Consider the following 55,440-nt stretch of genomic DNA (forward strand, 5'->3'; position numbering starts at 1 on the left):
CGGAATTGGTAGACGCACTAGGTTCAGGTCCTAGCGGTGGCAACACTGTGGAAGTTCGAGTCTTCTCCTGGGCACCAAAGTTTTTGAAGGTCGTTTGATCAAGAACGGCTGGAAGTACCGACAATTTAAGCTTTAGCCCAGGTGGCGGAATTGGTAGACGCACTAGGTTCAGGTCCTAGCGGTGGCAACACTGTGGAAGTTCGAGTCTTCTCCTGGGCACCATACTGAAAAGCGCAGCATTTTATGCTGCGCTTTTTCTTTTGTCGCGCGACCCGCGCACCCTCTCCCCAATAAAAAAAGGACGGCCTAAGCCGTCCTGACCCCTTTCGGCCAACCCTGGGTTGGCCGAACGTCCATTACTTCTTCCGAGAAAAATCCAGTGCGCCGCTCAGGTCGCCCATCGGCTTCAAGCCGTTGGCCACCAGCGCTGCATCGCGCGAGACCAGCCCCGGCAGCACCGGCAACGAATAGCGGCGGGTGATAAAGCGCAGGATCGACGCGGTATCGTACTGAGTCTTGTCGACGAAGCCCTTCTTCGCGTACGGCGAAATGATGATCGCCGGGATGCGGGTACCCGGGCCCCATTGGTCGCCCTTCGGCACCGTCGCATGATCCCAGAAGCCGCCGTTCTCATCGTAGGTCACCACGATCAGCATGTTCTTCCACTGCGGACTGGCCTGCAGTTTGGCGATCACATCGGCGATGTGCGCGTCACCGTCGAACACGTTGGCGTAACCCGGATGCTGGTTGAGGTTGCCCTGCGGCTTGTAGAAGGCGACCGCGGGCAGTTTGCCGGCCGCGGCATCCTGCAGGAACTGACTGTCGAAATCCTTCAGATGTGCCGCGCGATCGGCAGCATGGCTGACCGGGTCGAAACCGGCGTAGTAGTTGAACGGCTGGTGGTGGGCCTGGAAGTTCGGCTGGGTGAAGTTGTAGATATTGCTGCGGCTGGTCAGCGAGGCGCTCCAGGCGCCCGCGTACCAGGCCCAGCTGACGCCCTTGGCCGACAGCAGATCGCCGATGGTGGTCTGGGTCTGCGGCGGCAGCGTGGTCGCCTTGCTCGGGTCGGCGTACTGACCGCTGGTATCACTACTGGCCGGGGTGTTGCCGCTCGGCTGGTAGGGCGGCTGCATGGTGTTGACCGCGTAGGACATCCCCGACACGTCTTTCGGCGTCAACGCGCCGTCCTGCAGATAGGCAGCCTTGCCGTTCAGTACCGACGTCGGCGAGGTGGTCGCCGGGGTCAGCCGCACGAAGTTGCCATTGGCGTCGGTGTCAATCGCCGAGATCAGGCCCTTGGCCGGCGAAGTGCTGGCGTCGGCGTTCGGGTAGGTCGGCGCACAGGCGCAGATCAGGTACTGGTGGTTCAGGAACGAGCCGCCGAACGCGCCCATGAAGAAGTTGTCGGCCAGCGTGTATTGCTGGGCGATCTTCCACATCGCCATCTTGCTGCCATCGTAATAGCCCATCGCCAGGCCGCCGGCGTCGGAGTAGGCGGCGAACTTGTCGTTCTTGCCGCCGTTGATCTGCATCTGGTTGTTATAGAAGCGGTGCACCAGGTCGCGGGTGGTGACGCCCTGCCCCACCACCACGCCGGTGCCGTTCAGGCCATTCGGGTCGTCGATCTGGAACGGCTTGTTGGCAAAGCCGGTGGTCTGCGCCTGGGTCAACGTGACGCTCTGACCGGCCGCGGTCAGCCCGCCCCAGGTCGGCGGCAGCGCCGGCAACGTCGAGTCGTCGAAGTCCTTCTGCGCCACATAGCCGCCGGTCGACGTCGGGTTCACTCCCGGGATGCCGTTGGCACCGGGGAACAAGCCGAACAGGTTGTCGAAGCCGCGGTTTTCGGCGTAGATCACCACCACGTTCTGGATCTGGTCGAGCGCCAGCCGGCTGCCCAGCGCCTTGCCGATGTCGCCGTCCTTGCCGGCCTCGGCGACCGCATCGGCGATGCGGCTGATCGCCTGGTCGATCTCGGCCTGCAACGCCGCCTTGGCCTTCGGATCGGTTTCCTTATTGTGGTCGCCGAGCAGCTTGTCGGCACTCACGCCTAGGCGTTGCGCCAGGGTGTTCTTGGCGGCGGCAAGGTCGCCCCCGTTGGCGTCCATCAGCGCAACCAGTTCAGTCGACAGCGCGCTGATGACCTGACCGGCGCCGGCCGGGGCACGGAACACCAGCGGTGCTGTGATCGCAGTTTCGGTTTTCTTGTCCGGATCGTAGCGGGTCGCGTCGGTGCCGACCTCCACCACAACCGCGCCCTGGCCGGTCAGGGTGTAGGCTCCGTTGCTGTCGGTGTAGGTGCTCGGCTCGTTGGCATCGCAACGACCGTTGTTGTTCTGGTCGAGGCAGACCTTGGCGTGGCGGAAGTAACTGCCGGTCACCACCCCGCTGGTGCTTGGACCCGTGGCGGAGTTGGCGGAATCACTGCTGGAACAGCCGCCCAGTGCCGCCGCCATGGCGGCGGCGAGAGGCAAGAGACAGAAAGCGCGTTTCATCGGAAAAGCCCGGTGGTTGGGAAATGCGCGCATTATGTTGATGGGATGTTACGCGGCGATGAGGCTTATATGACATGCGGCCAGCTAAACGGGAACTGGCAATGCTTTTGTAATTCGCCAGTCATCCGGTCCGGCTAGACTGCCCGCCTTCTCATTGCGCGCAGGGCTGACCATGCTGTCGAAACCCCTACTTCCGGCTGACTCGCTCCGGCCACTTCACGCCATGCTGGCGCTGAGTCTGCTGCTGGCTACGGCCTGCAGCGACAAGGCCGTCAGCCAGCAGGCCGCCGCCCCGGTCAAGGCTCCCGCTTACCAGAACGCCGCCTACGCACCGGACGACAAACGCCCTCCGGTCGCCGAGCTGGCCGCGCTGGGGCGCCAGCTGTTCTTCGACCGCTCCTTGTCCGCTTCGGGGCAGCTGGCCTGCGCCAGCTGCCACAGCCCGGAACATGCCTACGGACCGCCGAACAAGTTGGACGTCCAGTTGGGCGGCCCGAACGGCCTGGCTCAAGGTGGCCGCGCGGTTCCGTCGCTGCGCTACCAGCAGAATGTTCCGCCCTTTTCCGAGCACTTCTTCGACAACGACGGCGACGACAGCGTCGACGCCGGCCCAACCGGCGGGCGCACCTGGGACGGCCGCGCCAGCTCGGCGCACGATCAGGCGCGCATCCCGCTGCTGGCGCCGAACGAGATGGCCAACCACTCGCCGGCCGAGGTGGTCGCCAAGCTGAAACAGGCGCCGTACGCGGCCGAATTCCGCAGGGCGTTCGGCGACACGGTGTTCGCCAATACCGAGCGCGCCTTCGCCAAGGCGCTGATGGCGCTCGAGGTGTTCCAGGAGACCCCGGCCGAGTTCTACCCCTACAACAGCAAATACGACGCCTATCTACGCGGCCAGGTGAAGCTGAGCCGCCAGGAAAGGCGCGGCCTGGCGGTGTTCAACGACCCGAAGAAGGGCAACTGCGCCTCCTGCCACCTGAGCGAGATCACCCCGGAAGGTGCGTTCCCGGCGTTCAGCGACTTCGGCCATATCGCGCTCGGCGTGCCGCGCAACGGCAAGCTGGCCGTCAACGCCGACCCGACCTACCACGACCTGGGGCTGTGCGGCCCGCTACGCACCGACCTGAAGGACAAGCCCGAGTACTGCGGGCTGTTCCGCACCCCGTCGCTGCGCAACGTCGCGACCCGGCAGAGCTTCTTCCACAACGGGGCCTTCCACAGCCTGCGCCAGGTGCTCGAGTTCTACGCCGAGCGCGACAGCCGACCGGAGCGCTGGTATCCGCGCGGTGCCGACGGCAAGGCCGACCAGTTCGACGACCTGCCGGCGCGCTACCGGAAGAACATCAATAGGGAGGCGCCGTTCGGCCAACATCCGGGTGACAAGCCGGCGTTCAGCGCCCACGACATCGACGATATGCTCGCCTTCCTGAAGACGCTGAATGACGGTTACCCGCAACCCGGCAAGGCCGGCGCCAAGGTTGGCCGAAGCGCGGCTGCAGCGACGCACCCGCCAGCTAAACCCAGCTAAACCTCAAAACAAAACGGGCGCCCAGAGGGGCGCCCGCTTTAACATCGATACGCGTGGAATCAGCCGCCGAACGGATGGCGCAGCACGATGGTCTCTTCGCGGTCCGGACCGGTCGAGATCATGTCGACCGGCGCCTCGCAGATTTCCTCGATGCGCTTCAGGTACGCCTTGGCGGCGGCCGGCAGTTCTTCGTAGCGCTTCACGCCGAAGGTGCTGTCGGTCCAGCCCGGCATGGTTTCGTACACCGGTTCGCAGCCGGCGACGGCTTCGGAACCGAACGGCAGGATGTCGACGGACTTGCCGTCGAGCTTGTAGCCCACGCACAGCTTGATCTCGTCCATGCCGTCCATCACGTCGAGCTTGGTGACGCACATGCCGGACACGCCGTTGATCTGGATCGAGCGCTTCAGCGCGGCGGCGTCGAACCAGCCACAGCGACGGGCACGGCCGGTGGTCGCGCCGAATTCGCTACCGCGCTCACCGAGGCCGGCGCCGACGTCGTCGAACAGCTCGGTCGGGAACGGGCCCGAGCCGACGCGGGTGGTGTACGCCTTCACGATGCCGAGCACGTAGTTGAGCATCTGCGGCGCCACACCGGCGCCCGGAGCGGCCGCGCCGGCCACGCAGTTGGACGAGGTCACGTACGGGTAGGTGCCGTGGTCGATGTCGAGCAGCGTGCCCTGCGCGCCTTCGAACAGCAGCTTTTCGCTGCGCTTGTTCATCTCGTACAGGGTGCGCGACACGTCGCCGACCATCGGCTTGATCCGTTCGGCCATCTGCATCGCCGCCTCGAACACCTCGTCGAACGACACCGGCGCGACCTTGAAGAACTCGGTCAGCTGGAAGTTGTACAGCGCGAGGTTTTCCTGCAGCTTGGTGGCGAAGCGTTCGCGGTCGAACAGGTCGATCACGCGCAGTGCACGGCGGGCGATCTTGTCTTCGTAGGCCGGGCCGATGCCGCGACCGGTGGTGCCGATCTTGCCGGCGCCCTTGGCCGCTTCGCGGGCCTGATCCAGTGCCACGTGGTACGGCAGGATCAGCGGGCAGGTCTCGGCGATCAGCAAGCGGCTGGCGACGTCAATGCCGGCGGCTTCCAGTTCGTCGATTTCCTTCAGCAGCGCTTCCGGCGACAACACCACGCCGCTACCGATGAAGCAGTCCACGCCTTCACGCAGGATGCCCGACGGGATCAGGTGCAGCACGGTCTTCTTGCCGCCGACCACCAGGGTGTGGCCCGCGTTGTGGCCACCCTGGAAGCGCACCACGCCCTTGGCGTGATCGGTCAGCCAGTCAACGATCTTGCCTTTGCCTTCATCACCCCACTGGGTACCGATCACGACAACGTTCTTGGACATTTTGGTAAAACCTCTTGCGTCAGAATTCAAATCAGTTGAACGAAACCACCTGCCAGCCCTCGGCGGTCCGCACCAGTTCGCGGTCGCAATTGAGGGCTTGGGCGGACTCGCCCAGGTAGTCGATGATGACCACATCGCCACGGCGACGCAGCGCGTCGATCTCGGCACGGGCATCCGGCAACAGCCGGGCGGCGACGCGAATCGCCAGTTCGTGGTGGCGCTGCGGCAGGATGCGGATCAGGTCGCGCAAGTCCAGGCTGAAACCGGTGGCCGGACGGGCGCGGCCGAAACTTCGGCCGACGTTGTCGTAGCGGCCGCCGCGAGCGATCGCCTCGGACCAGCCCGGCGCGTACGCGGCGAACATCAGGCCGGTGTGGTAGCTGTCGCCACGCAGTTCGGCCAGGTCGTAGCTGACATCGAGCGAGCCCTCCAGCGCGCGGCCGACCGCCGCGAGCTGCATCAGGCCCAGCTCGATCTCCGGCAGCGACGGCAGCTTGGTGCGCGCCTTGTCGAGCACCTCGCCGCGGCCGTACAGCTCCGGCAGCACCAGGAAGGCGCTCTTGAACGGCTCGGCCACGTCGGCCACCAGCTCGCGGATGGTCGCGATGTCCTTGGTCTGCAGCACGTCGAGCAGCTCGCGCGCCGCCGGTGCCGGCAGGCCGGCGGCGGCGGCCAGGCCGCGGAAGATCGCGATGTGACCGAGGTCGAGGCGCACGCCGTCGACCTTGACCAGGCGCAGCGCCGCCAGCATCAGTTCGACGATTTCCAGGTCGGCTTCGGTGCCGGCGTAGCCGTACAGCTCGGCGCCGATCTGCAACGGCTCGCGCGAGCTCATCAGGCCGCTGGGGCGGGCGTGCAGCACGCTGCCGGCGTAGCACAACCGGGTCACCCCGGTGCGCTCGGCGAGCAGATGCGCATCGATGCGCGCCACCTGCGGCGTGATGTCGGCGCGTACGCCGAGCTGGCGACCAGACAGTTGGTCGACCACGCGGAAGGTCTTCAGCGCCAGACCGGGATCGCTCTCGGCCATCAGCGAGTCGATGTACTCCAGCAGCGGCGGAGACACCAGTTCGTAGCCGCTGGTGCGGAACTGCTCCAGCATCGCGGCCTTGGCCGTTTCTACCTGGCGCGCGGTGGCGGGCAGAATGTCAGCGATATGTTCGGGTAACAGCCAATTACGCATTGTCGATAGCCACACAAGCTAAAGGCGGGAGAGGCTCCCGCCTTGTCATCAGCAAACTGGCCGGAGACCCGGCCAGCGCATTCATGTCGGATTGTTACTTGCCCTTGCTCGCTCCGAGCTGCGGGTTCTTGAAGTATTTGAAGAACTCCGAGGTCGGTTCAAGCACGAGCACGTCGCTCTTGTTCTTGAAGGACTGCTTGTACGCGTCCATGCTGCGCCAGAAGGCGTAGAACTCCGGGTTCTTGCCGTAGGCATCGGAGTAGATCCCCGCCGCCTTACCATCGCCCTCGCCCTTCAGCTGCTGCGCCTCTTTGTACGCCTCGGCGAGGATCACCTCGCGCTGGCGGTCGGCGTCGGCGCGGATCCGCTCGGCATCGGCCGAACCTTCACTGCGCAGCTGACTGGCGACGGTGCGCCGCTCGGACTGCATGCGGTCGTACACCGAAGAGCTAATTTTATCCGGAAAATCGACGCGCTTTAAGCGGACATCGAGAATTTCCACGCCGATCTTGCGCGCATCGGCGTCGGCACGCTTGCGCACCACGTCCATCACCTGGTCGCGCTGGCCGGAAATCACGTCGGCGACGGTCTTCTTGCCGAACTCGGCACGCAGGCCGTCGTTGATGGTCTGGCGCAGCCGCGACACGGCCGCCTGCTCGTTGCCGCCGACGCTCTTGTAGAACTGCTCGACGTTGACCACGCGCCATTTCACGTAGCTGTCGACCAGCACGTTCTTCTTCTCGCGGGTATTGAACAGCTCCGGCGCTTCGGCATCGATCGTCTGGATACGACGGTCAAAATAGCGCACGTTCTGCAGCAGCGGCACCTTGAAATGGATACCTGGCTCCTTGATCACGCTGACGACTTCACCGAACTGAAACAGTAGCGCGAACTGGCGCTGGTCGACGGTGAACAACGACAGGCTGGCGACCAAGGCGGCGCCGATGATCGCGACGAGTGTTGGGATCAGTTTATCCATGCTCACTGCCCCCCGAAGTCGCGGCCGCGGGTGACCTCACGGCCCCCTCCACGGGACGAGTTGGCCGAAGCGGCAGGCGCGCTCGGTGTTGGCTGTTGCGCAGCGGCGTCCGGCTGGGTCGCCGGCGCCGCCGGCAGCGTTGCGCCCGGATTGGTCGCCTGGATCAGCTTGTCGAGCGGCAGGTAGAGCAGGTTATTGCCACCTTTCTGGTCGACGACGACCTTGGTGGTGCTGTTCATGATCTGTTGCATCATGTCGAAGTAGAGCCGGTCACGGGTGACCTTCGGTGCTTTGTTGTATTCGGGCAACACTTGTTTGAAGCGCGACGCATCACCCTCGGCGTTGGCCACCACCTTCTGCCGGTAGCCCTGCGCCTCTTCCAGCAGGCGTGCCGCCAGGCCCTTGGCCTTCGGAATCACCTCGTTAGCGTAGGCCAGGCCCTCGTTGCGTAGCTTGTCCTTGTCCTGGCCGGCCTTGATCGCATCGTCGAATGCGGCAATCACCTGCTCCGGCGGTTGCACGTCGTTGATGTTGACCTTGGCGATGCGCACTCCCATGCCGTAACGATCGAGAATGCCCTGCATCAGCTTCTGGGTGTTGGCGGCAAGCTGGGCACGGCCTTCGTTCAGCACGAAGTCGACCTTGCTGCGGCCCACCTCCTCGCGGATCGCGGTTTCGGCCACCTGCTTGACGATATCCTTGGCGTCGCGGTCGTTGGCCGCGTTGTTGAACAAGAATGCCTTCGGGTCGGTGACGTCGTACTGCACCGACAGCTGCACGTCGATGATGTTCTGATCCTGGGTCAGCATCAACGACTCTTCCGGCACCCGGTTCTTGGCACTGCTGCGATAGCCGATCTCGATGCTGCGCACTTCGGTCTGGTTGACAATCTCGACCTTCTCGAACGGGTACGGAATATGCCACTGCAGACCGGACTCGGTGGTGCGGTTGTAGCTGCCCAGCCGCAGCACCACCCCCTCCTCGCGCGCGTCGACCACATAGAGGCCGCTGGCCAGCCAAATCGCGGCCAGCACGCCGACAACGGTCAGGGCACCGCCCTTGAGGGCCAGCTTGCTATCGGGTTCGGGAACGCCACCACCCGCCGGCTTGGCGCCCAGAAGGCGGGCCAGTTTCTGGTTCAGGCGGCGAAACAGCTCATCGAGGTCCGGCGGTCCGTCATTATTCCGGCGTCCCCTATTCGGATCATACTGCGACATTGTTGTTGTGTTCTTCTTTCAGATATTCGGTTTGAAGGGCTTGCACACGTTCGGCCAACGCTTCCCGCAAGAGTTCCAAGCCTTCGCCGGTCAGAGCAGAAACCCGCACGCCGATCGCCACGCCATTGGCGTCGCGCTCGATCGCCGGCGGCAGGCCTTTCAGGTCGGTTTTGTTCCAGACCAGCAGCTGCGGAATGCCTTCCGCACCGATCTCGCCGAGTACCAGATTGACCTCCTCGACCTGCCGGTCGCGGGCCTGGTTGGCCGAATCGACCACGTGCAGCAGGAAGTCGGCCTGTACGGTCTCCTCGAGCGTGGCACGGAACGCCGCCACCAAGGTATGAGGCAGATCACGAATGAAGCCGACCGTGTCCGACAGCACCACCGACGCCGATTCGTTCAGGTACAGCTTGCGGCTGGTGGTATCGAGCGTGGCGAACAGCTGGTCGGCCGTGTAGGCGCGCGCCTTGGTCAGGCTGTTAAACAGCGTCGACTTGCCGGCGTTGGTGTAGCCGACGATCGACGCCGACACTACCCCGGCCCGGCTGCGCCCCTTGCGCTGCGTGGTGCGCTGCTTCTGCACCGTCGCCAGACGGTCCTTGAGCATCTTGACGCGCTTACCGAGCAAACGACGGTCGGTCTCCAACTGGGTTTCACCCGGGCCGCGCAGACCGATACCACCCTTCTGCCGCTCCAAGTGGGTCCAGCCGCGCACCAGCCGGGTAGCGAGGTGCGACAACTGAGCCAGCTCCACCTGCAGCTTGCCCTCGTGACTGCGCGCGCGCTGCGCGAAGATATCGAGGATCAGGCTGCGACGGTCGATCACCCGGCACTGCAACTGGCGTTCGAGGTTGCGCTCCTGCGCCGGCGACAGCGCATGGTTGAACACCACCACGTTGGCCGAGGTGGCGCTAACGACGGCGGCAATCTCCTCGACCTTGCCCTTGCCGGCAAACAGCGCGGGGTCGGGACGGCTGCGTTTGCCTTCGACGATGTCGGCCACGTCGACGCCGGCACTGCGTACCAGGTCGGCGCACTCGTCGACGCCGTCGCGGAAGTCCGGCTCACCGAAGTCGAGGCAGACCAGGATGGCCTTGTCACCTATGTCAGGACGATCAAACACCTGAAATTACCGGGCGGAGAAAAAAGGAAGGCTGATGCCCGCGAAACAACCGTTTCGCGGGCATCAGCCGGTTAGACGCAGTATCAGGCGTCTTGCTGTTCCGGCTTTTGCACGACATGGTCATGCGGGATGCTGACCGGGCGAGCAGGCACAACGGTGGAGATCGCGTGTTTGTAAACCATCTGGGTGACGGTGTTTTTCAGCAGAACCACGTATTGGTCGAACGACTCGATCTGCCCCTGCAGCTTGATACCGTTCACCAGATAGATCGACACCGGCACATGTTCTTTGCGCAGCGTGTTCAGAAACGGGTCTTGTAACATTTGCCCTTTGGAACTCATTCGTTAATCTCCGAATAGGTGATTTTAAATAAAAATTGTTATCGACCGGCCTGCTCGCTTAGTTGTAGCAGAAAAAAAGTTGCCGGACTATTTTTTGCCGCGCCGCGCTCCCGGGCGGTCGCCCGGGCGCGGATTCCGCTCCTGGTGGAACGGGTTTTCGCTGGTCTTGTACTGCACCCGTAATGGCGTGCCTTGCAGGTTGAACGCTTTCCGGAACGTATGTTCCAGATAGCGGGTATAACTTTCCGGAATCGCGTTAAGCGAATTGCCGTGAATCACGATGATCGGCGGGTTCATGCCGCCCTGGTGCGCATAGCGCAGCTTCGGCCGCATCATCCCGTTACGCGGTGGCGCCTGGCGCTCGACCGCGGTCTCCAGCACCCGGGTCAGCCTCGGCGTGGCCAGCTTCGCCATCGCCGCCTGGTACGCCTCGTCGATCGACTTGAACAGGTCGGTCACGCCGCGCCCCTGCAGCGCCGAGATTTGATGGAACTTGGCAAATTCCAGGAATCCCAGCTTGCGGGCGATGTCGTGTTTGACCTTGTCCTTCTGCGCCTGATCGAGATTGTCCCACTTGTTGACCGCCACGACCAGCGCGCGTCCCGCTTCCAGCGCGAAACCGGCGATGGTCGCGTCCTGGTCGGCGACGTCCTGCTGCGCGTCGAGCACCAGCACGACGACGTTGGCGTCCTCGATCGCCTGCATGGTTTTCACCACCGAGAACTTTTCGATCGCCTCGTCGACCTTGGCGCGGCGACGCACGCCGGCGGTATCGATGATGGTGTACGGATGGCCTTCGCGTTCGAAGTCGATATAGATGCTGTCGCGGGTGGTGCCCGGATGGTCGAAGGCGATCACCCGCTCTTCGCCGAGGATGGCGTTGACCAGCGTCGACTTGCCGACGTTCGGCCGGCCGATCACCGCGAACTTCGGGTGCTTGACCTTCTCCTCGTTGTCCTCTTCCGGGAACGGCTCGAGCGCCAACTCCACCAGGTCGCGGACGCCGTCGCCGTGTGCGGCGGAGATCGCCAGCGGATCGCCGAGACCCAGTTCGTAGAACTCGGCCGCGGCGATCGCCCGGTTCATCCCCTCGGCCTTGTTGACCGCCAGGAACACCGGCCGGCCGCTCTGGCGCAGCCGGTTGGCGATGATCTTGTCCTGCGGGGTGACGCCGTTGCGGCCGTCGACCAGGAAGATGATCGCGTCCGCCTCGTCGACCGCCTGCAGGGTCTGCTTGGCCATCTCGAACAGGATGCCCTCGTCGACCACCGGCTCGAAGCCACCGGTGTCGACCACCAGGTACGGCTTGCTGCCGACCCGGCCGTGACCGTAGTGACGGTCGCGGGTCAGGCCGGGCTGATCCGCCACCAGCGCATCGCGGCTGCGGGTCAGGCGGTTGAAGAGGGTCGACTTACCGACGTTCGGTCGTCCGACCAAGGCAATAGTGGGTTTCATTACTTACAGCTTATCCCAAAGAAACGAGTGCCAGGCGACCGCTGCTGCCTTGCAGCAGCACGGTGTCGCCGAGCGAAACAGGTTGTGCGGTCAGCGCATCGGTGCCGACCTTCTGGCGACCGATCAGGCGACCGTCATCGCCGTTGATCAGGTGAGCGTAGCCCTCACCGTCGACCACCAGCACGGTGTTGCCGAGCACCGCCGGGCCGGACACGGTGCGGAATTTCAGGTCGTCGAGCTTCCACAGATTGCGGCCGGTGCCGCGGTCGAACGCCCAGACCGTACCGTCGTCGGCGGTGACGTAGAGCCGGTTGGCATCGACCGCCAGACCCTGGCTCGACGACAGCTCGCGCGCCCACATCATGTTGCCGCTGCGCGCGTCGAAGCAGGCGACCCGGCCCTGGTAGGCGGCGGCGCAGATCTGGCCGTGGTCGAACACCGGACGGCTGACCACGTCGGTGACGCGTTCCAGCTCGGAGGCGCCGCGCGGGTTGGCCACCGCCACGTCCCACAGCACGTCGCCGGTCGCCGGGCGCAGTGCCTGCAGGCGACCGCCGGCCTGGCCGGACAGCAGCGCCTCGTTGCCGACCGCGGTCAGCGAGGCGGTGTTGCGCACGATCAGCTGCGGCAGCGACTTCGCCACCGACCACAGCTGCTTGCCGTCCTGCACGTCAAAGCCGGTCAGGCGACCGTCGTTGGTGCGCACCACCAGCACCTGGCCGACCAGCTGCGGCGCTTCCAGCGCGATGCTGGTCAGCGTCTGGCGCCAGCGCACCTTGCCGTTGCTGCGATCGATCGCCAGCAGCGAGCCGTCGCCGGTGCCGACGTAGACCGAGCCATCGTCGGCGGCGATGCCGCTGGTCAGCGCAGTCTTTTTCAGGTCCCAGCGCGAGCTGGTACGACCGCTCAGCGCGTCGAGCACGCGGATCGTGCCGTCAGCGTTGGCGACGATCACATTGCCGTTGCGGTACAGCGGGGTGAAACCGCCGCGGCTGGTATCGCCGATGTCTTGGGCCCACTTCACCGAAAGCTTCTGCTCGACCTTGATGTCGTGCAGCGGCGTCGGCGCGTTGACCTGGTCGCCGCCGAACCAGCTGGCGCAGCCGCCGAGCAGGACGGAAGAGAGGATGGCCGTGGCCAGTAGCTTCATTCGCATCATCAGGCTCCCAGCGCGTCGAGTTTGGTCTGGATCAGCTGGCGGTTCGGCGACTCGCCGACCAGCTTGGCCAGCGCCGTCTTATACGCCTCGCGGGCCGCCTTGGCGTCGCCCTTGGCCTGGTAGACGTCGCCCTTCAGATCGAGGAACAGCGCGTCGAACGAGGCGGCGTGCTCGCCTTCCAGCTCGGCGATCGCTGCGTCGTAGCGCTTCTCGTCCAGCAGCACGCTGGCGTAACGCAACTGCGCCACCGCCTTCACGCCCGGTTCCTTGCTGGTATCGGCCACCCACTTGAGCTGGGTCTTGGCGGTGGCCAGGTCGTTCTTGTCGAACGCCACACGGGCGGCCAACAGCGCGCCGCGCGTCGCGTAGGCGGTCGACGAGTAGTCGGCGGCGAGCGCCGCCTGCACCGGCTTCAGCTTGGCCAGATCGCCCTGCTGGGCCGCCTGCTCGAGCTGACCGTACAGCACCGCGGCCTTTTCCGCCTGGTTCTGCTGGTAGTGCTTCCAGCCGACGAAGCCCGAGTAGCCGACCGCACTGGCCAGCACCACGCCGGCAATCCACTTGCCCCACGTGCCCCAGAACGCCTTCAGTTCGTCGATCTGTTCCTGTTCCTGCAAATCGAAAGCCATGCCTTATTCCCCTTGGCGGTCGAGGCGACCGAGCGACGCGACCAGTTCGGCCAACGTAACGGTTTGCTGCGCGACGTCGCCACGCAACGGCTTGAGCGTTGCCTGACCCGACGCGATCTCGTTTTCACCGACGATCACGGCGTAGCGGGCGCCGCTACCGTCGGCCTTCTTCATCTGCGACTTGAAGCTGCCCTCGCCCATATGCTGGACCACCGAGTAACCGGCTTCGCGCAACTGCTTGGCCAGTTTCATCGCGTACAGCGGGGCGCCGTCGCCCTGCTGCACCAGGTAGACGTCGACCGAGCGCTGCGCCGGTAGCAGGTGTTTTTCCTGCAGCAGCAACAGCACCCGCTCCATGCCGATGCCGAAGCCGATGCCCGGCGCCGGCTTGCCGCCGAGCTGCTCGACCAGGCCGTCGTAACGGCCGCCCGCACAGACGGTGCCCTGCGCACCGAGTTCGGTGGTGACCCACTCGAACACCGACTGGTTGTAGTAGTCGAGACCGCGCACCAGGCGCGGATTTTCCAGGTAGCGGATGCCGATCGCCTCGGCCATCGCCTTCCAGCCCTCGTAATGGGCTCGCGATTCGGCGCCGAGGTAGTCGAACAGGCGCGGCGCGCTATTGGCCATTTCCTGCAGCGCCGGGTTCTTGGTGTCGAGCACGCGCAGCGGGTTGGTGTACATACGGCGCTTGCCGTCCTCGTCGAGGATCTCGACGTTGGCTTCCAGGTGCTTGATCAGCGCTTCGCGGTGCGCGGCACGTTCTTCCTTGTTGCCGAGCGTGTTGATCTCAAGCTGCACGTACTGGTCGATGTCGAGCCGCTTCCACAGGTCGGCGGTCATCAGGAGGATTTCCGCGTCAATGTCCGGGCCGGCAAAGCCGAGCGCCTCGATGCCGATCTGGTGGAACTGGCGGTAGCGGCCTTTCTGCGGCCGTTCGTGGCGGAACATCGGGCCCATGTACCACAGCTTCTGGGTGGCGTTGTAGAGCAGGTTGTGCTCGACCACCGCACGCAGCGTCCCGGCGGTGCCTTCCGGACGCAGCGTCAGGCTGTCGCCGTTCAGGCTGTCGGTGAAGGTGTACATCTCCTTCTCGACGATGTCGGTGACCGCGCCGATCGAGCGCACGAACAGCGGCGTCGATTCGACGATCGGGGTGCGGATGTTCTGATAACCGTAATCGGCCAGGAGTTGACGCAGGACCGACTCGAAATACTCCCACTGGTGCGATTCGGCCGGCAGCACATCGTTCATGCCGCGAACCGCCTGGATTTTCTGTGCCATTAGTGCTTCTTTATCCCAAACTGCTAAACGTTGGCCGAATCAAGCCAGCGGCTTGATCGGAATGGTCCGTGCCACGGCTTCGCGGCGCTTGGCGCCGCCCTCGCTGTAACGCGTCCGCACATAGTCGTCGACGATCGCCATGAATTCGTCCGCGATGTGATCGCCCTTCAGGGTGACGGTTTTCTCACCGTCCACGTACACCGGCGCGACCGGCACTTCGCCGGTGCCCGGCAGGCTGATGCCGATATCCGCGAGCTTGCTCTCGCCCGGACCGTTCACCACGCAGCCCATCACCGCCACGTTCAGGTCTTCGACGCCGGGGTACTGCAGCCGCCACACCGGCATCTGCTCTCGCAGGTAGGTCTGGATGCCGTCGGCCAGTTCCTGGAAGAAGGTGCTGGTGGTGCGACCGCAACCCGGACAGGCGGTGACCAGCGGGGTGAAGCTCCGGAGGCCCATCGTCTGCAGGATTTCCTGCGCGACGATGATCTCCCTGGTGCGCGACTCGCCCGGGGCCGGTGTCAGCGAGATGCGGATGGTGTCGCCGATGCCTTCCTGCAGCAGCACCGACAGCGCCGCGGTCGACGCGACGATGCCCTTCGAGCCCATGCCGGCCTCGGTCAACCCCAGGTGCAACGGGAAATCGCAACGGCCGCCCAGGTCGCGGTACACCGCGATCAGGTCCTGCACGTGGCTGACCTTGCACGACAGGATGATCTTGTCGGCCGACAGTCCCAGCTCCATCGCCTTGTCGGCCGACTCCAGCGCCGACACGATCAGCGCCTCGCGCATGATCGCCGCCGGCGGCAAGGGCTTGGCCGAACGGTTGTTGGCGTCCATCAGCCGGGCGGCCAGCTCCTGGTCGAGGCTGCCCCAGTTGACGCCGATCCGCACCGGCTTGTCGTGGGCGATCGCCTGCTCGATCATGAAACCGAACTTGTCGTCCCGCTTGGCGCCGCGGCCGACGTTGCCCGGGTTGATCCGGTATTTCGCCAGCGCCTTGGCGGCCGACGGGTAGTCGCGCAGCAGCCGATCGCCGTTGAAGTGAAAGTCGCCGACCAAGGGAGTATCGCAGCCCAGATCGTCGAGACGCTGGCGGATTTCCGCCACCGCGGCGGCGGCTTCCGGGCTGTTGACGGTAATGCGCACCACTTCGGAACCGGCGTCGGCCAGCTCCTTCACCTGCGCGGCGGTCGCGGCGGCGTCCGCCGTATCGGTGTTGGTCATCGACTGCACCATCACCGGCGCACCGGAGCCGACCTGCACGTGGCCGATCATCACCTGGCGCGTCGCGCGGCGAATCAACTTGTCGCTATCCATTACTCGCTCACCACCTGCTCGTTGGTTTACTTGAGTTTCACGTTGGCCGTGGTGCCGTGCGTCTTGTGCTTCAGATCCACCGGCTGACCGTTGTACGACAGCTCGACGGCCGGAGCGTTACCGATGCGCACCGCAAACGGCGGCGTGCCGCTGACGCTCTTGTCGGTGCCGGCGGACAGCGTTTGGTACACCAGCTTCTTGCCGGTCGCGTCGACCACCGAAATCCACGCGTCACCGCTCACCTTCAGCCGGACTTCGCCGTTGCCGGCCGGTTGCGCGGCCGGCGCACTGGCCGCTGCCTGTGCCGCGACAGCTGGCGCGACAACCGGTGCCGCGGGCTTGGCCGCCGGTGCCGGCACGGCGCTCGGCGCCGAAGCCACTGCGACCGGAACCGATGCCGCCTGTGCAGCCGGTGCCGACGCCTGATCGGCCATCATCGGCGCGAGCTCGGCATTGCTGGCGGGTTTTTCGGCGTTCGACTTGCTCCACCACCAGCCAGCTGCCACCAGTCCCACTACCACCACCAAGCCGACGGCCACCAGCGGGCCGCGGCGGCGCGCCGGCTCGGCCTCGCCCGGGGCCGGCTCGGTTTCATGGGCGAAGTTCTCGACCACCTTGGCTACCGACGGCACGCGGGACTCGAGCGCCGCCATCAGCGGCGCGCTGTCGATAGCGAGAAAGCGCGCGTAGTTGCGCACGAAGCCGCGCACGAAGGCCGGCCCCGGCAAGGCATCGAAGTTATCGCTCTCGAGCGCTTCCAGCTGACGAATCGACAGCTTCAGACGATCCGCCACGTCTCCCAGGCTCAACCCTGCCGCCTCCCGTGCTGCCTTGAGACGGGCACCGACACCGTTCGGTTCCGGCGTTGTTATTGGTGTTTCGGTGTGTTCCATCGTTTTAAAGTCCACTTAACAGCTGTTGGGTTTCCCTGGAGTCGGGAAAACGGGACTTGAGCTGGCCGGCGAACTGCTGCTCGCGGTTGCGCTCGCCGTTCAGGCGGGCAATCGCGACACCCAGCATCAGCTCGTCGGCCGACAGCGGCGCTCCGGTGCGGGTCAACCGGTCGAAGTAGAACCCCGCCAGCTTGCCGTTACCCTGCTCCAGATAAAAGCGGGCCAGCTCCTTCAGCGCCCCGGGAAAGTTCGGGGCCACCTGCAAAGCGGCCAGAAACTGATCGTTGGCTTCGGCCTTGCGGCCGAGCCTGGCCAGGCAGACGCCCAGGTTGAGGCGGGCGGTCTGCGGCGAATCGTACAGCGGGTCGGCCAGCGCCCGGTTGAAGTAGCCGAGCGACTCGTCGACCCGGCCGCGCTGGCAGAGGAACCAGCCGTAATTGTTGTTGGCCTCGGGGTTGGCGGGCTCCAGAGTCAGCGCACGCTTGAAGCTCTGCTCGGCCTCGCCATCCACTTTCAACAGTTGTAGCACGTTGGCCCGCATCAGATGACCGGGCATATAGCTTGGGTCGGCGGCGATCGCCTCGTTGGCCGAATCGAGCGCGACCTTCAGATTGCCGACCCGGGTGTATTCGATGGCGAGCTGGGTACGAATCTGCGCGAGATCACGCGACGAAGCCGCCGCCAGCACGGCGCCGCTGAACACAGCCGCGGCAAGGCACGCCAGCAGGCCCGGCCAGCGCCGGCTCAATGCTCGCGCTGCTCGACGATCTGCTGCCACTTGGCCTGTCGGCGTGTTTTGTCCTGCACCTGCCCGGCCAACTGACCACAGGCCGCGTCGATGTCGTCGCCGCGGGTCTTGCGCACCGTCACCACGAAGCCCGCTTCCTGCAGGATCGAGCGGAAGGCGTGGATCGCGTTGTTGCTGGAGCGGCCGTAGCCCGAGTTCGGAAATGGATTGAACGGGATCAGGTTGAACTTGCACGGCACGTCCTTGACGAGCTCTATCAATTGCCGTGCATGTTCCTGTCTGTCGTTGACACCGTCAAGCATCACGTATTCAAACGTCACGAAGTCGCGCGGGGCCTTTTCCAGATAGCGCCGGCAGGCCGCCATCAGCTCCTTCAGCGGGTATTTCTTGTTGATCGGCACGATCTCATCGCGGATCGTGTCGTTCGAGGCGTGCAAGGACACCGCCAGCGCCACCGGACAGGCGTCGCGCAGCCGGTCCATCTGCGGCACCAGGCCCGAGGTCGACACGGTGACGCGGCGGCGGCTCAGCCCGTAGGCGTGGTCGTCGAGCATGATCTGCAAGGCGCTGACCACGTTGTCGAAGTTGGCGAGCGGCTCGCCCATGCCCATCATCACCACGTTGGAGATCACCCGCTCGTTCTTCGGGGTGACGCCCATCGCCTTATTGGCCCACCACAGCTGGCCGATGATCTCGGCGGTGGTCAGATTCCGGTTGAAACCCTGGCGGCCGGTGGAGCAGAAGGTGCACTCCAGCGCACAGCCGACCTGGGATGACACGCACAAGGTGCCGCGTTCGTTATCGGGGATGAACACGGTCTCGACACCGTTGCCGGTGCCGACGTCGAGCAGCCACTTGCGGGTGCCATCACTGCTGTCCTGCCCGGTCATCAACGACGGCACGCGCACTTCGGCCGACTCGATCAGCTTGGCGCGCAGGCTCTTGGCCAGATCGGTCATCGCGTCGAAGTCGGACTCGCCCATCTGGTGCATCCAGCGCATCACCTGTTTGGCGCGGAATGGCTTTTCGCCCATCGCGGCAAAGTGGTCGGTCAGTTGCGCCAGGTTGAAGTCGAGCAGGTTGGTTTTCATGGCAGTAATCGGGGAAACAGCAGAAACCGGGCGGCCGGGGCCGCCCGTCTGGAACCGATGCTTAGCGCGAGCAGAGGTCGGCAGCGTCGAAGAAGTAGGCGATTTCGTTCGCGGCGTTCTCCAGGCTGTCCGAGCCGTGTACGGCGTTGGCGTCGATCGAGTCGGCAAAGTCGGCGCGGATGGTGCCGGCTTCAGCCTTCTTCGGGTCGGTGGCGCCCATCAGATCGCGGTGCTTCAGCACGGCGTTTTCGCCTTCGAGCGCTTGCACCATCACCGGACCGGAGATCATGAAGGTCACCAGGTCGTTGAAGAACGGACGCTCTTTGTGCACGGCGTAGAAGCCTTCGGCTTCGGCGCGGGTCAGCTGCTTCATGCGTGCGGCGATCACTTTCAGACCGTTCGATTCGAAGCGGTCGTAGATCTTGCCGATCACGTTTTTAGCGACAGCGTCCGGCTTGATGATGGACAGGGTGCGTTCGATTGCCATATTACTCTCCCAATATGCAGAACAACTGGCTACACTGTTTGAAACAGTCAGCCAGCTGACGTTGTAATTCGTTAAGGAACCCGGCATTTTAGCAGCCTTTTCAAGGCGATGCTGAACAAAATATAAGCAATGACCCCGCCCAAAAAAGCCCCTTTCCGCCGACCCGCCGACCCCACCGACAAGCGCATCAAGAAGCGTCTCGCGATCGCCGGCGGCGTGGTCATCGCCGCACTGGGTGCCGCCGCGCTCTTGTCCAGCCACCGCTCCAAGGTCGAGACTACCACCGGCTCGCCGCAGACCAGCAGCGGCAAGATCGTCAACAAGGACGCCTCCGGCAATGTGATCGAGAAGCTCGAGGCGAGCAGCGTGCTGTCGAGCCCGCCGCCGGTGGCGAGCGCGCCGGCGGCGCTGACCGCGCCGCCCAAGAGCCCACCACAGGCCTCGCCCGGCCTGCCCTCCTCGCCCGACACCGGCCGCACGCCGGCGCTGGCGGCGGTCGGCCCGGCACAGCTAGCTCCCCCGCCATCGGCGCCGCCGGTCAAGCAGCAGCCGAGCCCCCCGCCGCCGGTCGTAGTGGTGCAGAAGAAGGTGCTGCCGATCGCCAGCGCCCCGGTGGCGCCGAGCAAACCGGTCGCGCCGGCCGCCGCCGCGGCCAAGCCGGAGGGCAGCTCGTTCGGCTACCAGCTGCAGCTGGGCCTGTTCAACAGCACCGAGAACGCCGAGAAGCTGGTGAAAGCGCTGAAGGAGAAGGGCATCGAGGCGCACACCGAGACCCGGGTCACCGTCGGCCCGTATCGCAGCCGCGCCGAGGCGGACGAGGCGATCGCCACGCTGAAGGGGCTCGGCTACCAGCCGCTGCTGCAGCCGCTCGGCAAGTAAGCGCTGCATCATAAACAACGGCCCCGCAAGCGGGGCCGTTTGCTTGGGCGGCGTCGATCAAGCCGGTTCGGCCAAGCTTAACCTGTGACCACGTCCTGGCTCGGCACCAGTTGGAACTCGTCGCCCAGATGCGGCAGCGCCAGATAGCTCGACGACTGCATCTCGGTCAACCGGCTGGCGGTGCGGAAGAACTCGTTCGACTGCACCCCCTCGGTGTAGATGTCGTCGGCGACCACCTCGCTCGACGCGATCAGTTTGACGCGGTGGTCGTAGAACACGTCGACCAGCCAGGTGAAGCGGCGCGCCTCGTTGGCCTGGCTCGCCGGCAGCTTCGGGATGTCGGACACCAGTACGGTGTGGTACTCGCGGGCGATCTCCAGGTAGTCGGTCTGCGCACGCGGGCCGCCGCAGATCGCCGCGAAGTCGAACCAGATCACCCCCGGCGCGTGCGCGCGGGTGGCGATGGTGCGGCCGAGCACCTCGATCGCCGGCGAGAGCGGCGTGGCGCCGGCGGTCAGGCGCTGGAACAGCGCCGTCAGCTGCGCGTCGGCCGCTTCGCCGGCCGGTACCAGGAACAGCGGTTCGCGGGTCAGCTCGCGCAGACGATAGTCCTGGCCGCCGTCGACGTTGAGCACGGTCAGGTTGGCCTTGAGCATGGCGATCGCCGGCAGGAAGTTGTGGCGCTGCAGGCCGTTCGGGTACAGCTCGTCCGGCGGATAATTGGACGTCGCTACCACCACCACGCCGCGCGCAAACAGCGACTCGAACAGCCGGCCGAGGATCATCGCGTCGGCGATGTCGCTGACGTGGAATTCGTCGAAACACAGCACCCGCAGTTCGCGGGCCAACTGTTCGGCCAAGGCGATCAGCGGGTCGGGCTGATGATGAAAGGTCCGCAGGCGGTTGTGCACTTCGGCCATGAAGGCGTGGAAGTGCACGCGGCGCTTGCGCTTGTACGGCAGGCAGCCGTAGAACGCGTCCATCAGGAAGCTCTTGCCGCGACCGACGCCGCCCCACATATACAGGCCGCGCGGCACCTCGGGTTTCAGCAGGCTGCGGCCGAGGAGACGGTTGCGCTTCTTCTTGAACTCGACCAGCTCGCGCCACAGCGTATCGAGCCGGCCGATCGCCTCCGCCTGCGCCTCGTCGTGGATGAAGCCATCTTGCCGGGACGCAGCCTGGTACCAGCTATTCGGGGACATTACGCCGTCGCTGACGGCCGGGGTAAACGCGTATTGGGCCATGACCCGCCTCGGAAACTTTCGCAGCGGCGATTGTAGCCCGAGCACTGTCAGATTCGGAACCTTGCCACGACCAACCAGCATCCGAACTCGGCCAACCTTATCGGGAGACTATCGATGCGCACCCTGTTCCTGCTCGGCCTGACAGCCTGGCCAATCGCCAGTCACGCCGCCGAGCTCAGCGCGACCAGCCCCAGCCCGCCGGCGCTGTTGGTCGAGTTGTACAGCTCGGAGGGCTGCAACAGCTGCCCGCCGGCCGACGCCTGGCTCGCGACGCTGGGCCGCTTCGGCCCGCGGGTAATCCCGCTGGCGCTGCACGTGCCTTACTGGGACAGCCTGGGCTGGCGCGACCGCTTCGCCCAGCCGGCGTTCGAGGCGCGCCAGCACCGGCTCGCCGCCGCGAACGGCAAGGGCTTCGTCTATACGCCGGGCGTGTTCGCCAACGGCCACGAGTTCGGCGACTGGCGCCGCGACGGCGCGCTGCGCGAACGGTTGGCCGAGACCGGCACCAAGGCGCCGACGCTCAAGCTCAGCGCCAGTGTCGCCGGCGGCGCGATCGACGCCAGCCTCGACGCCGGCGGCCTGCAGCCCGGCCAACAGCTGCGCTTGGCGCTGGCGCAGGACGGCCTGGTCAGCCGGGTCAAGGCCGGCGAAAACGCCGGCGTCACCTTGCAGCATCAGCATGTGGTACGCGCCTGGCAGGGGCCGTGGTTGGCCGACCGCGGCGGCGCGCTACACGCCAGCGCCCACTTCGCCCGCCCGACCGACGGCGGTGCGCTGACGCTGGTCGGCTGGGTCGAACGCGCCGACAGCGGCCAGCCGCTGAACGCGGTGCAGCTGCCGCTGCCGCGCTGAGCCCTCCCCAAATGCGTTCGGCCAACCTTGAAGGTTGGCCGAACGCATTTGGAACCGGGTAGAACGGCGCTTAGCCGAACACCCCGGTCGACAGGTAACGGTCGCCGCGGTCGCAGACGATAGTCACGATCACCGCATTTTCTAGCTGCGCCGACAGCTTCAGCGCCACCGCCAGCGCACCGCCGGACGACGGGCCGGCGAGGATGCCCTCCTCGCGCGCCAGCCGCCGCGCGGTGTGCTCGGCCTCGGCCTGCGACACGTGTTCGAGCCGGTCGATGGCACTGAAGTCGCAGATGCTCGGCAGGTACTCGTCTTCCCACTTGCGGATGCCGGGGATCTGGCTGCCCGGCTCCGGCTGCACGCCGACGATCTCGACCGCCGGATTCATCTCCTTCAGGAAACGACTGGTGCCCATGATGGTGCCGGTAGTGCCCATGCTGGAGACGAAGTGGGTGATGGTGCCGGCGGTGTCCTGCCAGATTTCCGGGCCGGTGCTCTCGTAGTGCGCGAGCGGGTTGTCCGGGTTGGCGAACTGGTCGAGGATCACGCCCTGACCGGCCGCCTCCATGCGGCGCGCCTCGTCGATCGAACCGGGCATCGACAGCGCCGCCGTGGTCAGCACCACGTCGGCGCCGTAGGCGCGCATCGTCAGCACCCGCTCGGCGCTGGAGTTCTCCGGCATGACCAGGATCAGCTTGTAGCCCATCATCGTCGCCGCCATCGCGAGGCCGATACCGGTATTACCACTGGTCGGCTCGATCAGAGTGTCTCCCGGCTTGATCCGGCCGCGCGCCTCGGCGTGGCGGATCATCGACAGCGCCGGCCGGTCCTTCACCGAACCGCCCGGGTTGTTGCCTTCCAGCTTCACCAGCACGGTATTGGTAGTGTGGCCCGGCAGGCGTTTGAGCCTGACCAGCGGGGTACGGCCGACGAAGTCTTCCAGGTAGTTGAAGGTGGGCAGCGCCATGCGAAAACCTTTCCAAATGATCGGGCCATTATACGCCGCCGCGCCGCAAATTCGCCCCCGCGGCCAGTAGGGGCGTTCGCGCCCCTTCCCGGCAGCCGGCCTGCTCGCCTTCCAAACGACAACGCCCGCCACGATCGTGGCGGGCGTTTACGTTCGGCCGGGCCGATCCTCTTAAAACGCAGCGTCGCCGACAAAGTCCTGCGAAGCGATCCCGGCTAGGCGCCCTGCCACAGACAGTACAAGTAGTACGGCAAGGCAGGGCAACAACGCCGGGAGGACTTTGTCGGTGACGCTTAGCGCGCGGACAGCCAGTCGACGTAACGATCGACCCCCTGCTGCACAGTCAGGAACGGCGCGTTGTAGCCGACTTCGCGCAGCTTGCCGATGTCGGCCTGCGTGAAGCTCTGGTACTTGCCCTTCAGCGCGTCCGGGAACTCGGTGTACTCGAGTATCCCCTGCGCGACCAGTTCGTCCAGCGACAGCGCAGGCAGGCCCTCGTGGCGGCGGCAGGCGTTGACGGTGGCGACCGCCACGTCGTTGAACGGCTGCGCGCGGCCGGAGCCGAGGTTGAAGATGCCGCTCTTCTCCGGGTGGTCGAGGAAGTGCATGTTGACCCGCACCACGTCGTCGACCGACACGAAGTCGCGGCTCTGGCCGCCGTTCGGCCAACCGTCCCAGCCGCCGAACAGCTTGACCTTGCCGGTCTCGCGGTACTGGTTGTAGTTGTGGAACGCCACCGACGCCATCCGGCCCTTGTGCTGCTCGCGCGGGCCGTAGACGTTGAAGTAACGGAAACCGGCGACCTGCGCGGTCAGGCCCTCTTCCATGCGCTGGCGCAGTATCTGGTCGAACAGGAACTTCGAGTAGCCGTACACGTTCAGCGGGCCCTCGAACTCGCGCGATTCCTTGAACACCGTGCCACCGCCGTACACCGCGGCGCTCGACGCGTACAGGAAGGGGATTTCCTCTTCCTGGCAGAAATCGAACAGCGCCAAGGTGTACTGGTAGTTGTTGTCCAGCATGTACTTGCCGTCGTGGTTCATCGTGTCGGAACACGCGCCCTGGTGCAGGATCGCGGAGATCTCGCCTTCCAGCTCACCGCCGACCACGCGCTCGATGAAGTCGTGCTTGTCGAGATAGTGCGAGATCTCGCAGTCGACCAGATTCTTGAACTTGTCGCCGCTGGTCAGGTTGTCGACGGCGATGATGTCGGTCTCGCCGCGTGCGTTCAGCGCGCGGACCAGGTTGGAGCCGATGAAGCCGGCGGCGCCGGTAACGACGATGGTCATGGTGAAATCCTCAGGTTGGCCGCAGCCGGCTCAGAACGACGAGCCCGGCTGCGTCAGAAACTCTTGTTCTTCCGGGGTGGAGTCGCGCCCCAGCACCGCGTTGCGGTGCGGGAAGCGGCCGAAACGGACGACGATGGCGTGGTGGCGCCGCGCGTAGTCGAGCGTCGAGTCGCGGTCCGGGCTGTCGTCCGGCAGCGCGGCGTGGACGCGCAGCGATTCCTCCTGGTCGGCCAGCTCCTCGCTGTGCTCGAGGGGCAGGTAGAAGAACCAGCGCGCCACCGGCGGCAGGGCGACGTCCCAGCGGTTGGCGATCGCCTCGCGGGCGAGCTGTCGCGCCGCCGCGTCGGTCGCGAACGCGTCGGCGCTGCCGCGAAACAGATTGCGCGGGAACTGGTCGAGCACGACCGCGAGCGCCAGCGCGCCACGCGCGCTGTCGACATCGTCGTCGAGCTGGCCGGCGCGCGCGCTCTGCCACAGGCCGAGGAAACGGCGGCGCAGCTCGGCGTCGAACGCCTCGTCCTTGGCGAACCAGCTGTGCTGCGGCTCCGACAGCGCCGCCAGGTCGTGGCCGCCGAACCAGAAGTCGAGCACCTCGTTTTGCCAGCTGCGTTCCATGCGTTTCCTCTTTAATCGGTCGATCAGACGGCGAACAGCTCGGCCTGGCGGCACACCGCGGTGCCGAGCTTGCCGACCACGACGCCGGCGGCGGCGTTCGCCAGGCTCATCGCCTGCGGCAGCTCGAAACCGGCGGCGAGCGCGAGGCCGAGCGTGCCTATCACCGTGTCGCCGGCGCCGGACACGTCGAACACCTCGCGCGCCTGGGTCGGCTCGTGCACCACGCCGTCGGCGCGGAACAGCGTCATGCCCTCCTCGCTGCGCGTCACCAGCAGCGCGTCGAGGTTCAGCTCGGCGCGCAGCGCTTCGGCGCGGGCGTTCAGGTCGGCGTCGTCCTTCCAGCGACCCGCCACCTGACGGAACTCGCTGCGGTTCGGCGTCAAGAGCGTCGCGCCGGCGTACTTGGCGTAGTCGTCGCCCTTCGGGTCGATCAGCACCGGCTTGCCGGCGGCGCGCGCCAGCTCGACCATCCGCGCCACGTGGGCCAGGCCGCCCTTGCCGTAGTCGGACAGGATCACCACGTCGTGCGCGTGCACGATCGCCGCGTACTCGTCGAGCTTGTCGGCCAGCACCTCGTGGCTCGGCGCGTCCTCGAAGTCGAGCCGGATCAGCTGCTGCTGGCGCGCGATCACGCGCAATTTAATGGTGGTCGAGATCTCCGGATCGCGGCGGAACGAGGTGGCGATGCCGTCGGCGTCGAGCAGCCGCTCGAGCGCGGTCGCCGCCTCGTCGTCGCCGGTCACCGACAGCAGCGTCGCCTGGCCGCCGAGGCTGGCGATATTGCGCGCCACGTTGGCGGCGCCACCGGCACGCTCCTCCATCCGCTCGATCTTGGCGACCGGCACCGGCGCCTCGGGCGAGATGCGGGTCGCGTCGCCGAACCAGTAACGGTCGAGCATCACGTCGCCGACCACCAGCACCCGCGCGCGGCCGAGCCGTTCGGCCAACTGCTGCGGGTTCATCTTCAGTTTATCGAGCACTAGCATCGCAATGACTCCCGGCTCAGCGACCGATCGCGTGGTAGCTGAAACCCTGCTCGCGCACCAGCGCCGGGTCGTACAGGTTGCGGCCGTCGAAGATCACCGGCGTCTTCATCGCGGCGCGGATCGCGTCGAAGTCGGGCACGCGGAACAGCTTCCACTCGGTAACGATCACCAGCGCGTCGGCGTCCGCGAGCGGCGTCATCATGCTGTCGGCGAAGGAGAGGCGCGGATTGTCGCCCATCACCCGCTGCGCCTCGTGGGTCGCGACCGGGTCGAACGCGACGATCGCCGCGCCGCGGCGGGTCAGCTCGTCGACGATCACCCGGCTCGGCGCCTCGCGCATGTCATCGGTGTTCGGCTTGAACGACAGGCCCCACAGCGCGAAGCGGCGGCCGGACAGGTCGTCGCCGTACTCGGCGACGATCTTCTCGACCAGGCGGTGCTTCTGCTGGTCGTTGGCGTCTTCGACCGCCTCGAGCACGCGCAGCCGATGGCCGTTCTCGCGCGCGGTCGAGATCAGCGCCTTGACGTCCTTCGGGAAGCACGAGCCGCCGTAGCCGACGCCCGGGTAGAGGAAGTGGTAACCGATGCGCGGGTCGGAGCCGATGCCCTTGCGCACCATCTCGATGTCGCCGCCGAGCGTTTCGGCGAGGTTGGCCAGCTCGTTCATGAACGAGATACGCGTCGCCAGCATCGCGTTGGCGGCGTACTTGGTCAGCTCGGCCGAGCGCACGTCCATGAACAGGATGCGCTCGTGGTTGCGCTGGAACGGCTCGTACAGGCGACGCATCAGCGTGACCGCGCGCTCGTCCTCAGCGCCGATCACTATCCGATCCGGGCGCATGAAGTCGTCGATCGCCGCGCCTTCCTTCAGGAACTCCGGGTTCGACACCACGCTGTAAGGGATGGCTTCGCCACGGGCGGCCAGTTCCTCGGCGATCGCGGCCTTCACCCTGTCGGCTGTGCCGACCGGCACGGTCGATTTGTCGACGACGACCTTGTAACCGCTCATATGGCGGCCGATCGCACGCGCGGCGGACAGCACGTACTGCAGGTCGGCCGAACCGTCCTCGTCGGGCGGGGTGCCGACGGCGATGAACTGGATCTCGCCGAACGCGACCGACTCGGCCACGTCGGTGGTAAAGGTCAGGCGGCCGGCCTCGACGTTGCGGCGTACCAGTTCCTCGAGACCCGGCTCGTAGATCGGCACGCCGCCGTTGTTGAGGATGGCGATCTTGTTTGGATCGACGTCGAGGCAACACACCTTATTGCCCATTTCGGCGAGGCAGGTGCCGGTAACCAGGCCGACGTAGCCGGAGCCGATGACGGTAATTTTCATTGCTGCGCGTCCTTGTAGAGGGCGATCTCGCGATTGATCGTGGTGAGTACCGCCAGCGGGTCGGCGGCACGGGTGATCGGCCGGCCGATCACCAGGTAGTCGGCACCGGCGGCGATCGCGGCGGTCGGGGTCATCACCCGGCGCTGGTCGTCGGCGGCCGCGTCGGCCAGACGAATGCCCGGCGTCACCAGCTTGAAGTCCTTGCCGAGCGCGGCCTTCAGGCGCGACGCCTCCTGCGCCGAGCAGACCACCCCGTCGAGGCCGCTGTCGCGGGTCAGCGTCGCCAGGCGCAGCACCTGCTCTTCCGGCGGAATGGTGATGCCGATCTCGGCCAGATCACTGGCTTCCATGCTGGTCAGCACGGTGACGCCGATCAACAGCGGGCGCTGGCTGTACGGCTCGAGTGCTTCGCGCGCCGCCGCCATCATCCGCCGGCCGCCCGACGCGTGTACGTCGACCAGCCAGACGCCGAGTTCGGCGGCGATCTTGCAGGCGTGCGCGACGGTGTTCGGAATGTCATGGAACTTCAGGTCGAGAAACACCTTGAAGCCGCGCGCCACCAGCGCTTCGATCAGCGAACGGCCGGAGGCGGTAAACAGCTCCTTGCCAACCTTGAGCCGGCATTCGGCCGGGTCGAGGCGGCTGGCGAATTCCAGCGCCTCGCGCTCGGTAGCGAAATCGAGCGCGACGATCACGGGAGAAGCCGGCTCGAGATCGAGTCCGGCGGCAAGCAATGGGTTCATGCAGGGTCCTGCTTCGGGTTCAATGTAATTCGGAACGGTTCGGCGTCAGGCTTTCCCACTCGCCGCAGACCGGGCAGTGCCAGAAGAACGCGCGCGAGCGGAAATTGCAGCACTTGCAGCGGTGCATGGTCAGGCGGGCGGCATGCTTCATCACCACGGTGCGCGCGAGCTCCGCATCCATCCGCTTGTCCGGTGACAGTTCGTCCATCTGCGCCTCGATCAGCCGGTACACGCCGGCGAGGCTCGGCCGACTGTGCACCGCCTCGCGCACCGCTTCGAGCGCCTTGGTCTCGTCTTCGTAGGTGGCGACCTTCTGGTACAGCAGGTCGGTCAGCTCGAGCTGCGGGAAGGTTTTCAAATAACCACGCAACAGCGCGATGCCGTCGAGCGGCTTGCCGAGTTTCTCGTAAGCGTCGAACAGCCGCTCGCCGGCCATCGACAGGTATTCGTAGCCCTGCTTCTCGATCGCCTGCCAGGCGCCGATCGCCGCCTCGCTGTCGCCCTCGGCGAAGGCGATGTCGCCGGCGATCAGGCTGGCGCGCACGCACTTGCGGTTGGCGTTGAACGCCGCCTTGACGAACTCGCGCGCCGCCGGGTAATTGGAGCGGAACAGCTCGGCCTGCGCCAGTTCGCAGTAGAACTGCGCGACTTCGTGCAGGAACGAGTGCGAATCGCTGGCCAGCCCGCGCGCCAGTTCGATCGCCTTCTGCCAGTCGCGGTCCTGCTGGTAGATGTCCAATAGTTCCTTGCGCGCGGCCAGGCTCATATTGCCATCGACCAGCTTCACCAGCGTCTCTTCGGCGCGGTCGATCAGCCCAGCCTTGCGGAAGTCCTGCGCCAGCTCGAAACGCACGCTGTCGCGCGACTCTTCGGTCAGCTCGGTCGAGTCGAGCATGGTGTGGTGCAGGCGGATCGCGCGGTCGTTCTCGCCGCGCTTGCGGTAGAGCTTGCCGAGCGTCAGTTGCAGCTCGAGCGCGGCCGGATGCTGGCGCGCCACTTCGGCCAAGGCGCCTGCGGCGACGTCGGTCTTGTCGTCGACCAGCGCGTCGAGGCCCTTGAAGAAGCCGCTCGGCACCGCCATCGCCTGCTTGAGCACGGCGCGCATGTCGACGCGCGCGGCGAACCAGCCCAGGCCGAAGAAGGCCGGGAACAGCAACAGCCACCACAAATCCAAATCCAAGGAATGCCTTTCAACGGGAACGCAAACGCCCGCCGCCGGCAACCGGCGGCGGGCGAACGGAATAATCGGTCAGTCGGCCAAGGCGTCACTCGGGTCCGCCGTGGTCGAACGGGCCTGCTGACGCAGGCGCAATTCTTTTTTCAGTTGCGACAGCTCGCGCCGCATCTTGAGGTAATAGCTAAAGGTCGCCAATAGGCCGATCGCCGCGCCGGCCACGAAGAACAGCAGCAGGAACACGATCAGCGGCGCGCTCCAGACCTGGCCGAAGAACAAGCGGAACTCGACGCTGTGGCTGTTCTGCACGGTAACGGCGACCAGCAGAATCAAGAGGGCAATCTCTATCAGGCGGATCAGATAGCGCATGGCGGTTTCGCTTCGTATTTGGTCGAAGCCAAGTTTATACGATTTGCCCGGTGCTCCCCAAGGCAAAGCGCCAACAAAAAACGCCGCGTCACGGGGACGCGGCGTTGACTATGGCGTATTCAGGCGGATTCAGTACTGCGCTTGCTCGTCGGGAAGCAGGGCTCCGTCGACCCGCTCGCGCAGTTCCTTGCCGGCCTTGAAGTGCGGCACGAACTTCTCAGGTACTGAAACGCTGGAACCCGACTTCGGGTTGCGGCCGACCCGCGGCGGACGGTAGTTCAGATCGAAGCTACCGAAGCCGCGGATTTCGATCCGCTGCCCCTGGGACAGGCTGCTGGCCATCGCGTCCAGAATGGTTTTGACGGCCAGCTCAGCGTCCTTGAAGACCAACTGAGAATTGCGCTCGCCCAAACGTTCGGCCAACCTCGCAATCAGCTCAGACTTGGTCATCGGGCGTATTACTCGTTACCGCCCGACAGCTTGGCCTTCAGCAGCGCGCCCAGGCTGGTGGTACCAGCGCTAACGTTCGACTCGTTGGTCGCCGACAGCGTACGCATAGCAGCGCCTTCTTCCTGCGAGTCTTTGGCCTTGATCGACAGGCTGATGTTGCGCGACTTGCGGTCGACGGCAATGATCAGCGCTTCGACTTCTTCGCCTTCCTTCAGCACGCTGCGAGCATCTTCGATGCGGTCGCGCGACAGCTCGGAAGCACGCAGGTAGCCTTCGATGTCGGTCGACAGCTGAACCACGGCGCCCTTGGCGTCGACGGTCTTCACGGTGCCCTTAACCAGCGAGCCCTTGTCGTTCATGCTGACGAAGTTGCTGAACGGATCGCCTTCGAGCTGCTTGATGCCGAGGCTGATGCGCTCTTTCTCGACGTCGATCGACAGAACAACGGCTTCGACCTCGTCGCCCTTCTTGAACTTGCGCACGGCGTCTTCGCCGGCTTCGCTCCAAGACAGGTCGGACAGGTGAACCAGACCGTCGATGCCGCCCGGCAGGCCGACGAACACGCCGAAGTCGGTGATCGACTTGATCGCGCCCTGCAGCTTGTCGCCCTTCTTGTAGGTAGCGGCAAAATCGTCCCACGGGTTCGCCAGGCACTGCTTCATGCCCAGGCTGATACGGCGGCGGTCTTCGTCGATCTCGAGGATCATCACTTCGACTTCGTCGCCGACCTGAACCACTTTGGACGGGTGAACGTTCTTGTTGGTCCAGTCCATTTCGGACACGTGCACCAGGCCTTCGATGCCTTGTTCGATTTCAACGAACGCACCGTAGTCGGTCAGGTTGGTGACCTTGCCGAACAGGCGGGTGCCCGACGGGTAGCGACGCGACAGGCCGATCCACGGATCTTCGCCCAGCTGCTTCAGGCCCAGCGAAACGCGGTTCTTCTCTTGGTCGAACTTGAGCACCTTGGCTTCAACTTCGTCACCAACAGCCAGCACTTCGCTCGGGTGCTTCACACGACGCCATGCCAGGTCGGTGATGTGCAGCAGGCCGTCGATACCGCCGAGGTCAACGAACGCACCGTAGTCGGTGATGTTCTTGACGATACCCTTGATGACGGCACCTTCGCGCAGGGTTTCGAGCAGTGCTTTGCGCTCTTCGCCCAGCGTCTCTTCCAGCACGGCACGACGCGATACCACCACGTTGTTGCGCTTGCGGTCGAGCTTGATGACCTTGAATTCGATTTCCTTGCCTTCGTACGGAGTGGTGTCTTTCACCGGACGTACGTCGACGAGCGAACCCGGCAGGAAGGCGCGGATGCCGTTGACCATCACGGTCAGACCACCCTTGACCTTGCCGCTGATCATGCCGGACAGGATCTTGCTGGTTTCGAGCGCTTCTTCCAGCTCGATCCAAGCGGCCAGGCGCTTGGCCTTTTCGCGCGACAGCTTGGTTTCGCCGTAGCCGTTCTCCAGCGCGTCGATCGCAACGGTCACGAAGTCGCCGATGGCTACAGCCAGTACGCCGCCATCGTCTTTGAATTCTTCAACCGGGATCAGCGACTCGGACTTCAGGCCGGCGTTGACGGTGACGAAGTTGTTGTCGATGCCAACGACTTCGGCAGTGATCACTTCACCCACGCGCATTTCTTGAAGAGCAAGGCTCTCTTCGAACAGTTGGGCAAAGCTATCCATGGTGAGGGTAGTCATTAAAGAATACTCACTTGCGCACGTCCAAGGTCGTGCAAGGTTAGGTTGGCACTGGCCGCAAGCCCTTGGTCATGCGGCGCTGCAAAAAACTTACTCGCCGGAAACGACGAGCGACTGGTACCAGCCGAGCACGCTATCGACCGCTTGATCGATGGTCAGTTCGGTGGTGTCCAGCCGCTTGGCATCCGGCTCTTGTCTCAACGGTGCTACCGGGCGCGCCGCATCGCGTGCATCGCGCGCTTCGATGTCATCGAGAATCTGCTGGAGGTTAGCAGATTCCCCCTTGTTGATCAACTGCTTATAGCGACGATCGGCGCGTTCTGCCGCACTGGCGGTCAGGAAGATTTTCAGTGTGGCGTCGGGAAACACCACCGAGCCCATGTCGCGACCGTCGGTCACCAGGCCCGGCAACTGACGAAAGGCGCGCTGACGCGCCAACAGCGCGGCGCGCACCGCCGGCAGCGCGGCGATCTTCGACGCGCCCATGCCGATCACCTCGGCGCGGATCTCCTCGCTGACGTCCTCGCCGGCGAGCCACACCTGGTTGTCGCGAAACTCGACCGGCAGCGACAGCGCCGCTTCAGCCAAGCCGTCCTCGTCGTCGAGCTCGATGTCCTCGAGCCGGGCGTACAGCGCGGTCAGCCGGTACAGCGCACCGGAATCCAGGTAGTGGAAGCCGAGGCGCTCGGCGACCAGGGCGGCGACGGTGCCCTTGCCGGAGGCCGACGGGCCGTCGATGGCGATAACCGGAACGGTCATGAAACTCCTTCGTGTAAAGCAAAAGCCGGCGGTGGCTTTCTTTCAGGAAACACCGCGCCGGCTCGACAATTCGGCCGCGATTCTACCCCGATTTGCCGGTCACCCCAACCGCGATTGTGACCTTCTCGCGACAGCCGTTATGATTGAGCGATTATTCCAATTCGACAAAGACGATCCTGCCCCATGGAAACCCTAGCCCTGCTCCCTGCCGGCCCGCTCAAAGGCAGCGTCAAGCTTCCCGGCTCGAAGAGCATTTCCAACCGCACCCTGCTGCTCGCCGCCTTGTCCGAGGGCGCGACCGTCGTGCGCGAGCTGCTCGATTCGGACGACACCCGTCACATGCTGACCGCGCTGAATACACTCGGCGTAGCAGTCGAGCCGCTCGGCGACAACGCCTACCGCGTCACCGGCAGCGGCGGTGCGTTTCCGGTCAAACAGGCCGAGCTATTCCTCGGCAACGCCGGCACCGCGTTTCGGCCGCTGACCGCTGCTCTCGCGCTGATGCAGGGCCAGTACCGGCTGTCGGGCGTCGCGCGGATGCATGAGCGGCCGATCGGCGACCTGGTCGACGCGCTGCGCGTGGCCGGTGCCGACGTCGCGTATCTGGGCAACGACGGCTACCCACCGCTGGCGATCAAGCCTGCGACGATTTCGGCCGACCGGGTGATCCCGATCCGCGGCAATGTGTCGAGCCAGTTCCTGACCGCGCTCTTGATGGCGCTGCCGCTGACCGGCGAGCAGGCGACCATCGAGGTGGTCGGCGAGCTGATCTCCAAACCGTATATCGAGATCACCCTCAACCTGATGGCGCGCTTCGGCGTGCGCGTCGAACGCGACGGCTGGCAGCGCTTCACCATCCCGGCCGGCCAGCGCTACCGGTCACCGGGCGAAATCCTGGTCGAGGGCGACGCGAGCTCCGCGTCGTACTTCCTGGCCGCCGGCGCCTTGGCCGGTGGACCGGTGCGGGTCGAGGGCGTCGGCCGCGACAGCATCCAGGGCGACGTGAAGTTCGCCGACGCGCTGGCGGTGCTCGGCGCGAAGATCGAGATGGGCGAACACTGGATCGAAGCCAGCGCGCCGGTCGGCAAGTTGAAGGCGTTCGACCTTGACCTGAACCACATCCCCGACGCGGCGATGACCTTGGCGGTGGCGGCGCTGGCCGCCGACGGCCCGTGTCGGCTACGCAATATCGCCAGCTGGCGGGTGAAGGAAACCGACCGGCTCGCCGCGATGGCGATCGAATTGCGCAAGGTCGGCGCCACCGTCGAGGAAGGCAGCGACTACCTGGTGGTGACCCCACCGGCGCAGCTGATCCCGAACGCGGCGATCGACACCTACGACGACCACCGCATGGCGATGTGTTTCTCGCTGGTTTCGCTGTTGGGCGTGCCGGTGACGATCAACGACCCGAACTGCGTCGCCAAGACCTTCCCGGACTACTTCGCGCGCTTCGCCAAGCTGGCCGGGCAGTAAGAGCTCTTGCATGATTACAAGGTTGGCCGAACTCCATGGGTTCGGCCAACCTTGTTTCCGGCTCCGCGCCTCGTACGCACTGGACCACCACCACAGCGAAAGGCCCACCATGACTCCCGCCCTGCTCGTCATCGACCCGATCAACGACATCGTCCACCCGGACGGCAAGCTCGCCTCGTGCGCGGCCTTCGTCGCCGAACACGGCGTGCTGGCCCGGATCAACGCCGCGGTGGCGCACGCCCGCGCGCAGGGCTGGCCGGTGATCTGGGTCAGCGTCGGCTTCGACAACCCGGCACGCGAGATCTCGCCGCGCTCCAAGCTGTTCGCCGGCGCGCGCGGCGGCGCGGCCTTGAAAAACGACGGCTGGGGCACCGCCTTCCACGCCGAGCTCGACGTCGCCGCCGACGACCTGTTCATCGTCAAGCCGCGGGTCAACCCGTTCTACGGCACCAAGCTCGCGGTGCAGCTGGCGGCCAACGACGTCGATACACTGCTGATCGCCGGCGTGTCGACGACGATGGCGGTACAGGGAGCCGCGCGCGACGCGCACGACCGCGACCTGCGCGTGATCGTGCTGGCCGACGCCTGCGCCGACCGTTCGCTCGCCCAGCATCAGGCGTCGCTCGACGCGCTGGCGCTGATCGCCGAGCTGCGCGACACCGGCGCGCTGGCCGAACTGCGCTGAGCGTCCCTTCGGCCCGGCTTGAGCTTGGCCGAACCGCCGCCGATCCCGCCCGGACACTTCGGTAGATCCCGCCCCGTTTTGCCCGCCCGCCGCGATATTCATTCACGTCGAGATACCGAACTAGCGTTTGATTTCCTGCACGAACCCGTTTCCGGCACAAAATGCATCACCGCCGGCCCGGTAATCCTCGCCAATGGCATACCGGAGATTGAATCCCGTCACGCCGATGGGTAGTCTCGTTACTCCACACATCGATAATCACAAGACGAAGAGAGCGACCATGCAAGCCAGACTCGCCGAAGCCAGCCCCCCGACCCGCCCACTGAACCGCCAGGACTACAAGACCCTGTCGCTCGCCGCGCTCGGCGGTGCGCTGGAGTTCTACGATTTCATCATCTTCGTGTTCTTCGCCGCGGTGATCGGCCAGTTGTTCTTCCCGCCCGACAGCCCCGACTGGTTGCGCCAATTGCAGACCTTCGGCATCTTCGCCGCCGGCTACCTGGCCCGCCCTCTAGGCGGCATCATCATGGCGCACTTCGGCGACCTGCTCGGCCGCAAGCGCATGTTCACGCTATCGATCATCCTGATGGCGCTGCCGACACTGGGCATGGGCCTCTTGCCGACCTACGCGAGCATCGGCATCGCCGCGCCGGTCTTGCTGCTGGGCTTGCGCATCCTGCAGGGTGCCGCGATCGGCGGTGAGGTGCCGGGCGCCTGGGTGTTCGTGGCCGAGCATGTGCCGAACCGCCACACCGGCTACGCCTGCGGCACGCTCACCTCGGGGCTGACCGCCGGCATCCTGCTCGGCTCGCTGGTCGCCACCTGGATCAACACCGCCTACCCGCAGAGCGCGATCCACGACTGGGCGTGGCGGGTGCCGTTCCTGCTCGGCGGCGTGTTCGGCCTGATCGCGATGTACCTGCGCCGCTGGCTGCACGAGACGCCGGTGTTCGCCGAGATGCAGGCGAAGAAGGCGCTGGCCGCCGAGCTGCCGCTGAAGACCGTGGTGCGCGAGCACAAGCGCGCGGTGGTGGTGTCGATGGGGCTGACCTGGCTGCTGTCGGCCGGCATCGTGGTGGTGATCCTGATGACGCCGACCTATCTGCAGAAACAGTTCCACATCGCGCCTGCCACCTCGCTGCAGGCCAACAGCCTGGCGATCATCGCGCTGACGCTCGGCTGCGTGTTCTTCGGCGCGCTGATCGACCGGCTCGGCGCCGGCAAGACCTTCGTGCTCGGCAGCGTGCTGCTCGCCGCGACCAGCTACGCGTTCTACCATTCGCTCGGCCACGCGCCGGAGCAGCTGTTCCTGCTCTACCCGCTCGCCGGCTTCGCGGTCGGCATCGTCGGCGCGGTGCCATACGTGATGGTGCGCTCGTTCCCGGCGGTGGTGCGCTTCTCCGGCCTGTCCTTCTCGTACAACCTGGCGTACGCGATCTTCGGCGGCCTGACGCCGATCGCGGTGACGCTGATGCTAAAGAACGACCCGCTCGCACCGGCGCACTATGTGCTGGCGCTGTGCGGCCTCGGCCTGCTGCTCGGTGTCTATCTGCTGATCAACAACCCGGATCGCCAGGCGGCCCGCTAGGCCCTGCGCCTTCCGCTCAACACCCCGGCCCGCGCCGGGGTTTTTGCTGTCTGATCATCCCCGCTTGGCCCGGCCCCGCCCCATGGATACAATATGTTGATATGCTTTCAGCAAGGCCATCAACATGACCGATTTCTTCGCGCATCGCCGTGCCTTCATGGCCGACTTCGACCTACCGCTGCCGGCCGCGCCAGCGTTCCGCCCCGAGCCGCTGGCGATGTGGCAGACGATGCTCGCCGAGGAGTGGCAGGAATTCCAACAGGCGCTGGCCGACTATCAAACGTTGGCCGAACAGCCGCCGGCCGAACAGTTGCGCCGCCGCGCCGAGTTGGCCGCCGAGGGCGTCGACGTGCTCAATGTGCTGGTCGGCCTGCTGCTGTCGCAGGGGCTGCCGGTCGAGGCGATGTTCGAGGCGATCCATGCCGCCAATAGGCGCAAGCGGGTGAACGGCAAGGTGGTGCGGCGCGCCGACGGCAAGGTGCTGAAGCCGGACGGCTGGCAGCCGGCCGACAAGGAGGGGGTAATCCGTACCGCGATGCCCGCCGACTGAATGGCTCCGACTAGCCGCCGAGCCGCTCCAGCAGGAACTCGACGAAGCGGGTCAGCTTCGGCGTCGCCAGCCTATCCTGCGGGTAGACGATCTGCACCGGCCGCGCCGTCGGGGTGAACTCGGCGAGCAGCGGCACCAGCCGGCCGGCGGCCAGGTCGTCGGCCAGCAGCACCTCGGGTTGCAGGATGATGCCGAGCCCGGACAGCGCCGCCATCCGCAGCGCCTGTCCGTTGTTGGCGCGAAAGCGGTTCGGCTGCGCGCCGGCCACGCCGTCCGCCTCGCCGCCCGGCGGCCAGCTCCAGTAGCGCCCCCAGTGGGTGAAGCCGAGGCAGTGGTGCTGCGCCAGCTGGTCCGGATGCGTCGGCACACCGGCGCGCGCGAGATACGCCGGCGCGGCGCAGACCACCATCCGGTACGGCGCCAGCGGCCGCGACACCAGAGTGGAATCCTGCAAGGTGCCGATGCGGATCGCCGCGTCGAAGCCCTCGCCGACCAAGTCGATCACCCTGTCGTCCAGCGTCAGCTCGACGCTGACCTGCGGGTGCAGCATCAGATAGTCGGCGATCAGCGGCGTCAGCGCCTGGCTGCCGAGCGTCACCGGCGCGCTGATCCGGAGCAGGCCGCGCGGCTCGGCGCGCAGCACCGCGACGCTCGACTCGGCGGCATGGATGTCGGCGAGGATCTGCCGGCAGCGCTCGTAGTAGAGCCGGCCGATCTCGGTCAGGCTCTGACGGCGGGTGGTCCGCGTCAGCAAGCGCGCGCCGAGCTGTTCCTCCAGAAACCGCACATGCCGGCCGACCATCGGCGACGATAGGCCGAAGCGGTCGGCGACCGCGCTGAAGCCGCCCGCCTCGACCACCGCGACGAACACTTCCATGCTGAGCAGCTTGTTCACGATTCGAAACCCATAGTTTTCATTCTTGTAAATTTACACGGATTTATTCATTTCGTGTGCTGCGCGACACTCTCCCCATCCCGACGTCAACGTCGGCTTCACAAGGAGAGCAGAATGAAAATCGCCGTTTTCGGTGCCAGCGGCACCCTGGGTCGTGCCGTAGTCGAACGCCTCGGCGCGCAACACGAAGTCATCTCGGTCGGCCGCAACAGCGGTGACTACCGCGCCGACCTGACCGACATCGCCAGCGTCCGTGCGGTGCTCGAACAAATCGGCCCGGTCGACGCGCTGATCGCCACCGCCGGCCAGCTGCACTTCGGCACGCTCGCCGAGACGACACCGGAACAATTCCAGATCGGCCTGAATGACAAGCTGCTCGGCCAAGTCAACCTGGTGCTGGCCGGCCAGCACTTCCTGAACGACGGCGGCTCGATCACGCTGACCAGCGGCATCGTCAGCGACGAACCGATCCGCTACGGCAGCAATGCCACCACGGTGAACGCTGCGCTCGACGGCTTCGTGCGTGCCGCGGCGCTCGAACTGCCGCGCGGCCTGCGCGCCAACGTGGTCAGCCCGAATGTGGTGGTCGAGTCGTGGGAAGGTTACGGGCCGTACTTTGCCGGCTTCGAGCCGGTGCCGGCGGCGCGGGTCGCGCTGGCTTACCAGCGCAGCGTCGAGGGGATACAGACCGGCCGGGTCCTCCGGGTCTGGTAAGAGCCACAAACAAAACCCTTCCGGCATTGTTTCGCTGCCTTGCCGTACTACTTGTACTGTCTGCGGCATGACGCCTAGCCGGGACCGCTTCGCTGAGTTTTGTTAGCGGCTCTCTTAAAGTGGAAATAAACAGACAGGCCGGCTGCGCGATGCGCGGCCGGCCTGTCTGTGTTGGTTCGGGGTGGGTCTCGGTTCGGCGGCCGAACGCCCTGCCTGTCGGAACGCTAACGAGCCGACTTGGCCAAGGCCTGCGCCCTGGCACGGCGCCGCAGCCAAGCGTCCAGTTCGCGGGCGAAAGCCTGGCGGTCGCGCGGGCCGAACGGCGGCGGCCCGCCGGTCTCGACCCCGCTGTCGCGCAGCTCGGTCAGGAAGTTGCGCATCATCAGCGCGGCGCGGACCGTGTCGGCGGTGTAGCGCTCACCGCGCGGATTGAGCGCCTCGCCACCCGCCTCGATCACCTGCGCCGCCAGCGGCACGTCGCCGGTCACCACCAGGTCGCCGTGCCTTACCTGCTGCGCGATATAGCCGTCGGCCACGTCGAAACCGCTGGCCACCTGCACCGCGTTCACCCACAGCGACGGCGGCGTGCGCAGCAGCCGGTTGGCGACCAAGGTCACCGCCACCTGTTCGCGCTCGGCGGCGCGAAACAGCATTTCCTTGACCGCCGCCGGGCAGGCGTCGGCATCGACCCAGATCTTCATCCTCACTCCACGAACACTTAGAGTCGCTAACAAAACCCAGCGAAGCGGTCCCGGCTAGGCGTCCTGCCGCAGACAGTACAAGGCGTACGGCAAGGCAGGGCAACGACGCTGGGAGGGTTTTAGCTTCGCAGAAACTCGGCTTGCCTCGTTTTTTAGCGGCTCTTAACGCCCGCCCGACACGTCGAGCAGGCTACCTGTACAGAACGACGCTTCGTTGGACAGCAGCCAGACGATCGCGTTCGCGACTTCCTGCGCGGTGCCGCCGCGCTGCATCGGAATGGCCGGTGCGACCCGCTCGACCCGCCCCGCCTCACCGCCACTGGCGTGGATCTCGGTATCGATCAGCCCCGGGCGCACCGCGTTGACGCGGATGCCCTCGGCCGCCACCTCGACCGCCAGCCCCAGCGTCATCGTATCGATCGCGCCCTTGCTCGCCGCGTAGTCGATGTACTCGTTGGCCGAACCGAGCCGCGACGCCGCCGACGACACGTTGACGATCGCACCGCCCTGCCCGCCGTGCCGGGTCGACAGCCGCCGCACCGCCTCACGCGCGCACAGGAAGCTGCCGATCACGTTGATCGACAGCACCCGCTGCAAGCGCGCGGCGTCGAAGTCTTCCAGCCGCCCCTGCGGCGATACCACGCCGGCGTTGTTGACCAGGGCGGACAGCGGGCCGAGCGCGGCATCGCACGCCTCGAACATCGCCACCACCTGCGCCTCGTCCGACACATCGGCCTTGAGCGCGACCGCGTGGCCGCCGCCGGCAACGATCTCGGCGACCAGCGCGTCGGCCGCCGCACTATCACTGCGGTAATTGACGCCGACCGCGTAACCGGCCCGGGCGCAAAGCCGGGCAGTGGCGGCACCGATGCCGCGGCTGGCGCCGGTGATCAGAACGACGGGGGGCATAGTGTCTCCTTATTCTCATGGAATAACGCACGCTCCGGCCCCAGGTTGACCGAAGCGGCACGGGATACGGCCGGTCCTGCTATGGGGAAGACCGGCCGACGGAAACCGGCTCAGCTATTGCGGAGGAAGCGCTGGTACCAGGCGACGCGCGCCTCGCGGGCGTGTTCGAAGAACTCGTTCAGCTCGTCGCCGGCGCCGGTCTCGATCAAGGTGGTCAGCGCGTCGAGGCTGTCGCGGTAGCGCGCCAGCTCGGCGAGCAGCGCGTCGCGGTTGGCCAGACTGATGTCGCGCCACATTTCCGGGTGGCTGCCGGCAATGCGGGTGAAGTCGCGAAAGCCGGTGGCGGCGAAGTCGAAACAGCGCGCCGCATCGGGCTTGTCGGCGACCATGCCGACGTAGGCGAACGCCAAGAGGTGCGGCAGGTGGCTGACGGTCGCGAACACCGCGTCGTGCTCGTGGGGACCCATCTGGTGCACATTGGCGCCGCATGCGCGCCACAGCTCGGCGACCAGCTCGGCCGCATCCGGCGCGGTCTCTGCCAGCGGAGTGACTACCACCTTGCGGTTTTCATACAGGCCGTACTGCGCGGCGGCCGCGCCGGACAGGTCGGAGCCGGCGATCGGGTGCGCCGGCACGCAGCGCGCCAGGCGATCGGGCAGATGCGCGCGCATCAGCGCCACCACGTCGCCCTTGGTGCTGCCGGCGTCGGTCACCACGGCGTGAGCGGGCAAGATCGGCGCGATCGCGTCGAACACCCGCGCCATCTGGCCGACCGGGGTGGCGACCAGCACGAGGTCGGCCGAACGGCAGGCCGCGGCGACGTCCTGGCTCGCCTCGTCGATCACGCCCAGCTCCAGCGCGCGCCGCAGGTTCTCTTCGGAACGACCGACACCGATCACCCGGCCGATCCGCCCGGCGCGCTTGGCCGCCAGCGCAAAAGAACCGCCGATCAGGCCGACGCCGACGATCACCACCGTTTCCACCCGCTGCACGCTCGTTCCTCTTCTGTCCCTTTGTTGGAGAGGTATCATAAGCGATTTCACTGGCAGAGGTCGCCGATGGATCCGTCCCCCTGCTCGCTCTACGTCTACTTCAAGCTCGCCGCGCCGGACGCGGCGCTGTTCGGCCGGCTGTCAGCCATGCAGTCGGAGCTCGCGCGGCAAACCGGCGTCAGCGCCCGGCTGATGCGGCGCCGCGACGATACGCTGACCTGGATGGAGGTGTACGAGGGCATCGCCGACCCGGACGCGTTTGCGCTGACGTTGGCCGAAGCGCTGGCCAAGCACGGCATCGACGCCGACAGCCCCGCGCGTCACCTCGAATGGTTCGTGCCGTTCGACGCGCCGCCGGCACCATGAACAACGCCACGGCTTAGCCGTGGCGTTCGGGTTTGTTCCGGGCGGGCTTGGGATCCTCGTCAAGCCACGGCGCAAGTAGCAGCTCATTCGGGCATCGATGGCCCCTCTCCTCCGTGTGGGAGAGGCGCGATCCTCACCGCGCCAACAAAGCAGGAAGGCTCGTGACGGGAACACCGGCCGGCTAATTACGCACCCACAGTTCGTTGAGCACCATCATCCCGAACGGCCCCGGCTCGAGCCCGGCCACGTGCGGCTGCACGCGCACCTGCTGGTATTCGTGCGCCAGCGGCAGCAGCCAGCCGTGAGCGACAAGTTGCCGTCCGATGTCAGAGAGCGCCTCCCGACGCGCCTCGACCGTCGGCAGCGCCTGCAAGCGCGCGAGCCGGGCATCGAGCCTGGCATGCTCGGCAGGCGGCAGCCACTGGCGGAAGGCGCTGTCGTAGGCGAACCACTCGAAGCAGCCGTAATCCTCATCGTCGTGGAACACCTCGTGGCCGAGCATGAGGTCGGCTTGTTCGCGCCAGGCATTGGCGGAAAACTCGGCGAACGACAGTATCCGGCACTCGAGCATGACGCCGGCCTCGGCCATTCGGGCTATCAACAGCTCGCACAACGTGATCAGGCTATCGATCTGGTAGGTGACTAGCCGCAGCCGTGTGCCCGCCGCTAGCGGTAACCTCCCGCCGCTGCCCGCCGTGTGGTGCTGCCAGCCCGGCAGCAGGCCGGCGGCGGCCACCCGTTCGCGCGCGTCCTGAAACAGGCGAGCCGGATCGAGCCAGTCGAGCAAGGCGAGGCGTTGCCGGTCCTCGGCAAACTGTGCACACGCCGGGTTGCAGACCAGATAGGTGCAGCCGCTCTGCAGCTGGCGGATCCGCTGCAGCGGCGTAGCCTCGTCCATCTGGAAACCGAACACCACGTCGAAGCGAGGCTCGCCGGCCGGCGGTGGCACGATCCACAGGTCGATCTCGTCCAGCAGCGCGCGTTCGCGGTAATACTGCTCGTACGCCTGCAGGGTGATGCGGTATTCGTTGTTGCGCACCACCTTGAACGGGCCGCTGCCGACCGGCAGGCGCGCGAAGTCGGCGGCACGCCGGCGCGGCACGATCGAGGCGTTGGCGCTGCCGAGCCGGTGCGGCCACAGGAAGTCGCTTGCTTCCAGGTGACAGCTGAATGTGCGCGCGTCGTGCACCTCCACCTCGCGCAGATGGCGATACACGCGCTGGTAGATCGACGGTAGGTCGCGCACGCGCAGCAGCGTATGTCGCACGTCGACGGCATCCAGTTCGCTACCGTCGTGAAAGCGCAGCCCCGGCCGCAGCCAAAAGTGCCAAGCACGCCCATCCGCGTCGCTTTCCCAGTGATGCGCCAACGCCGGCAGCAGCCGTTGCCGCTCGCGGTCGTAGCTGGACAGCCGGGAAAAGATCTGGCGCACCAGATGCCCTTCGACCCGGCTCTTCACATGCAGCGGATCGAGACTGACCGGCGCCCGATACAGCGGCATGCGCAGGTGCCCGGCGCCAGCTGTGGCGCCGAGAAAGTCCGGCAAACGGGCCGCCAGCAGCCGGCGCTGCGCCGGGTCGAGCTGGCCGAACGCGCCCTCGAGATCTCCGTCCGCCAGCAGCCCGGAGACCTGATCGAGCGCCAGCTGCTGCGGCGGCTTGAGCAAGGTGAGTGTGGAGCGATGGCCGCGCCCGCGCCCCGGCTGCCACTGCAGCCAGCCGGCGGCCTGCATGCGCGCCAAGAGCAGCCGCACGTTGCGTTCGCTGCAGTTGAGCGCCTGCGCCAGTTCCGGCAGGCTGGGCGGCCGCTCCTGTGCGGCATGGAAGCGGTGCAGGCGGCGGTAGTAGTCGAGCAGGCGCATAAAAGAGGAAATTTATTTGGTATTTCATCCATTTTTACTTTCCCTATTTTTACCGATACTGGGCTGGACGCAACCCCCAGGCAGCCCATCATGGCCAGACTCACCACCCCGGTCCGCTTTTTACTACTCTGTTCGCTGGTGCTCACCATCGGCCGTGCCATGACCATGCCCTTCCTCACCATCTACCTGACCCGCCAGTTCGGGCTCGATCAGCAACAGGTGGGGCTGGTGATGGGCTTGAGCCTGCTGGTCGGCACGCTGGCCGGGCTCTACTGCGGCTACCTGACCGACCGCTTCGACAAGCGGGTGCTGGTCTATGGCGCCATCGCCATCGTGGCGGCCAATTTCTTCCTCACCCCGCTGCTGGGCAGCACGCTGCTGATCCTGCTGGTGCTGGCGGCGGCCAATTCGGCCTTCTCCTTGATCGATATCGCGCTCAAGTCATTCTTCGCCGAGCTGCTGCCGCCGCAAGCGCGCGGACGGGCCTTTTCGCTGCGCTACATGCTGGCCAACGTCGGCTGGTCGGTCGGGCCGATGCTCGGCACGCTGCTGGCCAGCCGGGACCCGCGCGGGCCGTTCTGGCTGTCGGGTCTGATCGCGCTGGCGACGCTGGCGCTATTCGCCGGCGGCCATGGTTTGCTCCGGCCGCAGTCCGCCCCCACCAGCCCGGCCAGCCAGGTGCCGGACTTCGCCGCCGCGACGCGCGTGCTGAAAGACGACAGCCGGCTGGTGCTATTCACACTCGGCGGCGTGTTCAGCGCCATCGTCTATTCCAAATTCTCGGTCTATCTGTCGCAGTACGCAGTTACGGCCAGTTCGGCCCAGCATGCCTACCAGCTGATCTCCGCCATGCTGGTGACCAACGGGATCGGCGTGGTGTTGATGCAGTACCCGGTAGGGCGGTCGATCCGGCAGGACAACCTGATGCGCTGGGTGGTAATCGGCTCGCTGATGCTGACGCTCGCCATGCTCGGCTTCATGCAGTCGACCGCCTTGCCGGTCTGGGTGGCGGCCATGGTGGTGTTCACGCTTGGCGAAGTGTCGCTGGTGCCGGCCGAGTACCTGTTCATCGATACCATCGCGCCCGAGCATCTGCGCGGCAGCTACTATGGCGCGCAGAACCTGGCCAACCTCGGCAGCGCGCTGAGCCCGATCCTGTGTGGGCTGGTACTGGCGCATGCGCCGGCTCAGGCGATGTTCTGGATGCAGATCGGGCTGACCGTAGCCGGAGCAGGAATGTATTGGCTCGGATATCGGAAGATGCGGCAGGGATTGCGGCTGGGCGGGTTGGGTCAGGAAAGCTTTTAACAGCGGGATGGCCCCCTACAGCCGACACAACAAAATCGGATCGGGGGCCTGCCAGTTGCAGGGAGGGTCTTGAGACCCGCACCCAGTAGCTATTGCGATGATGCGCGGGTCTAAAGACCCGCCCTACTGGTGGTTTGGCAGACTGACTCCGAAGAGAAGCGTCTGCCATATATTTTTCCCGACCAAGCAGAGCTTTCGTGGCTAATCGTTTTGCAAAGCCTGCGCCAATCGCTGCGCCACGCTGAAATCGTGCCAAGTGTGCCCAACCAGGCCGACCAGCTTTGCCACCGGCCATACGCCGATCAGACTGTTGGTGAGCAGTACCGCCTCGGCCGCCACCAGGTCGCCCAATTCCAGCTCCGCCTCCTCCACCTCGAGACCCAAGTTCGGCGCGCGTTCGAACACCCAGGCGCGCAATGCACCGCTGACGCCGGCCTGGTCCAGCCTTGGCGTGACCAGCCGTCTTTGCTGCAGCAGGAACACGTTGGACATGGTCGCCTCGATCAGATTGCCGTTGCTGTCGAGCAGCAGGCCCTCGTGGATGTCCGGGTCGTCCCATTCGCTGCGCGCCAGCACGTTCTCCAAGCGATTAAGGTGCTTGATGCCGGCCAACAGCGGCTGGCGCGCCAAGCGCAGCTTGCAAAGGCGCAGGTTGATACCCTGTTCGAGCCGCTCGACCGGGTAGCCGATCCACGGCGCGGCACTGACGATGCGGGTCGGCAAGCCCTCCTTCGGCATCGCGTAGCCGCGCTGACCAACGCCGCGCGTCAGCGTGATCTTGCCGACTGCGCGGGGCATGCCGCGTGCTACCTGCTCCAGCTCGGCCAGCAGCAATGCTTCATCCGGCAAGGGCAGAAACAGGCGCTCGGCATCGGCCACCAGGCGCAGCCACTGCCAGCGCCACAGTCGCGGCTTGCCGTCGATCAGCTCGACCGTGCGGTACAGGCCATCGCCGTAGGCAAGGCCGCGGTCGAGTGCCGAGATGCTATCGGCCGGCATTCCATTGATCAGCATGCGTAGTCCTTGGCGGCTATTCGTGCACGCCGAGCGCGCGCAGCAGGCCGCGCGCCTTGTGGCGGGTCTCCATGAGCTCGCGCTCGGGGTCGGAGTCGGCGACGATGCCGCCGCCGGCACGGAAGCGCAGCTGGCTGCCCTCCTGCATGAAGGTGCGGATCAGGATATTGCTGTCCAGCGTGCCGTCGCGGTTGATGTAGCCGAGCGTGCCGGTGTAGGCGCGTCGCGCGCTGTTCTCCAGCTCGCGGATGATCTGCATGGTGCGTACCTTCGGGCAGCCGGTGATGGTGCCGCCGGGGAACAGCGCGCGGAACACCTGCGCGGTGTCGACGCCGTCGCGCAAGCGGCCGCGCACGTTCGACTCGATGTGGTGCACGTAGGCGTAGCTCGCCACCGCCATCAGCTCGTTGACCTCGACGCTGCCCGGCTGCGAGATCCGTCCGAGATCGTTGCGTTCCAGGTCGATCAGCATCACGTGTTCGGCGCGCTCCTTGCTGCTGTCGATCAGCCGCTGCTTCAACGCGGCGTCCTCAATCGGGTCGGTCGAGCGCGGATGGGTGCCGGCGATCGGCCGGGTGTCGGCCCAGCCGTCGCGTACCCGCACCAGCCGCTCCGGCGACGAGCTGACGATCTGAGCGTCGCCGAGATCCGCCAGCGCCGAGAACGGCGCCGGGTTGGCGCGGCGCAGCGCGGCGAACAGGTCGGCGGCGGCGATGCCGTCGGCCAAGGTGGCGCGCCAGCCGCGCGAGATGTTCACCTGGAACACGTCGCCCTCGTAGATGTAGCGCTTGAGTTTCACCACCGCGTCGGTGTACCACTCGGGCGGGTCTTCCTCTAGCGCGGCAAGCTTCACCGGCTGCGGCACGAACTCGGGCGTGTTCTCGACACAGCGCGTCAGTTCGGCCAACTCGGCGGCGGTTTCGGCCACCAGCCAGGCCTGCTGCCGCGCGCGGTCGACCAGCACCGCCGCCGGCACCCTAGCGAGCGCGGCGAGCGGGAAGCTGTCGGGAATGGCCGCCGACACGGTCGGCTCGAACGCCGACAAGAGATCGTAACCGAGGTAGACAAACCAGCCGCCGACGAACGGCAGGCCGTGCGGGTTGGCGACGTCCTCACGCGGCAAGGCGGCGAGGTCGGCGAGGAACGCGGCCTCGTCGCCGGCCTGATAGACACGGCGCTCGCGCGGCAACGCCAACAGCAGGTCCCAGCCGGTGTCGCCGGACGATTGCAGCAGGTAGGGGAAACGGGAGCGGTCGGCGGCGTACAGCGCCAACAGGTCCGGAATCGATGCGAGTGGCTGACAGTGCATGGTGGCGTCAGATGAACGGTGCCGGGTTGGCCGAAACCGTTGTAACAAAAAAGAAAACCGCTGCGAGTGTAGCGCAGCGGTTTTGCCTGTCAACGCAGCGGTGACGGATCAGACGCGCTTGAACACCAGCGTGCCGTTGGTACCACCGAAACCGAAGGAGTTGGAGATCGCCACGCGGATCGGCATCTCGCGCGCGGTGTTCGCCACGTAGTCGAGGTCGCAACCGCCTTCGATGTCCTGCTCGTTCAGGTTGATGGTCGGCGGCGACACCTGATTATGCAGCGCCAGAACCGAGTACACCGCCTCGACGCCACCGGCGCCGCCCAAGAGGTGGCCGGTCATCGACTTGGTCGAGTTCACCACCAGCTTCTTGGCGTGGTCGCCGAACGCCAGCTTCAGCGCGTTGGTTTCGTTGGCGTCGCCCAGCGGCGTCGAGGTGCCGTGCGCGTTCACGTAGTCGACTTCGTCGGCGTTCACGCCGGCGTCACGCAGCGCATTGGCCACGCCGCGCGCCGGGCCTTCGGCGCTCGGTGCGGTGATGTGGTAGGCGTCCGAGCTCATGCCGAAACCGACCAGCTCGGCGTAGATCATCGCGCCGCGCTTCTTGGCGTGCTCGTACTCTTCGAGCACCAGCACGCCGGCGCCCTCGCCCATCACGAAGCCGTCGCGGCCCTTGTCCCACGGCCGCGAGGCGGTCGTCGGATCGTCGTTGCGGGTCGACAGCGCCTTCATCGCGGCAAAGCCGCCGATGCCCAGACGCGAGATCGCGCCTTCGGCACCACCGGCCACCATGATATCGGTGTCGCCGTACATGATGTTGCGTGCCGCATCGCCGATGCAGTGGGCACCGGTGGTGCACGCCGACACGATGCCGTACGACGGGCCCTGGTAGCCCTTGATGATCGTCACGTGGCCGGCGATCAGGTTGATCAGCGAGCCCGGGATGAAGAACGGGCCGATCTTGCGCGGACCGCCGTTGATCAGGTCGACGCCGGTGTCCTCGATCAGCGGCAGGCCGCCGATGCCGGAACCGATATTGACACCGACGCGGGTCTTGTCGAGGCCCGGGATGTCGTCGAGGCCGGCGTCGGCGATGGCCTGCAGCGCCGCGGCGATACCGTAGTGAATAAACACGTCCATACGGCGTGCTTCTTTCGGCGCCAGGTAGTCGCCGACATTGAAATCTTTCACCTCACCGGCGATCTGACACGCCAGGTCGCTAGCGTCGAAACGGGTGATGGTGGCGATGCCGGACTTGCCGGCCAACAGATTGGCCCAGCCGCTGGCAACGTCGTTGCCGACCGGGGACACATGGCCGAGGCCGGTTACTACTACTCGTCGTTTGGACAAGGGACTTTCTCCGTGAAGGCGGGAGACGCCTCCCGATGGCTCGAAACGGTAACACCCAATGGTGACAGCCTGATGAGCATTCAAACGCCCGTTTCTAAGCTACTAACAAAAAGGACCCCTGCGTAAAGCGCCAGGCGCTTCCGTGCAGAGGTCCCTTCAGACGGCAAAAAGCTTACTTGTTCAGGTGAGCGGACACGTAGTCGATCGCTTGCTGAACCGAAGTGATTTTTTCCGCATCTTCGTCCGGGATCTCGCACTCGAACTCTTCTTCCAGTGCCATAACCAGCTCAACGGTATCGAGCGAGTCCGCGCCCAGATCGTCGACAAACGAAGATTCGTTCTTCACTTCAGCTTCGTTCACACCCAGTTGTTCGGCGACGATTTTCTTGACGCGCTGTTCGATGTTTTCCATGAGTAACCCAGTACCTTTCTATGTTCGGGATATTCAAACCCGGCAATTGTACTAAAAAAAATTAGAGTAGCCTACCTAATCTCAGCACTGCGGCGCACCTGTCGGTCGGCGCCGCCGGCCGGCATTACGGCATCAGCATGCCGCCGTTGACGTGCAAGGTCTGGCCGGTGACATAGTTGGCGCGCTCGGAGGCCAGAAACACCACCGCGTCGGCGATGTCGCGGGCCTCACCGAGGCGGCCCAGCGCGATCTGTTGCACCAGCGCCTCACGCTGCGCTTCCGGCAGCGCGCGGGTCATGTCGGTATCGATGAAACCCGGCGCGACGCAGTTGACGGTGATGTTGCGGCTGCCCACCTCGCGCGCCATCGACTTGGTAAAGCCGATGATGCCGGCCTTGGCGGCCGCGTAGTTGGTCTGACCGGCGTTGCCCATCACGCCGACCACCGAGGCGATGTTGATGATGCGGCCGAAGCGCGCCTTCATCATGCTGCGCAGCACCGCCTTGGAGGTCTTGAACACCGATTTCAGGTTAGTGTCCATGATCGCATCCCAGTCTTCGTCCTTCATCCGCATCAGCAGCGTGTCGCGGGTGATGCCGGCGTTGTTCACCAGCACGGCGACCGGACCGAATTCCTTCTCGACGCCGTCGATCAGCGCATCGATCGCGCCCTCTTCGGTGACGTTCAGCACCCGGCCGGCGCCGCCGTTGGCGGCGAGACGGTCGTTGATCGCGGCCGCGCCGGACTCGGACGTGGCGGTGCCGATCACGATCGCCCCTTCGGCGGCCAGTTGTTCGGCGATCGCGGCACCGATGCCGCGCGACGCACCGGTCACCAGCGCCACTTTACCTTGCAAAGACATGCTTGCTCCTTGAAAACTGAGCCGGCCTGGCCGAAATGGCCCGGCCAGACCGGCGAATCGGGGTCAGGACAGTTCGGCACGCGCCGCGGCCAGCGCGGCGGTGTCGGTCAGGGCGAACGCCTTGACGTTGCCGTCGATGCGGCGGGCTAAGCCGGCCAGCACCTTGCCCGGGCCGCACTCGGCGGCGAGCAGGATGCCGTCGCCGGCGAGCTTCTGCACCGTCTCGGTCCAGCGTACCGGGCTGTACAGCTGACGGGTCAGCGCGTCGCGGATCTTGTCCGCGTCGCTGTAGCTCGCGACGTCGGCATTGTGCAGCACAGGAATGACCGGGGTGTTGATCACGGTTGCGACCAGCGCTTCGGCCAGCTTGTCGGCGGCCGGCTTCATCAGCGCGCAGTGCGACGGCACCGACACCGGCAGCGGCAGCACGCGCTTGGCCCCACGCGCCTTGCAGATTTCCATCGCCCGTTCGACCGCGCCACGGGCGCCGGCGATCACCACCTGGCCCGGCGAGTTGAAGTTGACCGGCTCGACCACCTCACCCTGCGCCGCTTCAACGCAGGCGGCACGGATGTCGTCGTCGGACAGGTTGAGGATGGCGGCCATCGCGCCGGTGCCGGCCGGCACCGCGTCCTGCATCGCCTGGGCGCGCAGGCGCACCAGACGCACCGCGTCGGCAAAGCCGAGCGCACCGGCGGCGACCAGCGCCGAGTATTCGCCGAGGCTGTGACCGGCCAGCGCGGCAGGCTTGGCACCGCCTTCGGCCAACCAGGCGCGCCAGGTGGCGACGCCGGCGGCGAGCATCAGCGGCTGGGTGTTGACGGTGGCGTTGATCGCGTCGGCCGAGTCGGCCTTGAGCATCGCCCACAGGTCGTCGCCGAGCGCGTCGGACGCTTCGGCGAAGGTGTCGCGAACCACGGCCAGGCCGTCAAAGCCGTCCATCATATTGAGGCTCTGCGAACCCTGGCCCGGAAAGAAAAAGGCAAACGCCATCAGGTGTCTCCTTGTTGGCAATCGGCAGCACAATACCACGACACGCCGCCCGTCAGGCAAAAGCCGACGGACGACGTGTCAGGTGTAGGAAATAGAAAGATCAGAAGCGCAGCAGCACCGCACCCCAGGTCATGCCGCCGCCGATGCCTTCGAGCAGCACGGTCTGGCCGCGCTGGATGCGACCGTCGCGCACGGCGACGTCGAACGCGAGTGGGATCGACGCGGCCGAGGTATTGCCCTGTTCGGGCAAGGTCACGACCACCCGCTCCATCGGCAGGCCGAGGTGCTTGGCGGTCGACTCGATGATGCGCACATTGGCCTGGTGCGGTACCAGCCAGTCGAGTTCGCTCTTGTCGATGCCCGCCTCGGCCAGCGTCTTGGTCGCGATGTCGGACAGCGCCTTGACGGCGAACTTGAACACTGCCGGGCCGTCCATGTGCAGATACGGAATGCCCTGGATCTTGCCGCCGGCGATCTGCGCCGGGGCGTTCAGGATGTGCTGGTGACGACCGTCGGCGGCCAGCTTCGAGCGCAGGATGCCCGGCTCGTCGGACGGGCCAAGTACCACGGCACCGGCGCCGTCGCCAAACAGCACGCAGGTACGGCGGTCTTCCCAGTCGAGAATGCGCGTCATCACCTCGGCGCCGATCACCAGCACCTTGTTGGCCACACCGCTCAGGATGTGGCCGTTGGCGGTGGCCAGCGCGTAGACGAAGCCGGCGCACACCGCCTGCACGTCGAATGCCGCGCAGCTGGGGATGCCGAGCTTTTCCTGCACGATGCAGGCGGTGCTCGGAAACACCATGTCCGGGGTGGTGGTGGCGACGATGACCATGTCGATCTCGTCCGGCGTCACACCGGCGTCCTGCATGGCAGCCTGCGCCGCACGCACCGCCAGGTCGCTGGTCAGCTCCGACTCGGCGGCGATGTGTCGCGCGTGGATGCCGGTACGGCTGACGATCCACTCGTCGCTGGTATCGACGCGTTCAGCAAGCTGCGCGTTCGTCAGCACGGTCTCGGGCAGGTAGCTGCCGGTGCCGAGAATGCGAGAGTAGGCCATAGGTGTCTTACTCGGTTGGACTGGACTCGGGCCGCTTGAGGTTTTCGAGTTGGTGAGCGACCCGGTCAGCAATATGACCAATCACGTTGGAGCGGGCTTCCTCGTAAGCCTGCGCCAGCGCGAAACGGAATCCTGTTACGTCGGCCCCGCCATGGCTCTTCACCACGATGCCGCGCAAGCCCAATAGGCTCGCGCCGTTGTAGCGGCGGGTATCCACACGTGCGCGGAAGCGATTGAGCACCGGCATCGCTGCCAGCGCACACAACCGGGTCCACCAGCTGCGGGTGAATTCTTCGCGCAGGAACGTGGCGATCATCTTGGCCAGCCCCTCGGAGGCCTTCAGCGCCACGTTGCCGGTGAAACCATCGGTCACGATAACATCGACGGCACCCTGATAGATATCGTTACCTTCGACATTGCCGTGGAAGTTGAGTTCGGATTCTTTGAAGAGTTCGGAGGCCTGCTTGGCCGTCTCGTTGCCCTTGATGTCTTCCGAGCCGATATTGAGCAAACCGACCGTCGGGTCGGCCTTGCCGAGCACACGGGACACCAGCTCGGCGCCCATGATGCCGAACTGCAATAGCTGCTCGGGGCTGCTGTCGACGTTGGCGCCCAGGTCGAGCACGCAGCTCAAGCCCTTCATGTTCGGCATCAGCTTGGCGATCGCCGGGCGATCGATGCCCGGAATCGTCTTCAGCACGAAGCGGGCGGTCGCCATCAGCGCGCCGGTATTACCGGCCGATACCGCCGCTTGCGCCTGGCCCTCTTTGACGAGGTTGATCGCCACGCGCATCGACGAGTCTTTTTTGTTCTTCAGCGCCGACTGCGGCGCCTCGTCCATGCCCACCACCTCGGACGCCGCCTGCACACGGATGCGCTGTTGCGGCGCGCGCAGACGCACGAGTTCCTCCCGGATTGCGGCTTCGTCGCCGACCAGGATCAGATGGACGTGGGGATTTTCTTGGAGAAATCGGATGGATGCCGGGACGGTGACCTTGAGGCCAACGTCACCGCCCATGGCATCAACCGCTACGGTGATAGTCATCAACACCTGCGGCAGTGAACCTACCTGTTGTTCTGGTAAGGTTTGTTGTTACGGAAACAGCGACTAAGAAGCGATTACTCGCCCTTGGCTTTTACCACTTTGCGGCCACGGTACACGCCGTTCGGGCTGATGTGGTGACGCAGGTGGGCTTCACCGGTGGTCGGCTCTTTGGCCAGGGCCGGAGCGGTGAGAAAATCGTGGGCACGGTGCATGCCGCGCTTGGACGGGGACTTTTTGTTCTGTTGAACAGCCATGGTCGACTCCTGAAAAATTCAGTAAAACGGGTTACTCGGACGCGGATTTCTTGAGCTTGGCCAGCACGGCAAACGGGTTAGGTTTGTCTGCCTTGGCGCGCTCCAGAGCTTCCGTGCCGCATACCTCGTGTTTCGGGGCAAACGGCAAGCCCATAATGATTTCGTCTTCGATCAGCGCGATCACGTCCATTTCCGGCTCGGCCAGGATGGCGTCCAGCGTCTCGTCTTCGGTCGCGGCTGTCTCGAGTTTTTCCTGATCGAAAAACAGCACGATGTCGGCACGCGTTTGCAGCGTTTCCGTCATCGCTTCGAGACAGCGCTGACACGGGACATTCAGGGTCGCGTTGACCGTGAGCGTCAGGTGCGGGCGCCGGAGCCTGTCCACGCTGCCAACCAGCACGAATTCGCACTCGCCGCTCGTGTCGGCAAGGCTCTCGTGCACGCGCGGGTCGAGCTCGGCAACGGCAATTCTGCCGGTGCGAGTACGACCTTCGCGGGCGAACGCGACGGGATCAATCAAAATCGGGTTAGACATAAACGACGGATGATATAATCCGCCGCTTGTTTTTGTCAAAAGAATCAAGCCCTCATCACCATGCAGATCGTGCTCGCCTCCACTTCGATCTACCGGCGCGAAATCCTGTCGCGTCTGGCCCTGCCGTTCGACGCGGTTTCGCCGGTATGCGACGAAACCGCGCTGGCCGGCGAAACCGCCCTCGACACCGCCGTGCGCCTCGCCCGCGCCAAGGCGCAATCGCTGGCCGAACGCTTCCCGAACGCACTGCTGATCGGTTCCGACCAGGTCGCGCTGCTCGACGAGCAGCAGATCGGCAAGCCCGGCTCGGTGGAAAACGGCATCGCCATGCTCAAGTGGATGCGCGGCCGCACCGTCACCTTTCATACCGCACTGGCCTTGTATAACAGCGCGACCGGCCATTTGCAGGAAGGCGTCGACCTCACCCGCGTCACGCTGCGCCACCTCAGCGACGCACAGATCGCCCGCTATTTCGAGCTGGAGCCGGACGCGATCCACTGCGCCGGCGCGGCCAAGAGTGAGGGCCTCGGCGGCGCGCTGATCGAAAAGATCGAGTCGACCGACCCGAACGCGCTGATCGGCCTGCCGCTGTTCGCGCTGGTGACGATGCTGAACAACGAAGGCGTGGGGGTTCTGTAATGGCCGGCATTCTCTATCTGATTCCGACCCCGCTCGGCGACGAGAGCACGCCGTGGCTGCCCGAGGGCGAGCGTGCGCAGGTGTTGCATATCACCCACTTCGTCGTCGAGGCAGAGAAGACCGCGCGCCGCCACCTGAAGGCGCTCGGGGTGACCACGCCGATCCGCGAGCTGACGATGGCGACGCTGAACGAGCACACCCCGGCCGCCGACGTGGCGGCGCTGCTCAAACCGTTGGCCGAAGGCTTTGATGTCGGCCTGGTATCGGAAGCCGGCTGCCCGGCGGTGGCCGACCCCGGGGCGCAGCTGGTGGCGCTGGCGCACGAGCACGGCTACCGGGTGCAGCCCCTGATCGGTCCGTCGTCGATCCTCTTGGCGTTGATGGCGTCCGGCGCCAACGGCCAGAGCTTCGCGTTCAAGGGCTATCTGCCGGTCGACACGGCCGAGCGCGCCAAGGCCTTGCGTGCCCTGGAGGCGCGCTCGCGCCAGGAAAACGAGACCCAGTTGTTCATTGAGACGCCGTACCGCAACAACGCGCTCTTGGCGCAATGTCGCGAGGTGCTGGCGCCAAGCACCCGGCTGGCGGTCGCCTGCGACCTGAACCTGCCGAGCCAGACCATCGTCAGCCGCCGCGTCGCCGACTGGCCGACCCCGGCGCCGGACCTGCACAAGCGCCCGGCGATCTTCGTGCTCTTCGCCGGCTGAGCGTCGATCAGCCTTTTCCCGGGCGCGCGCCGTCGATAGCGCCCGGCGCGCGCCCCTCCCTTATAGCTGTCGAGCCGCTTTTGCTCGCGGCCGCTACCCCACCTCGGCATATAATCAGGCGATGAAGACCCATAGTCGCCATATCATCACCTCGCTGCTCGACACCGACCTGTACAAGTTCACCATGCTGCAGGTGGTGCTGCACCAGTTCCCGCAAGCCTGGGGCGAGTACGAGTTCAAGTGCCGCAACACGACGCTCTACCCACTCGGCGAACTGAAGGAAGAGCTGGAAGAACAGCTCGACCTGCTCTGCCAGCTCAACTTCAGCCAGGAAGAGCTCGCCTACCTGCGCACGCTGCGCTACATCAAGTCCGACTTCGTCGACTACCTGGAGCTGTTTCACCTGCAGCGCCGCTTCATCACGGTGACGATCGCCGCCGACGGCGGGCTGGACATCCGGGTGCAGGGGCCACTGGTACAGGCGATGTTCTTCGAGATCTTCGTGTTGGCGACCGTCAACGAGCTGTACTTCCAGCGGCTGTCGACACCGGAGGTGCTGCAGGAA

At 65.6% G+C, this 55,440-nt stretch carries 56 protein-coding genes and 1 tRNA gene (1 of these 57 only partly in view); 14 read left to right on the top strand and 43 right to left on the bottom strand.

The window, feature by feature from the left end; all coding sequences use genetic code 11:
• Positions 1–135 precede the first annotated feature (135 nt).
• Positions 136–222 (top strand) — tRNA-Leu (locus tag ACZ2IA_RS03420).
• A gap of 134 nt (positions 223–356) precedes the next feature.
• On the opposite strand, the gene acpA is transcribed toward ACZ2IA_RS03420, so the two are convergent.
• Positions 357–2,492 (bottom strand): acid phosphatase, encoded by a 2,136-nt coding sequence (acpA, locus tag ACZ2IA_RS03425; protein ID WP_470291169.1) that lies wholly within the window; start codon positions 2,490–2,492, stop codon positions 357–359.
• 223 nt (positions 2,493–2,715) lie between these two features.
• On the opposite strand from acpA, the gene ACZ2IA_RS03430 reads away from it, so the two are divergent.
• Positions 2,716–4,020, top strand: coding sequence for a cytochrome-c peroxidase (locus ACZ2IA_RS03430; protein ID WP_470291170.1), 1,305 nt, complete (start codon positions 2,716–2,718; stop codon positions 4,018–4,020).
• A gap of 59 nt (positions 4,021–4,079) precedes the next feature.
• Here the strand turns inward: ACZ2IA_RS03430 and ACZ2IA_RS03435 are convergent, their stop codons facing one another.
• From ACZ2IA_RS03435 to ndk, 15 genes are all read right to left on the bottom strand, one after another.
• On the bottom strand, positions 4,080–5,375 hold the full coding sequence (locus ACZ2IA_RS03435) for an adenylosuccinate synthase (protein ID WP_470291171.1): 1,296 nt from the start codon (positions 5,373–5,375) through the stop codon (positions 4,080–4,082).
• A gap of 31 nt (positions 5,376–5,406) precedes the next feature.
• Entirely contained in the window at positions 5,407–6,558 is a 1,152-nt protein-coding gene (locus ACZ2IA_RS03440; RefSeq protein ID WP_470291172.1) for an ATP phosphoribosyltransferase regulatory subunit, read from the bottom strand.
• Positions 6,559–6,652: 94 nt separating this feature from the next.
• Complete coding sequence (gene hflC / locus ACZ2IA_RS03445) at positions 6,653–7,537, bottom strand: protease modulator HflC (RefSeq protein ID WP_470291173.1); 885 nt, start codon at positions 7,535–7,537, stop codon at positions 6,653–6,655.
• A gap of 2 nt (positions 7,538–7,539) precedes the next feature.
• Positions 7,540–8,754: an FtsH protease activity modulator HflK gene (gene hflK, locus ACZ2IA_RS03450; protein WP_470291174.1), complete on the bottom strand. Its 1,215-nt coding sequence runs from the start codon at positions 8,752–8,754 to the stop codon at positions 7,540–7,542.
• Positions 8,741–9,877 (bottom strand): ribosome rescue GTPase HflX, encoded by a 1,137-nt coding sequence (hflX, locus tag ACZ2IA_RS03455; RefSeq protein WP_470291175.1) that lies wholly within the window; start codon positions 9,875–9,877, stop codon positions 8,741–8,743. Before hflX ends, hflK begins: the two co-directional genes overlap by 14 nt.
• A gap of 83 nt (positions 9,878–9,960) precedes the next feature.
• Positions 9,961–10,218, bottom strand: coding sequence for an RNA chaperone Hfq (gene hfq / locus ACZ2IA_RS03460; RefSeq protein ID WP_470291176.1), 258 nt, complete (start codon positions 10,216–10,218; stop codon positions 9,961–9,963).
• Positions 10,219–10,305: 87 nt separating this feature from the next.
• Positions 10,306–11,673: a ribosome biogenesis GTPase Der gene (der, locus tag ACZ2IA_RS03465; protein WP_470291177.1), complete on the bottom strand. Its 1,368-nt coding sequence runs from the start codon at positions 11,671–11,673 to the stop codon at positions 10,306–10,308.
• Between the two features lie 10 nt (positions 11,674–11,683).
• Positions 11,684–12,823: an outer membrane protein assembly factor BamB gene (gene bamB / locus ACZ2IA_RS03470; protein ID WP_470291178.1), complete on the bottom strand. Its 1,140-nt coding sequence runs from the start codon at positions 12,821–12,823 to the stop codon at positions 11,684–11,686.
• A gap of 8 nt (positions 12,824–12,831) precedes the next feature.
• Positions 12,832–13,461, bottom strand: a complete 630-nt coding sequence (locus ACZ2IA_RS03475) for a YfgM family protein (RefSeq protein WP_470291179.1) — start codon at positions 13,459–13,461, stop codon at positions 12,832–12,834.
• A gap of 3 nt (positions 13,462–13,464) precedes the next feature.
• Positions 13,465–14,745 carry a histidine--tRNA ligase gene (gene hisS / locus ACZ2IA_RS03480; RefSeq protein WP_470291180.1) on the bottom strand — a complete coding sequence of 427 codons (1,281 nt, stop codon included), beginning with the start codon at positions 14,743–14,745 and terminating at the stop codon, positions 13,465–13,467.
• A 39-nt stretch (positions 14,746–14,784) separates the two neighbouring features.
• Positions 14,785–16,065 (bottom strand): flavodoxin-dependent (E)-4-hydroxy-3-methylbut-2-enyl-diphosphate synthase, encoded by a 1,281-nt coding sequence (ispG, locus tag ACZ2IA_RS03485; protein ID WP_470291181.1) that lies wholly within the window; start codon positions 16,063–16,065, stop codon positions 14,785–14,787.
• A 26-nt stretch (positions 16,066–16,091) separates the two neighbouring features.
• Entirely contained in the window at positions 16,092–16,958 is an 867-nt protein-coding gene (locus ACZ2IA_RS03490) for a RodZ domain-containing protein (RefSeq protein WP_470291182.1), read from the bottom strand.
• Positions 16,959–16,962: 4 nt separating this feature from the next.
• Positions 16,963–17,706, bottom strand: a complete 744-nt coding sequence (gene pilW, locus ACZ2IA_RS03495) for a type IV pilus biogenesis/stability protein PilW (RefSeq protein WP_470291183.1) — start codon at positions 17,704–17,706, stop codon at positions 16,963–16,965.
• Positions 17,703–18,797 (bottom strand): dual-specificity RNA methyltransferase RlmN, encoded by a 1,095-nt coding sequence (gene rlmN / locus ACZ2IA_RS03500; RefSeq protein ID WP_470291184.1) that lies wholly within the window; start codon positions 18,795–18,797, stop codon positions 17,703–17,705. The genes pilW and rlmN overlap by 4 nt, the downstream gene beginning before the upstream one ends.
• Positions 18,798–18,858: 61 nt before the next feature.
• A complete protein-coding gene (gene ndk, locus ACZ2IA_RS03505) occupies positions 18,859–19,284 on the bottom strand; it encodes a nucleoside-diphosphate kinase (RefSeq protein ID WP_470291185.1) in 426 nt (141 codons plus the stop codon).
• Between the two features lie 129 nt (positions 19,285–19,413).
• Between ndk and ACZ2IA_RS03510 the strand changes: the two genes are divergently transcribed.
• Positions 19,414–20,163: an SPOR domain-containing protein gene (locus ACZ2IA_RS03510; protein WP_470291186.1), complete on the top strand. Its 750-nt coding sequence runs from the start codon at positions 19,414–19,416 to the stop codon at positions 20,161–20,163.
• Positions 20,164–20,240: 77 nt separating this feature from the next.
• On the opposite strand, the gene zapE is transcribed toward ACZ2IA_RS03510, so the two are convergent.
• Positions 20,241–21,407: a cell division protein ZapE gene (gene zapE, locus ACZ2IA_RS03515; RefSeq protein ID WP_470291187.1), complete on the bottom strand. Its 1,167-nt coding sequence runs from the start codon at positions 21,405–21,407 to the stop codon at positions 20,241–20,243.
• Between the two features lie 114 nt (positions 21,408–21,521).
• On the opposite strand from zapE, the gene ACZ2IA_RS03520 reads away from it, so the two are divergent.
• Complete coding sequence (locus ACZ2IA_RS03520; RefSeq protein ID WP_470291188.1) at positions 21,522–22,259, top strand: DUF1223 domain-containing protein; 738 nt, start codon at positions 21,522–21,524, stop codon at positions 22,257–22,259.
• Between the two features lie 70 nt (positions 22,260–22,329).
• Here the strand turns inward: ACZ2IA_RS03520 and cysM are convergent, their stop codons facing one another.
• The 11 genes from cysM to cmk all read right to left on the bottom strand — a co-directional run bounded on the left by cysM (position 22,330) and on the right by cmk (position 32,656).
• Entirely contained in the window at positions 22,330–23,226 is an 897-nt protein-coding gene (cysM, locus tag ACZ2IA_RS03525; RefSeq protein ID WP_470291189.1) for a cysteine synthase CysM, read from the bottom strand.
• 293 nt (positions 23,227–23,519) lie between these two features.
• Entirely contained in the window at positions 23,520–24,515 is a 996-nt protein-coding gene (rfaD, locus tag ACZ2IA_RS03530; protein WP_470291190.1) for an ADP-glyceromanno-heptose 6-epimerase, read from the bottom strand.
• Between the two features lie 30 nt (positions 24,516–24,545).
• Positions 24,546–25,130, bottom strand: a complete 585-nt coding sequence (locus ACZ2IA_RS03535) for a DUF924 family protein (protein WP_470291191.1) — start codon at positions 25,128–25,130, stop codon at positions 24,546–24,548.
• Positions 25,131–25,153: 23 nt separating this feature from the next.
• Positions 25,154–26,116, bottom strand: a complete 963-nt coding sequence (gene rfaE1, locus ACZ2IA_RS03540) for a D-glycero-beta-D-manno-heptose-7-phosphate kinase (protein WP_470291192.1) — start codon at positions 26,114–26,116, stop codon at positions 25,154–25,156.
• Between the two features lie 16 nt (positions 26,117–26,132).
• Positions 26,133–27,452, bottom strand: coding sequence for a UDP-glucose dehydrogenase family protein (locus ACZ2IA_RS03545; RefSeq protein ID WP_470291193.1), 1,320 nt, complete (start codon positions 27,450–27,452; stop codon positions 26,133–26,135).
• Positions 27,449–28,195 carry an orotidine-5'-phosphate decarboxylase gene (pyrF, locus tag ACZ2IA_RS03550; protein ID WP_470291194.1) on the bottom strand — a complete coding sequence of 249 codons (747 nt, stop codon included), beginning with the start codon at positions 28,193–28,195 and terminating at the stop codon, positions 27,449–27,451. The genes ACZ2IA_RS03545 and pyrF overlap by 4 nt, the downstream gene beginning before the upstream one ends.
• 19 nt (positions 28,196–28,214) lie before the next feature.
• The gene (lapB, locus tag ACZ2IA_RS03555; protein WP_470291195.1) at positions 28,215–29,375 is read right to left on the bottom strand and encodes a lipopolysaccharide assembly protein LapB; all 1,161 of its coding nucleotides are present in this window, start codon (positions 29,373–29,375) and stop codon (positions 28,215–28,217) included.
• A gap of 69 nt (positions 29,376–29,444) precedes the next feature.
• A complete protein-coding gene (locus ACZ2IA_RS03560; protein WP_470291196.1) occupies positions 29,445–29,738 on the bottom strand; it encodes a LapA family protein in 294 nt (97 codons plus the stop codon).
• A gap of 129 nt (positions 29,739–29,867) precedes the next feature.
• Positions 29,868–30,188 (bottom strand): integration host factor subunit beta, encoded by a 321-nt coding sequence (locus ACZ2IA_RS03565; RefSeq protein ID WP_470291197.1) that lies wholly within the window; start codon positions 30,186–30,188, stop codon positions 29,868–29,870.
• Between the two features lie 8 nt (positions 30,189–30,196).
• A complete protein-coding gene (gene rpsA / locus ACZ2IA_RS03570; protein ID WP_470291198.1) occupies positions 30,197–31,897 on the bottom strand; it encodes a 30S ribosomal protein S1 in 1,701 nt (566 codons plus the stop codon).
• 90 nt (positions 31,898–31,987) lie between these two features.
• On the bottom strand, positions 31,988–32,656 hold the full coding sequence (cmk, locus tag ACZ2IA_RS03575; RefSeq protein ID WP_470291199.1) for a (d)CMP kinase: 669 nt from the start codon (positions 32,654–32,656) through the stop codon (positions 31,988–31,990).
• Positions 32,657–32,839: 183 nt separating this feature from the next.
• Between cmk and aroA the strand changes: the two genes are divergently transcribed.
• The 4 genes from aroA to ACZ2IA_RS03595 all read left to right on the top strand — a co-directional run bounded on the left by aroA (position 32,840) and on the right by ACZ2IA_RS03595 (position 36,952).
• Positions 32,840–34,129 carry a 3-phosphoshikimate 1-carboxyvinyltransferase gene (gene aroA / locus ACZ2IA_RS03580; protein ID WP_470291200.1) on the top strand — a complete coding sequence of 430 codons (1,290 nt, stop codon included), beginning with the start codon at positions 32,840–32,842 and terminating at the stop codon, positions 34,127–34,129.
• A 109-nt stretch (positions 34,130–34,238) separates the two neighbouring features.
• A complete protein-coding gene (locus ACZ2IA_RS03585; protein WP_470291201.1) occupies positions 34,239–34,814 on the top strand; it encodes a cysteine hydrolase family protein in 576 nt (191 codons plus the stop codon).
• A 280-nt stretch (positions 34,815–35,094) separates the two neighbouring features.
• Entirely contained in the window at positions 35,095–36,402 is a 1,308-nt protein-coding gene (locus ACZ2IA_RS03590) for an MFS transporter (protein ID WP_470291202.1), read from the top strand.
• Between the two features lie 124 nt (positions 36,403–36,526).
• Positions 36,527–36,952, top strand: coding sequence for a pyrophosphohydrolase domain-containing protein (locus tag ACZ2IA_RS03595; protein ID WP_470291203.1), 426 nt, complete (start codon positions 36,527–36,529; stop codon positions 36,950–36,952).
• A gap of 10 nt (positions 36,953–36,962) precedes the next feature.
• Here ACZ2IA_RS03595 and ACZ2IA_RS03600 read toward each other — a convergent pair whose 3' ends face one another.
• Positions 36,963–37,847: a LysR family transcriptional regulator gene (locus tag ACZ2IA_RS03600; RefSeq protein WP_470291204.1), complete on the bottom strand. Its 885-nt coding sequence runs from the start codon at positions 37,845–37,847 to the stop codon at positions 36,963–36,965.
• Positions 37,848–37,961: 114 nt separating this feature from the next.
• Between ACZ2IA_RS03600 and ACZ2IA_RS03605 the strand changes: the two genes are divergently transcribed.
• Entirely contained in the window at positions 37,962–38,561 is a 600-nt protein-coding gene (locus ACZ2IA_RS03605; protein ID WP_470291205.1) for a short chain dehydrogenase, read from the top strand.
• A gap of 224 nt (positions 38,562–38,785) precedes the next feature.
• On the opposite strand, the gene ACZ2IA_RS03610 is transcribed toward ACZ2IA_RS03605, so the two are convergent.
• The 3 genes from ACZ2IA_RS03610 to ACZ2IA_RS03620 all read right to left on the bottom strand — a co-directional run bounded on the left by ACZ2IA_RS03610 (position 38,786) and on the right by ACZ2IA_RS03620 (position 41,163).
• The gene (locus ACZ2IA_RS03610) at positions 38,786–39,262 is read right to left on the bottom strand and encodes a YaiI/YqxD family protein (RefSeq protein WP_470291206.1); all 477 of its coding nucleotides are present in this window, start codon (positions 39,260–39,262) and stop codon (positions 38,786–38,788) included.
• Positions 39,263–39,424: 162 nt separating this feature from the next.
• On the bottom strand, positions 39,425–40,171 hold the full coding sequence (locus ACZ2IA_RS03615; RefSeq protein WP_470291207.1) for an SDR family oxidoreductase: 747 nt from the start codon (positions 40,169–40,171) through the stop codon (positions 39,425–39,427).
• A gap of 110 nt (positions 40,172–40,281) precedes the next feature.
• Positions 40,282–41,163: a prephenate dehydrogenase gene (locus ACZ2IA_RS03620; RefSeq protein ID WP_470291208.1), complete on the bottom strand. Its 882-nt coding sequence runs from the start codon at positions 41,161–41,163 to the stop codon at positions 40,282–40,284.
• 66 nt (positions 41,164–41,229) lie between these two features.
• Here ACZ2IA_RS03620 and ACZ2IA_RS03625 point away from each other — a divergent pair, with 66 nt between their 5' ends.
• Positions 41,230–41,529, top strand: a complete 300-nt coding sequence (locus tag ACZ2IA_RS03625; RefSeq protein WP_470291209.1) for a DUF4936 family protein — start codon at positions 41,230–41,232, stop codon at positions 41,527–41,529.
• Positions 41,530–41,710: 181 nt separating this feature from the next.
• Here ACZ2IA_RS03625 and ACZ2IA_RS03630 read toward each other — a convergent pair whose 3' ends face one another.
• Complete coding sequence (locus tag ACZ2IA_RS03630) at positions 41,711–43,390, bottom strand: ABC transporter substrate-binding protein (RefSeq protein ID WP_470291210.1); 1,680 nt, start codon at positions 43,388–43,390, stop codon at positions 41,711–41,713.
• Between the two features lie 90 nt (positions 43,391–43,480).
• On the opposite strand from ACZ2IA_RS03630, the gene ACZ2IA_RS03635 reads away from it, so the two are divergent.
• Positions 43,481–44,698, top strand: a complete 1,218-nt coding sequence (locus ACZ2IA_RS03635; RefSeq protein WP_470291211.1) for an MFS transporter — start codon at positions 43,481–43,483, stop codon at positions 44,696–44,698.
• A gap of 201 nt (positions 44,699–44,899) precedes the next feature.
• Here the strand turns inward: ACZ2IA_RS03635 and pabC are convergent, their stop codons facing one another.
• From pabC to ACZ2IA_RS03685, 10 genes are all read right to left on the bottom strand, one after another.
• Positions 44,900–45,712, bottom strand: coding sequence for an aminodeoxychorismate lyase (pabC, locus tag ACZ2IA_RS03640; RefSeq protein WP_470291212.1), 813 nt, complete (start codon positions 45,710–45,712; stop codon positions 44,900–44,902).
• A gap of 16 nt (positions 45,713–45,728) precedes the next feature.
• The gene (locus tag ACZ2IA_RS03645; protein ID WP_470291213.1) at positions 45,729–47,021 is read right to left on the bottom strand and encodes an aminodeoxychorismate synthase component I; all 1,293 of its coding nucleotides are present in this window, start codon (positions 47,019–47,021) and stop codon (positions 45,729–45,731) included.
• 108 nt (positions 47,022–47,129) lie between these two features.
• Positions 47,130–48,371 (bottom strand): beta-ketoacyl-ACP synthase II, encoded by a 1,242-nt coding sequence (gene fabF / locus ACZ2IA_RS03650; protein WP_470291214.1) that lies wholly within the window; start codon positions 48,369–48,371, stop codon positions 47,130–47,132.
• A gap of 172 nt (positions 48,372–48,543) precedes the next feature.
• Complete coding sequence (acpP, locus tag ACZ2IA_RS03655; protein ID WP_289830165.1) at positions 48,544–48,783, bottom strand: acyl carrier protein; 240 nt, start codon at positions 48,781–48,783, stop codon at positions 48,544–48,546.
• A gap of 124 nt (positions 48,784–48,907) precedes the next feature.
• Entirely contained in the window at positions 48,908–49,645 is a 738-nt protein-coding gene (fabG, locus tag ACZ2IA_RS03660) for a 3-oxoacyl-ACP reductase FabG (RefSeq protein WP_470291215.1), read from the bottom strand.
• Between the two features lie 63 nt (positions 49,646–49,708).
• Complete coding sequence (gene fabD / locus ACZ2IA_RS03665; RefSeq protein ID WP_470291216.1) at positions 49,709–50,638, bottom strand: ACP S-malonyltransferase; 930 nt, start codon at positions 50,636–50,638, stop codon at positions 49,709–49,711.
• A gap of 100 nt (positions 50,639–50,738) precedes the next feature.
• Positions 50,739–51,698, bottom strand: a complete 960-nt coding sequence (locus ACZ2IA_RS03670) for a beta-ketoacyl-ACP synthase III (RefSeq protein ID WP_470291217.1) — start codon at positions 51,696–51,698, stop codon at positions 50,739–50,741.
• Positions 51,699–51,705: 7 nt separating this feature from the next.
• Positions 51,706–52,743: a phosphate acyltransferase PlsX gene (gene plsX / locus ACZ2IA_RS03675; RefSeq protein WP_470291218.1), complete on the bottom strand. Its 1,038-nt coding sequence runs from the start codon at positions 52,741–52,743 to the stop codon at positions 51,706–51,708.
• A 74-nt stretch (positions 52,744–52,817) separates the two neighbouring features.
• Entirely contained in the window at positions 52,818–52,997 is a 180-nt protein-coding gene (rpmF, locus tag ACZ2IA_RS03680; RefSeq protein ID WP_470291219.1) for a 50S ribosomal protein L32, read from the bottom strand.
• Between the two features lie 31 nt (positions 52,998–53,028).
• Positions 53,029–53,580 (bottom strand): YceD family protein, encoded by a 552-nt coding sequence (locus ACZ2IA_RS03685; RefSeq protein WP_470291220.1) that lies wholly within the window; start codon positions 53,578–53,580, stop codon positions 53,029–53,031.
• A 12-nt stretch (positions 53,581–53,592) separates the two neighbouring features.
• On the opposite strand from ACZ2IA_RS03685, the gene ACZ2IA_RS03690 reads away from it, so the two are divergent.
• The 3 genes from ACZ2IA_RS03690 to pncB form a co-directional block, all read left to right on the top strand.
• Positions 53,593–54,171 (top strand): Maf family protein, encoded by a 579-nt coding sequence (locus tag ACZ2IA_RS03690; RefSeq protein ID WP_470291221.1) that lies wholly within the window; start codon positions 53,593–53,595, stop codon positions 54,169–54,171.
• Positions 54,171–54,875: an SAM-dependent methyltransferase gene (locus tag ACZ2IA_RS03695; protein ID WP_470291222.1), complete on the top strand. Its 705-nt coding sequence runs from the start codon at positions 54,171–54,173 to the stop codon at positions 54,873–54,875. The genes ACZ2IA_RS03690 and ACZ2IA_RS03695 overlap by 1 nt, the downstream gene beginning before the upstream one ends.
• Before the next feature lie 121 nt (positions 54,876–54,996).
• Positions 54,997–55,440, top strand: partial view of a nicotinate phosphoribosyltransferase gene (gene pncB / locus ACZ2IA_RS03700; RefSeq protein WP_470291223.1) — the 5' end (the start) only. Its footprint extends 768 nt past the window's final position; the window shows 444 of its 1,212 coding nt (coding positions 1–444); the start codon lies at positions 54,997–54,999; its stop codon lies beyond the right edge, outside the window.

The sequence above is a fragment of the Crenobacter sp. CS_VA4 genome (genome assembly GCF_055597485.1).

Excerpts from the sequence above, each read along its gene's own strand:
- rfaD (WP_470291190.1), bottom strand. The coding sequence starts at position 24,515 with ATGACCATCGTCGTTACCGGCGCCGCCGGCTTCATCGGCTCCAACCTG.
- ACZ2IA_RS03510 (WP_470291186.1), top strand. The coding sequence starts at position 19,414 with ATGACCCCGCCCAAAAAAGCCCCTTTCCGCCGACCCGCCGACCCCACC.
- ACZ2IA_RS03440 (WP_470291172.1), bottom strand. The coding sequence starts at position 6,558 with ATGCGTAATTGGCTGTTACCCGAACATATCGCTGACATTCTGCCCGCC.
- zapE (WP_470291187.1), bottom strand. The coding sequence starts at position 21,407 with ATGGCCCAATACGCGTTTACCCCGGCCGTCAGCGACGGCGTAATGTCC.
- rpsA (WP_470291198.1), bottom strand. The coding sequence starts at position 31,897 with ATGACTACCCTCACCATGGATAGCTTTGCCCAACTGTTCGAAGAGAGC.
- ispG (WP_470291181.1), bottom strand. The coding sequence starts at position 16,065 with ATGGATAGCGACAAGTTGATTCGCCGCGCGACGCGCCAGGTGATGATC.
- pabC (WP_470291212.1), bottom strand. The coding sequence starts at position 45,712 with ATGCTGATCAATGGAATGCCGGCCGATAGCATCTCGGCACTCGACCGC.
- fabD (WP_470291216.1), bottom strand. The coding sequence starts at position 50,638 with ATGGCGTTTGCCTTTTTCTTTCCGGGCCAGGGTTCGCAGAGCCTCAAT.
- ACZ2IA_RS03605 (WP_470291205.1), top strand. The coding sequence starts at position 37,962 with ATGAAAATCGCCGTTTTCGGTGCCAGCGGCACCCTGGGTCGTGCCGTA.
- ACZ2IA_RS03565 (WP_470291197.1), bottom strand. The coding sequence starts at position 30,188 with ATGACCAAGTCTGAGCTGATTGCGAGGTTGGCCGAACGTTTGGGCGAG.
- ACZ2IA_RS03695 (WP_470291222.1), top strand. The coding sequence starts at position 54,171 with ATGGCCGGCATTCTCTATCTGATTCCGACCCCGCTCGGCGACGAGAGC.
- bamB (WP_470291178.1), bottom strand. The coding sequence starts at position 12,823 with ATGAAGCTACTGGCCACGGCCATCCTCTCTTCCGTCCTGCTCGGCGGC.
- hflK (WP_470291174.1), bottom strand. The coding sequence starts at position 8,754 with ATGTCGCAGTATGATCCGAATAGGGGACGCCGGAATAATGACGGACCG.
- rlmN (WP_470291184.1), bottom strand. The coding sequence starts at position 18,797 with ATGAAAACCAACCTGCTCGACTTCAACCTGGCGCAACTGACCGACCAC.
- rpmF (WP_470291219.1), bottom strand. The coding sequence starts at position 52,997 with ATGGCTGTTCAACAGAACAAAAAGTCCCCGTCCAAGCGCGGCATGCAC.
- cmk (WP_470291199.1), bottom strand. The coding sequence starts at position 32,656 with ATGACCGTTCCGGTTATCGCCATCGACGGCCCGTCGGCCTCCGGCAAG.
- ACZ2IA_RS03475 (WP_470291179.1), bottom strand. The coding sequence starts at position 13,461 with ATGGCTTTCGATTTGCAGGAACAGGAACAGATCGACGAACTGAAGGCG.
- ACZ2IA_RS03670 (WP_470291217.1), bottom strand. The coding sequence starts at position 51,698 with ATGGCCTACTCTCGCATTCTCGGCACCGGCAGCTACCTGCCCGAGACC.
- aroA (WP_470291200.1), top strand. The coding sequence starts at position 32,840 with ATGGAAACCCTAGCCCTGCTCCCTGCCGGCCCGCTCAAAGGCAGCGTC.
- ACZ2IA_RS03585 (WP_470291201.1), top strand. The coding sequence starts at position 34,239 with ATGACTCCCGCCCTGCTCGTCATCGACCCGATCAACGACATCGTCCAC.
- ACZ2IA_RS03690 (WP_470291221.1), top strand. The coding sequence starts at position 53,593 with ATGCAGATCGTGCTCGCCTCCACTTCGATCTACCGGCGCGAAATCCTG.
- ACZ2IA_RS03635 (WP_470291211.1), top strand. The coding sequence starts at position 43,481 with ATGGCCAGACTCACCACCCCGGTCCGCTTTTTACTACTCTGTTCGCTG.
- fabG (WP_470291215.1), bottom strand. The coding sequence starts at position 49,645 with ATGTCTTTGCAAGGTAAAGTGGCGCTGGTGACCGGTGCGTCGCGCGGC.
- ACZ2IA_RS03430 (WP_470291170.1), top strand. The coding sequence starts at position 2,716 with ATGCTGGCGCTGAGTCTGCTGCTGGCTACGGCCTGCAGCGACAAGGCC.
- der (WP_470291177.1), bottom strand. The coding sequence starts at position 11,673 with ATGAAACCCACTATTGCCTTGGTCGGACGACCGAACGTCGGTAAGTCG.
- hisS (WP_470291180.1), bottom strand. The coding sequence starts at position 14,745 with ATGGCACAGAAAATCCAGGCGGTTCGCGGCATGAACGATGTGCTGCCG.
- ACZ2IA_RS03545 (WP_470291193.1), bottom strand. The coding sequence starts at position 27,452 with ATGAAAATTACCGTCATCGGCTCCGGCTACGTCGGCCTGGTTACCGGC.
- ndk (WP_470291185.1), bottom strand. The coding sequence starts at position 19,284 with ATGGCAATCGAACGCACCCTGTCCATCATCAAGCCGGACGCTGTCGCT.
- ACZ2IA_RS03490 (WP_470291182.1), bottom strand. The coding sequence starts at position 16,958 with ATGGAACACACCGAAACACCAATAACAACGCCGGAACCGAACGGTGTC.
- ACZ2IA_RS03520 (WP_470291188.1), top strand. The coding sequence starts at position 21,522 with ATGCGCACCCTGTTCCTGCTCGGCCTGACAGCCTGGCCAATCGCCAGT.
- ACZ2IA_RS03535 (WP_470291191.1), bottom strand. The coding sequence starts at position 25,130 with ATGGAACGCAGCTGGCAAAACGAGGTGCTCGACTTCTGGTTCGGCGGC.
- plsX (WP_470291218.1), bottom strand. The coding sequence starts at position 52,743 with ATGACTATCACCGTAGCGGTTGATGCCATGGGCGGTGACGTTGGCCTC.
- hflC (WP_470291173.1), bottom strand. The coding sequence starts at position 7,537 with ATGGATAAACTGATCCCAACACTCGTCGCGATCATCGGCGCCGCCTTG.
- hfq (WP_470291176.1), bottom strand. The coding sequence starts at position 10,218 with ATGAGTTCCAAAGGGCAAATGTTACAAGACCCGTTTCTGAACACGCTG.
- ACZ2IA_RS03625 (WP_470291209.1), top strand. The coding sequence starts at position 41,230 with ATGGATCCGTCCCCCTGCTCGCTCTACGTCTACTTCAAGCTCGCCGCG.
- ACZ2IA_RS03615 (WP_470291207.1), bottom strand. The coding sequence starts at position 40,171 with ATGCCCCCCGTCGTTCTGATCACCGGCGCCAGCCGCGGCATCGGTGCC.
- ACZ2IA_RS03645 (WP_470291213.1), bottom strand. The coding sequence starts at position 47,021 with ATGCACTGTCAGCCACTCGCATCGATTCCGGACCTGTTGGCGCTGTAC.
- ACZ2IA_RS03590 (WP_470291202.1), top strand. The coding sequence starts at position 35,095 with ATGCAAGCCAGACTCGCCGAAGCCAGCCCCCCGACCCGCCCACTGAAC.
- ACZ2IA_RS03630 (WP_470291210.1), bottom strand. The coding sequence starts at position 43,390 with ATGCGCCTGCTCGACTACTACCGCCGCCTGCACCGCTTCCATGCCGCA.
- ACZ2IA_RS03610 (WP_470291206.1), bottom strand. The coding sequence starts at position 39,262 with ATGAAGATCTGGGTCGATGCCGACGCCTGCCCGGCGGCGGTCAAGGAA.
- ACZ2IA_RS03560 (WP_470291196.1), bottom strand. The coding sequence starts at position 29,738 with ATGCGCTATCTGATCCGCCTGATAGAGATTGCCCTCTTGATTCTGCTG.
- acpA (WP_470291169.1), bottom strand. The coding sequence starts at position 2,492 with ATGAAACGCGCTTTCTGTCTCTTGCCTCTCGCCGCCGCCATGGCGGCG.
- cysM (WP_470291189.1), bottom strand. The coding sequence starts at position 23,226 with ATGGCGCTGCCCACCTTCAACTACCTGGAAGACTTCGTCGGCCGTACC.
- rfaE1 (WP_470291192.1), bottom strand. The coding sequence starts at position 26,116 with ATGCTAGTGCTCGATAAACTGAAGATGAACCCGCAGCAGTTGGCCGAA.
- acpP (WP_289830165.1), bottom strand. The coding sequence starts at position 48,783 with ATGGAAAACATCGAACAGCGCGTCAAGAAAATCGTCGCCGAACAACTG.
- ACZ2IA_RS03595 (WP_470291203.1), top strand. The coding sequence starts at position 36,527 with ATGACCGATTTCTTCGCGCATCGCCGTGCCTTCATGGCCGACTTCGAC.
- ACZ2IA_RS03435 (WP_470291171.1), bottom strand. The coding sequence starts at position 5,375 with ATGTCCAAGAACGTTGTCGTGATCGGTACCCAGTGGGGTGATGAAGGC.
- pyrF (WP_470291194.1), bottom strand. The coding sequence starts at position 28,195 with ATGAACCCATTGCTTGCCGCCGGACTCGATCTCGAGCCGGCTTCTCCC.